This window comes from uncultured Hymenobacter sp. (assembly GCF_964243305.1).
Classification (GTDB): domain Bacteria; phylum Bacteroidota; class Bacteroidia; order Cytophagales; family Hymenobacteraceae; genus Hymenobacter.
Window position 1 is genome coordinate 1 of record NZ_CAXTEF010000024.1, and the last position, 57671, is coordinate 57671.

Genomic DNA, 57671 nt, shown 5'->3' on the forward strand with positions numbered 1-57671 from the left:
TTCTCTGCGCCCGCCTCTGGACGCTGTATCTCAATTGAGAACACCCCCTAGGGCTCTAGCGACAAAAATTCTTGATGTTATCGTAGGCAACGGCGTTTCCAAGCTCTCCTGACTTACGCCATGCCACACACGCAGAGTCTCGTCTTCCAACAGCATAGTAGCAATTGGCAAGTGAGTTCAATGTAGTTGCTTCCTTGCCATCTAGTTCAACCGCCTTCTTGTAATCAACTAAAGCGCTGGAAAAGCCCTTCCGCTGATAGAAAACTTCCGCCCTATCCCAATAGGTCCAATCAGCCCGGTTGTTGAGGCGAATGGAGTGATTGTAATCGTTCAGTGCTCCCACTGTGTCACCGAATGCAAGTTTCAATCTTCCGCGCATTCTATAGGCGGCATCTTGAGTGCGACATATCGGATTTTGAACTACAGCTGTGTAGTCCTTAATTGCCCCTGTGTCGTTTTTTAACTCGCTTTTTGCATATGCACGCAACGCCAAAAAATCTTCTTTCGCTATGGCCCTACCCTCCTTCATTTTCATTGTGAATGGTATGACTTCAGCATTTGATTTAAGTAATGAATCTGAAACTTGAAGAGCTAAGGTATACTGCCCTTTGTCTGTCATTAAAATGACTCTCTCCCACTGCTTTTGCAGATTCATCCGATTATCTGGAGCGGTAAGCGCGTAAACAAGGGTAACAAGCGCAAGTGGCAATACTGAAGCTGCAATCCAAAAGTCAGCTTTACTGCGGTTTGATACAAGAAAGTCTGTGAGAGCAGTAAATCTGTGAGCACGTTGCTTTGTAGCCCTCAACTGAGTGTTTTCAGCCGATAGTCTTTTTATTTCAATATCAATCTCTATTAGTTTTTTCGCCTGTTGGACTGATTTATGCTGCTCTTTATCCAACTGCTTTCTCAATCCAGCGGCGATATCTGCACCGTTGTGGCCAGCAAAGCTTTGTTCAAACTGCCTGCGGTTCGTCGCATCAGTTAGCACTTCATACGCCCTCTGTACATCTTTGAATCGCTCGGTAAAAAACTCGCTACCCTGATTCTTATCAGGGTGATAATGCTTTGCATATTCTCGATATGCCTTGCGCACTTGTTCAACTGAGGCACCAAAAGGAAGCCCTAGAACTTGGTAGTAACGAGGTGGTCCGATTAGGCTGGACAGTTTAGGGCAGTAGTTTGAAGAAGTTGGTGATGAGTGTGATAGGGCGTCTGATAGCCAATGCTGGAGTGCAGGCGCTCGTGATTGTAGTAGTCAAAATAATCGGCGACGCTGGCCTGCGCGTCGGCCAGGTCGGCAAAAACGGGCCACTCGCGGAGTTCGAGTACCTCGGTTTTGAGGCGGGACCAGAGGCTTTCGGCCTGGGCGTTGTCGTAGCACTCGCCGCGGCGGCTCTGCGAACGCACGGCCCCGTTTTGGTGTAACAGGGCGCGGTAGGCGGTGGCGCAGTACTGCCCGCCGCGGTCGGAGTGCACGACGAGTTCGGGCGCGGGCGGTTGGGCCCAAAAGCCCCGCTGCAAGGCCGTGGTGACCAACCCCTCGGGCATGGTGGCCATCACGTGCCAGCCCACGACGTGCTTGCTGGCCACGTCCTGGAAGGCGCACAAATAGGCCCAGCAGCCATTGGCAAGCGGTAAATACGTGATGTCTGACACCCAGACACGGTTGACTTGGGTCGGCCTGGGCTGGTCCCGCAGCCGGTTGGGCGCGCAGCGCAGCCCGTGGGTCGAGTCGGTCGTGCGCGGGGTGTAGGCCTTGGGTTGCAAGGCGCGCAGGCCCCGGCGGCGCATGGCCGTGCGCAGGCGCTGGCGGCCCACCCGGTGGCCTTTTTCCCGCAAGGCCACCCGCAGCCGGCGGGTGCCGTAGCGGCGTTGGTGGACGCCAAAGACCTGGACCAGCGCCGTTTCCCAGGCGGGCGTCTTCGGGTTCCCCACCGCCCGCTGCGGGTCGGTTTGCCAGGCGTAAAAGCCGCTGGCCGGCACGCCCAGCACCTGGCAAAGCCGTCGCACGGGGTAGTGGCCGCGCTCGGCGGCGATGAAGCGGTAGCGGCTCATGGCGTCTCGGTCTGTGAGAAGATGGCAATGGCTTTTTTTAAAATGTCCAGTTCCTGCGCCTGCCGCCGGGCCAGGGCCCGCAACTGGCGCAGCTCGGCGGCCGTGGCCGGGTCTAGGGCAGGCCCCAACGCCGCCGCCACCGGCGTTTGGGCGGCTTTTTGCCACTGGTAGATGCGTTTCGGGTCGATGTTCAAGGCGCGGGCAGCAGCTTGGGCCGAGCAGCTTTGCTCGGCCAGCCGCAGGGCTTCGGCGCGGAAGGCCGCGTCGTACTTGTGGCGTTTGTCGGGTTTTGGCGTGTCTTTCATGACGAAGGAAAGATACCACCCTGTTCTGTCCAGCTTTACTAGACCACCTCATAATTAATCACAAACTTATTATTGGACTAACCTCTAAAAGCAAAAGCAGCAACAAGTCAACTCAACCTTGTTATTCATAAAACAATCGTGCTCACCCTATCCGGGCCGACGCTGACGATGCGGATGGGGACTTGCAGCTCCTGTTCGAGGAAGGTGAGGTAGGCGAGCAGGTGGGGGGGTAGGGATTCGGGGTCGGTGAGTTGGGTGAGGTCAGTGTGCCAGCCGGGCAAGGTGATAAGCTCGGGGGTGACGTGGGCGAGGTCGCCGGGGTCGGGGAGCTGGGGGGTGAGGGTGCCGTTGGGCAGGCGGTAGTGGGTGCAGACCTGGATTTCGGCGAAGGCATCGAGCACGTCGGCTTTCATCAGGTGCAATTCCGTGACGCCGTTGAGCATGATGGCGTAGCGCAGGGCGGGCAGGTCAATCCAGCCGCAGCGGCGGGGGCGGCCGGTGGTGGAGCCGAACTCGCGGCCGGCCTGACGAATTTGCTCGCCGGTGTCATCGAGCAGCTCGGTGGGGAACGGGCCGCCGCCGACGCGGGTGCAGTAAGCCTTGGTGATGCCGTACACCTTATCTATATGGCGCGGTGCGATGCCAAGGCCGGTGCAGGCGCCGGCAGCAATGGTGCTGGAACTGGTAACGTAGGGATAGGTGCCAAAATCAATATCCAGCAAAGAGCCTTGGGCACCTTCGGCCAAAACCCGTTTGCCTTGGGCTAGTAAGTCATTAAGCAGGTATTCAGTATCCGTGAGCTGGAGGGTGCGCAGGAACTCGACGGCGCTGAAGAAGTCGGCTTCAAAGGATTCAATTTCCAACTCCTTTTGATGAAAACCGGCTTCGCGGGCATGGCGGGCAACGGCTTCCTTATAACGTTCCTCAAAATCGGGGAGCAGAATGTGGCCAACGCGCAGGCCGGTGCGGCCGATTTTATCCTGGTAGGTAGGGCCGATGCCTTTGAGGGTGCTGCCGATTTTGGTGTTGCCGCGGGCTTCCTCGCTGATGCGGTCGAGGGCGCGGTGGCTGGGCAGGATGAGCTGGGCTTTTTTGGAGATATAGAGGTTTTGGCCCCAGGCCACTCCCCTATCGGTGAGCTTTTGCAGCTCCTGGCGGAACACGACGGGGTCGAGCACGACGCCGTTGCCGACGACATTAATAATATGGGGATGGAAGATGCCGCTCGGCACCTGGTGCAGCACGTGCTTCAGGCCGTCGAAGGTGAGGGTGTGGCCGGCGTTGGGGCCGCCCTGAAATCGGGCTACCACGTCGTAGGTGGGGGCGAGGACATCAACGATTTTGCCTTTGCCTTCATCGCCCCATTGGAGGCCTATTAGTACGTCTACGGGCATGTTCTTACGGGCAACCTCACCCCCCCGGCCCCCTCTCCTTGGGGAGAGGGAGAGCCAGAGCGGCGCGGCTTGCTTTATGATTTGGGAGTTGATTGCTGCGTCGTTCGGGCGTGGGCAGGTTCTTTGCTTTGCTCAGAAGGACGGGGTAGGAAAAGAAAAAGCCGCTTAGGAGGCGGCTGAGGTAAGTTGCTGGCGGGCGGCGGCTTCATCGTCGGCGACGGAGAAGATGCTGTTAAGCTTAGTCAAGGCTAGCATCTTCTTGGGGTGGTCGGCGGGGTTGATGAGGACCATTTCACCACCGCGGCTGCGAAATTTAGTGAGTAGCGAGACGAGGGCGCCGATGCCGGTGCTGTTGATGTAGCGGACCTCCGACAGGTCTACGGCGCAGTTCAGCACGTCGTCACCGAGGTGCTCATTGACGATTTGCAAGAGCTGCTGGGTATCGGGAGAGCCGATGAGGTCGCCGGTGAGGCGCAGGAAAAGAATGTTGTTATCGAGCGTGGAATCGATGGTCATGTTGGTGGTTTGTCGTCATTAGCCTCATTCCCTACCCCCCTCTTCCAGCGCGAAGCAAGGCCCCGGCAAAACAGAGACAGACGTTGACTGAGGCTTACTGGCTGATTTTGGCGGCTTGCTGGGCGCGGCAGTCGCCGCAGATGCCGTAGAGGTTCAAAGAGTGGTGCAAGATATGGAAGTTCAGCAGGTCGCCGACCATCGTTTGGATGCCGTGGATGCGCGGGTCGCAGAACTCGACCACTTTGTGGCACTCGGTGCAGATGACGTGGTCGTGCTGCCGATAGCCGTAGCTTTTCTCGTATTGCGCCAAGTTGCGGCCAAACTGATGCTTGCTGACCAGGCCTTGTTCGACCAATAAATCCAGCGTATTATACACCGTGGCGCGGCTTACTTGCAGGCCGCGTTCCTTCATGCCAGCGTACAGCTCTTCCACGTCGAAGTGGCCGGAGCGGGCATAAATTTCTTCTAGGATGGCGTAGCGCTCAGCCGTTTTGCGCAGGCCCTTATTTTCGAGGTGAGCGGTGAAGAGCTTCTTAACTTCTTCGAGCTTATCGGTATTCAGAACGCCTTGCGAGGCGGCGCTGGGCGTGTGCTGGGCAGCGTAGCCGGTTTCGGACGAGCCGCCGGGGGATTCGGTTAGTGAGGTTTTGAGCGGATTCACGGGCTAAAATAAGTCGATAGTTAGTTAGTGATACAGAGGGCGGACTGGCGCTTATTCCCTACCCCTCTTTCGTCGCGAAGGGCCGCTAGGCTACCTCGAAATAGAGGGGGTAGTGATTGGCGCAGCCAGGATTGAAGGCTGCCCGGCAATGTGGGCAGGTGTTTTGGCAGGCTAGATACTCGGCGATAGTGAGCGTAGTTTGGCAGTTGCCGCAGAGAATAGCCTCGGTGTCAAACGCTGCTTGGGGCCAAACAACCGGTGCGTGGCCGGCCGTTTCGTGGTGGCACTGAATGCAGGCGTAAAAGGTGCCGCAGCACTTGAACCTGATGGCGATGATATCGCGCTCGGAGTGATAATGGGCGCATTGGGTGCGCTCATTCACGCCGACGCCGCGGCAGACAACTTGTTCGGTGCGTTTCATTAGTTCATCATTCTAAGTTCACCATTCTACGAGTCAAACCGCTCGACTTGCAGCACACCCGGCACCCGGCTCAGGCGGTGGATGAGCTTGTCGAGGTGGTCGGTGTCATGGACGAAGACCATGATTTGGCCCTCAAACAGGCCGTCGTTCGAGTCGATGGTGATGGAGCGCATGTTGACTTTCAGCGAGTTGCTGATGATGCGGGTCACGTCGTTCACGAGGCCCACGCGGTCGGAGCCTTTGAGGCGCAGGCCGGCCAGGAAGGCCAGCTCCAGCTGGTCGGTCCACTTGGCGCGGATGATGCGGTTGCCGAAGTTGGACATCAAATCCACGGCGCGGGGGCAGCTCGTGCGGTGGATGATGATGCCGTCATTTTCCGTCTCGAAGCCGAACACGTCGTCGCCGGGAATGGGGTTGCAGCAGGGCGCGATGCGGTAGTCGAGCTTGCCGGTGGTCTCGCCAATGACCAGCATATTGGCGTTCACGCCCCGAATTTTCTGGACTTCGTGGTCGAAGCTCTTGGGCTCCAGCACCGAGGGTAGGCGCGGTACGGGCGTGGCCGGGTCGAACAAGCTCTTGATAATTTCACGCCCGTCGAGCTGGCCCAGCGCCAGGCGATAGTACAAATCCTGCGGATTGGCAGCATTATAATGCGCCAGTAGCCGGGCCAGGTTGTCGGCCGTGTTGGGCACGCCGATTAGCTCCAGGCGTTTGTCCACCAGAAAACGGCCGTCCTCGGCTTTGGCCTTGCGGTCATCGCGCAGAAATTCCCGGATTCTGACGCGAGCTTTGGGCGTGATAACGTAGGTGAGCCACTCCTGGGTGGGACGCTGCTTTTGGGAGGTCAGAACCTCCACCTGGTCGCCGTTTTTAAGCTGATAGCTAAGCGCTTCCAGCTTTTGATTGACTTTGGCGCCGAGCATGTGCAAGCCGATTTCGGAGTGGATTTCAAAGGCAAAATCCAGGGCCGTGGCCTTGTCGGGCAGGATGAGCAGCTTGCCCTTGGGCGTGAAGGCATACACCTCTTTCACGAACAGGTTCTGGCGGAACTCGTCCATGAATTCGAGGGCGCTGGAGTTGTTGGTTTCCAGCATCTCACGCACTTTGTTCACCCAGGTTTCCAAGCTGGATTCAGGCTGGATACTCCCGGTATCCTTATACTTCCAGTGGGCGGCGTAGCCTTTCTCGGCGATGTCGTCCATGCGGCGCGAGCGGATTTGCACCTCCACCCACTGCCCGGTGTGCGACATGACCGTGGTGTGCAGGCTCTCGTAGCCGTTGGCTTTGGGCGTGCTCACCCAGTCGCGCAGGCGGTCCGGGTTGGGTTGGTAGAAGTCCGTGACGATGCTGTACACCTGCCAGCAGGCGGCTTTTTCCTGCTCCGGCGGCACGTCCAGAATCACGCGGATGGCAAACAAGTCGTACACCTCGTCGAAGGTGATGTTTTGCTTACGCATCTTCTTGAGAATGCTGTAAATGCTCTTCGGCCGGCCCTTGATTTCAAAGTCAAAGCCCTGCGTTTGCAGCTCTTCATCAATGGGTTGCACAAATTCCTTGATGAAGCGCGTGCGGGCATTCCGGCTCTGCCGGATGCGCGACTTAATATCGAGATACGTATCGGTGTCAGTGTATTTAAGATATAAGTCTTCTAACTCTGATTTAATGGTATAGAGCCCCAGCCGGTGGGCCAGCGGCGCGTACAGATACAGCGTTTCCGACGCGATTTTGAGCTGCTTATGGCGCGGCATGGAGTCGAGCGTGCGCATGTTGTGCAGGCGGTCGGCGATTTTGATGAGAATGACGCGCACATCCTCGCTGAGCGTGAGCAGCATCTTGCGGAAGTTCTCGGCCTGCTCGCTCGTGCCGTACTCGAAGACGCCCGAAATCTTGGTCAGGCCATCGATGATGCGCATAACCTTGGTGCCGAACTCGCGCTCCACGTCGCTCAGCTCCCAGGCCGTGTCCTCCACCACGTCGTGCAGCAGCGCGGCCACGATGCTCGTGGTGCCGAGGCCAATTTCTTCGACCGCAATCTGCGCCACGGCCAGCGGGTGCATGATGTAGGGCTCACCGGACTTGCGGCGCATGTCTTTGTGGGCTTCGCGGCTGGTAGTAAAGGCCTTTTTAATCAGCTTGGCGTCGCCATCCTTGAGGTAGGGCTTGGCCGTGCGCAGCAGGCGGCGGTAAGCACGCAGGATGGTCTGGCGTTCGGTTTCAGGGTCGAGGACGGTGGGGAGCATGGCGGGCAGGCGGCGGTTCATAGCGAATGTAACAACGCGGCGGCGGTTGCGGGTTGCGTTCCGGTGCTGGTAGTAGCGTGGACTCTGCGAGTCCGTGCGGGAACAAGCCCTTCTCCTAATCCCATGCACTCATTATGGCACACGCGCGGACTCACAGAGTCCACGCTACTTGTGGCTTGCCATTTATACCCAAAAAGCCTACCTTTGCGGGCCCGTAGCGAGTGGCTGCGGAGCTTGCCCGCGGATATGGCGAAATTGGTAGACGTGCCAGACTTAGGATCTGGTGCCGCAAGGCGTGTGGGTTCGAGTCCCTCTATCCGCACTTTTTACAAGTTGAAACGGCCCTTAGCCAATGGCTAGGGGCCTCTTTTTTAACCTTTTGGTGCCCGTTGCGGGCGCCGCTTCCTACATGAACATTACCCTCGACCAGAATCCGGAGCAGCTCACTGCCCTGCTCACCGTGCACCTCACCGAAAGCGACTACGCGCCCGAAGTGGACAAGCAAATCAAGGAGTACACCAAGCGGGCGCAGATTAAGGGCTTCCGGCCGGGCAAGGTGCCGCCCGCTTTGGTGCGCAAGATGTACGGCAAGGGAATCCTGGGTGAGGAGATTAACAAGATGCTGGGCAAGGCCGTGGACGGCTACGTGAAGGAGCAGAAGCTGCGCCTGCTGGGCGAGCCGCTGCCGGTACCAAGCAACGTGGACTTTGAGACCGATAAGGATTTTGACTTTGCCTTCGAGTTGGGCTTGCTGCCCGACTTTGAGCTGCCCGCCGAAGGCAGCGTCGAGATTGAGCGCCACCAAGTAGAACTGGACGAGGCGACGCTGGCCGAAACAAACGAGCAGATTGGCCGGCAGTTTGGCGAGAGCACCAACCCGGAAAGCTCGGAGCACGGCGACTACCTCTATGGCAAGCTCAAGAAGCACGATGAGGAAGGCGAGGGCAAAACGGTGCTCCTACCGACCCACAAGGTGACGAACGAGCCGGAGAAATTCCTGAGCGTGAAGGCCGGCGACGCCGTGGTATTTGACCTGGCGCACGCCTTTGCCGGCGATGCTTCGGCCATTGCCAACTTCTCGGGCCTGAGCAAGGATGAGGCCGCGCAGGCCAGCGGCGACTATGTGCTGCACGTGGAGAAAATCAACCGCACGGCTGCCCCGGAATTCAATCAGGACTTGTTCGACAAAGTATTCGGGCCGGAAACGGTGTCCAGCCGCGAGGAATTCGACGCCAAAGTACGCGAGGTGGTGAGCGAGAACTACTTGCGTGAGGCCGAGGGCCTAGCAACCCGGCAGCTCATTGACAAGCTCGTGGAGCAGACGCCGATTGAGCTGCCCAAAGACTTCTTCAAGAAATTCCTGCTGCGCGCCAACGAAGGCAAGCTCACCGCCGAGCAAATCGAGGAGCACTACGACGACTACGCCCGCGAGCTGAAGTGGAGTATGATTCGCAACAAAGTAGTCGAGGAGCAGGGCTTGAAAGTGGGAAATGAAGAGATTGAAGACCGCGCCCTGGACCAGCTCATGAGCCAGTTTGGCGGCATGGCCGCTGGCGCCGGCGACATGCGCGAGGCCATGCGCTCCTACGTGACCAAACAGCTGCGCGAGAACAACGGCAAGCAGTACGTGGACACGTATGAGGCCATTCTGGCAGAGAAAGTGGTCGAAAACCTGCGCGGCAAAGTTGTTGTTAAAGACGTGCCGGTGACGGCCGAGGAGTTTCGGCAGCAGGCGGCCAGCAAAAGCTAGCGGCCGGTTGTTGTAGATTTCGAAAAAGCCCTTGCCAACTGCGGTAAAGGGCTTTTTTGTTGAGGTTTTGAAGAATGGGGTAGAGACACAATATTTTGTGTCTCCTTGCAGTGCGAGGGGCGCAGTCATCTTTACCCGTTTGATTACTCTACCCCTCGCACTGCGAGGAGGCACAAAATATTGTGTCTCCACATCGTCCAAACATCCAGATTCGCTGTTCGTCTTTATTTCCCTACCCCCGTGTCCGCGCTCAAGCGGGCGCTTCATTCAAATTTTCATGCTGAATAAACAAGAATTCCGCAAGTTTGCCGTCAAAGGCCAGGGCCTGAGTGGCTTGGGCGTTGACCAATACATCCAGCACGTCGAGGGCCAGGTGCGCGGCGGCATGATGATGCCCACGGGCATGACCCGCTCCGTGATTGAGGAGCGTCCCACGCGCTTCGCCGAAATCGACGTGTTCTCGCGCCTGATTATGGACCGCATCGTGTTTCTGGGCACAGCCGTGGACGACTACATCGCCAACATCCTGACCGCGCAGATGCTGTTTTTGGAGTCAGCCGACGCCAAGAAAGACATCCTGCTCTACATCAACTCGCCCGGCGGGTCAGTGTACGCGGGCATGGGCATCTACGACACGATGCAGTATGTAAACCCGGACGTAGCTACCATCTGCACTGGCCTTGCCGCCTCGATGGGCGCCGTGCTGCTGGCGGGCGGCGCCAAGGACAAGCGCTCCGCGCTGCCGCACGCCCGCGTCATGATTCACCAGCCTTCGGGCGGTGCGCAAGGTCAGTCATCGGACATTGAAATCACGGCCCGCGAGATTCTCAAGCTCAAGAAGGAGCTATATGACATTTTGGCGAAGCACACCGGCAAAACTTACCAGGAAATCCACGACAACTCGGACCGTGACTACTGGATGCGCGCCGACGAGGCCAAGGAGTACGGCCTGATTGATGAGGTGCTGGAAAAGAAGGCTGCCTAAGTTATAGTCACGCTGATTTCTTGACGACTTGTTTCATAAGTAAAAAGCTCCTGCTAGAATTAGCAGGAGCTTTTTGCTTATGAATCGGCGGTTTTATTGCGGCTGAACCAGCGTTTTAAAGTCCACTTCGCCCGCTGCATCCGGGTAGGCATTCGCACGGAGAACACCTCAATATTTCTGTCGTCAAATGTTAGCTGCACATCATGAGTTTGTAATCCAGAATCCATCGGAGTCAGTGCCAACTCGGTTGTGCGATACCCCACCATACTGAATACAATAGCGGAAGCAGCCTCAACCGAGTAGGGGATGCTCAACTCGTAGTGGCCGTTCTGACTAGAGGAGACACCCAACGTAGTTCCTCTCAGTAGCACCGTGACGCCAGCTAGCGGCGTAGACTTTCCTTCCTTAGTAACATCGTACACAGTGCCTCGCAGAATCACAGCTTGGCCGGAGTCCTTGGCGACGGCTGTTTGGGCCGGAGCTGGCAGGGCTGATAAGGTGAGTGCCAGCGTAGTGGCAGCGGCCAGCCGGGCGCAGGCGCCTTGGGCGGGAGTGGGCGGGTCCTGGCCCCAGTAGGTGAGTTGAGCCGGCGCGTACATGCCGCACAGCGTGTTGCCGTGGGCCTGCTGCTGCCGCTCAATTTCCGGCCACGACAGCGCCGAAAAGTCGTGAATCTCTTTGGCGCACTGCCCGCAGAGTCGGCCCTTTTCAGTGGGCGACATGGCCAGCCAGTTCTGGCCGCAGGGCTGGGGTTTTGGCATGGAAGGCATGGCGGACAAAAAGTTAGCATTGAATATGGCTAAAAGTACGATTCTGAATCGGTATTTTGTGGGTCGCATTTAGCTTATGACAGCTCTACGGCTTATGAGTTGCGGCACCAGTTTTTTGGCGCCGGACGTTGGGCACGTTGTACCTTTGAAGCCCGTTTGCCTGAAATTCCCTACCCCCTTCTGTCCTGTTTCTGATGGCCGAGATTACCTGTTCCTTTTGCAATAAAGCCAAGCGCGATGTCGCCGTGATGATTTCGGGCATCAATGCCCACATCTGCGAGAAGTGCGTGGCGCAGGCCCAGCACATTCTGGCCGAAGAAACCAAGCTGCAAAAGGATGCCCGCCAGCCCAAGTTCAACCTCGTCAAGCCGCGCGAGATGAAGGCCCACTTAGACCAGTATGTGGTGGGGCAGGACGAGGCCAAGCGCGTGATGGCCGTGGCCGTGTACAACCACTATAAGCGCCTGATGCAGAAGCCGCGCGACGGCGACGAGGTCGTGATTGAGAAGTCCAACATCATCATGGTGGGCGAAACCGGCACCGGCAAAACCTTTTTGGCCCGCATGATGGCCAAGATTCTGCAAGTGCCCTTCTGCATTGCCGATGCCACGGTGCTCACCGAGGCCGGCTACGTGGGCGAGGACGTGGAAAGCATCCTCACCCGCCTGCTGCAAGCGGCTGACTACAACCTTGAGGCCGCCGAGCGCGGCATCGTGTACATTGATGAAATCGACAAGATTGCCCGCAAGAGCGACAACCCCAGCATCACGCGCGACGTGAGCGGCGAGGGTGTGCAGCAGGCGCTGCTCAAGCTGCTCGAAGGCACCCACATCAACGTGCCACCGCAGGGCGGGCGCAAGCACCCCGACCAGAAAATGATTTCGGTGAATACCGAAAACATTCTGTTTATGTGCGGCGGTGCCTTCTCGGGCATCGACCGCATTATCAAGAGCCGCCTGAATACCAAGCCGCTGGGCTTCGCCAAAACCAACCTCGAAGACCAGGTAAACACCGAAAACTTCCTGCAATATGTCACGGCGCAGGACATGAAATCCTTCGGCCTGATACCGGAACTGATTGGCCGCCTACCCGTGCTCACTTACCTCAACCCGCTTGATAAAGCCACGCTGCGCCTGATTCTGACCCAGCCCAAGAACTCTTTGGTGCGCCAGTACCAGCGCCTGTTCGCGATGGAAAACATCGACCTGGAATTCTCCGAAGAGGCCCTGGAATACATCGTGGAGCGCGCCGACGAGTACCGCCTCGGCGCCCGCGGCCTGCGCTCCATTTGCGAGAGCATCATGACCGACGCCATGTTCGAGATGCCCTCGGAAGTCGGCACTGATGAGCTGCTGATTACGGAGAGCTACGCGCGCAGCAAATTTGAGCGCTCCCCGCTGCGCCACATGCGCGCGGCGTAAAGCTCGCTTTCCTACCCCCTGCTGAATGAAAAGGCCCGCTGCTTGACTGCAACGGGCCTTTTCATTCAGCAGGGGGTAGGAAATGACGTTATCCCAGATAACCAATCATCAATTCCGCCGTCTTGCGGGCGGCTTTGTGCGAGCCTAGTTTCTCGCGCAGCTCGGCGTAGCCGGCTTTTTGGGCGGAGCGGTAGGCGTCGTCGGTGAGCAGCTTTTTCAGCTCATCCATAATGTTGCGGGCCGTGAAGTCGTTCTGAATGAACTCGGTCACGACCTTGCGGCCGGCAATCAGATTGACCAGCGAAATGAAGGGCACTTTGATGACCATCTTGCCGATGGTGTAGCTCAGGGCGCTGGTGCGGTAGCACACAACCTGCGGCACGTCGAACAAAGCTGTTTCGAGCGTGGCCGTGCCACTGGTGACCATCGCCACCTCGGCGCGGCTCAGGATGTCGTAAGTCTGCTCAAACACGTAGCGGATGCCGTTGCGCTCGAAGTGCTTATAGTAATTCGGGTCGAGGTTGCTGACGCCGGCCACCACGAACTGATACTCCTGGAACGCGGGCAGCACGGCCAGCATGATATGCAGCATCTCCTCGATTTCCTGCTTGCGCGAGCCCGGCAGCACGGCGATGATGGGCCGGTTGGGGTCGAGGTTATTGCGCTGGAAAAAGTCGGGTGAAGGCTCAAACTCCGCCACTGCGTCGGCCGTAGGGTTACCCGCGTAATCAACCGGGTAGTCGAATTTCTGATAGAACTCCGGCTCGAAGGGCAGGATGGTGAACATGCGGTCGACGCTGGCTTTCACTTGCGCCACGCGGCCCTGGTTCCAGGCCCAGATTTTGGGCGAGATGTAGTAGAAGACCTTGATGCCTTGTGCCTTGGCAAACTTAGCCATGCGCATGTTGAAGCCCGCGTAATCAACCAGAATCAGCACGTCGGGCTTGAACTGGAGCAAATCAGCCTGGCATTCCTTCAAATAGCCGCGAAACTTGAGTACGCTCGTGGCCGCCTCCCAGAAGCCCATGATGGCCAAATCCTGATAGTGGCGCACCAGCTCGCCGCCCTGGGCCTGCATCTGGTCGCCGCCCCAGTAGCGGAAGTTAGCGGCTGTATCCTGCTCGCGCAGCTCGCGCATAAGGTGGGCGGCGTGAAAGTCGCCCGAGCGCTCGCCGGCAATGAGGTAGTATTTCATTTAAGCAGTGAACAGTTATCAGTGAACAGTGAGCAGTTACTCGTTAATAGTCAACCCGCTTTCTTGGCATACGCCATCGAAAACTGCTCACTGTTCACTGATAACTGTTCACTGACCTTAGCCGCCGTAGTATTCTACGAAGTTGCGCGGCGTTTCGTAGAGCTTGACGCAGTGCAGCTGGGCCGGCGTGATGGCGGGCAGCTCGCGGCGCAAAATTTCCCAAAAAGCCGTGGCCAGGTTTTCGGTGCTGGCCATTTTGCCCCGCATAAAGGGCACGTCGAGGTTGAGGTTTTTGTGGTCAACCTGCTCCGTGACGTGCGTTTGAATGAGGTCAGAGAGCGCCTTGAGGTCGACGACGAAGCCGGTTTCGGGGTCGGGCTCGCCCTTCACGGTCACAATTAGCTCGTAGTTGTGGCCGTGCCAGTTGGCGTTGGCGCAGGGTCCGAAGGTGTCACGGTTGCGCTCGTCGGTCCAGGCCGGGTTGTGCAGCTTGTGGGCGGCGTTGAAGTGTTCCTGGCGTGAGACGAAGACCATTGCGTTTGTGATGGAAGCTAAATAAAAACTGTCATCCTGAGCTTGCGAAGGACCTTATCATCAAGGAGCGGTTTGCAGTAACTAATACTCACTGCTCGTTCAACTGGCAGAAGGTCCTTCGCAAGCTCAGGATGACAGACGAGGGGGTCATCAGCCCTTTTTCCGCAGCAAATATACGAAGAAGGGCACCCCAAACAGGGCCGTGACCAAGCCCACGGGCAGGCCGGCGGGCGGGTAGAGCAGCCGCGCCAGCAGGTCGCAGGCCAGGAGGAAGTTGGCGCCGAGCAACGCGCAAAACAGCAGGTTGTAGCGGCCCGTGGCGCCGAGCAGCCCGCGCGTGAGGTGGGGCACGAGCAGGCCCACGAAGCCCACCGGCCCGCACAAGGCCACTACCCCCCCCGTGAGCGCCGAAGCCACCCCCACCAGCAGCCAGCGCAGCCGCGCCACCGGCAGGCCCAGCGCCTGCGCGCGCTCTTCGCCCAGCAGCAGCAGGTTCAGGTCTTTTTGCAGAAATTCTAGTAGGATCAGGCTGATTATCAGGATGAGGAGGGGGTAGGGAAGCACGTCCCAGCCAGCACGCTCAAACGAGCCAAATGCCCAGAATACCACCGTGCGCAAGCTGCCATCGGAGGCAGCCACGAAGCTGAGCAGCGAGCCCAGCGCCGCCGCCAGCGCCCCCACGGCCACGCCCGCCAGTAGCAGTGGTCCTGGCAGCACCCGCCCTCCTCTTGACCCAATGGCCACCACCAGCAGCGTGGCGGCCACTGCCCCAGCCAGCGCGGCCAGCGGCGGCAGGTACAGTCCGGCCAGCGTGAGCGAAGGCCACAAAACATACGCCGCAATAGCGCCCAGTGAGGCGCCTGATGCCGTGCCCAGCAGATAGGGGTCGGCCAACGGATTATTGACCAGGGTTTGCAGTAAGTAGCCGCTCAGGCCCAGGCTGGCGCCGGCCAGCGCGGCCAGTACCAGCCGCGGCAGCCGCAGCTGCCAGAGCACGAGCTGGGCCGGGTCGCGCGGGTCGTAGTGAGCCAGGGAACGCAGAATAAACGGATAATCAGTGGTGTAGGAGCCCACGCGCAGGCCTAGTGCCAGCAGCGCCAGCAGCAGCAGCAGGCCGATTAGCAGCCACAAGCCGGGGCGAATTCTCAAAAGACAAAGGCGCGATAAGCGGCCGTTAACGCGTTGACTAACACTCTATTCTGCTTGCTAACTCTTTTTCCCTGATTCCCTACCCCCTGCTTTCCGCGCAAAGGGGGAAGTGCGCCGGGCCCGACCGGGCGCGCCCACTACTTGTCCTCGGCGGCCTGCAGCAGCTGCCGCAGCTGCCGTACGGTTTCGACCACGCGGGGGCTGGGACGGGAGATTAAATTGCTGCTCACTGGAAAAACGTGGCCGGTTTGATAAGCACGAATGCGGCGCAGCTCAGGGTTTTGTTTGAAAAAGGTGCTATCGAGCTGCCCCAGCCGGCCGCCAAGCAGCACGTCGGGGTTGAGCTGGAGCACGTATTCGCGGGTGAGGGCGGGGTAGGGCTGCGGGAGAGCTTCGCGCAGGGCATTCTGGCCGCCGGCCAGCCGGATTTCATCGGTGAAGAGCGTGTTTAAGCCAAAAACGTAGATAGGGTCGGCGCTGGCCAGGGCCAGCACCCGCGGGCGCGGCCCGGCCGCCGGCGCCCCGGCGGTGCCGGCCGCTACTTTCCGTAGTTCGGCGCGCAACGAGTCAGTTAGCCGACGAGCCTGGGCGGCGCGGCCCAGCAAGCGGCCCAGGTCGGTGAGACCGCGAAAAATATCCTCCACGCGGCCGTAGCGCTGGTAATAAACCGGAATGCCCAGCTGCGCCAGGCGCCGGGCGTCGTCGGGCGAGGTGATGCCCTCCACGGTGAAAATCACCTCGGGGCGCAAGGCAATAACCCCTTCCAGGTCAAGCGGATACGTGCTCACGGCGGGCCGCGCGAGGGCGGCAGCGGGAAAGTCGCACACTTTGCTGCGCCCGATGATGGTAGTCGGGTCGGCCACGGCAAACAGCATTTCGGTCATGCTCGGCGCCAGCGCCAGCACCCGGCGCGGCCGGGCCGGCAGGCTGAGTTCCCGGCCCAAATCGTCGCGGACGGTGAGGATGGCATGGGGGCCGGCGGGGGGGGTAGGGGCGGCCGTGGTGGGGGCCGGCCGCGAGTCGCAGGCCGACATGACCAACAGCCCCAGGAGCCCGGCGGCGGCGGCAGCAGCAGAGAAAAACCGAAGTCGCATGGCGCAAAGGTAGGCGGCCGGGCCAGCGGGCCGCCCCGGCGCCTCCCGGCTGACGCCTACCTTTAGGGCCTCAACCTTCGTGCGCTATGATAGTCGTTACCGGCGCGGCGGGCTTTGTAGCCAGCTGCCTTGTCTCCCGCCTCAACGCGGCCAATTTCAACGACCTCGTGGTGGTAGACCACTTCACCGTGGAGCGCAAGCTGGCCAACCTGACCGACAAAAAGCTGCGGGAATACGTGGACCGCAACGAGTTCTTTGCCTGGCTCGACCGCCACCACGAGCAGGTCGAGTTCGTGTTTCACCTCGGCGCCCGCACCGACACCGCCGAGCAGGACCCGGCCGTGTTTGAGGTGTTGAATTTAAACTATTCCAAGCAGCTGTGGCAGGCCTGCTGCCGCTACCAGCTGCCGCTGGTCTACGCCTCCTCGGCCGCCACCTACGGCGACGGCACGCTGGGCTACTCCGACCAGGACGACGCGCTCCTACCCCGCCTCCGGCCGCTGAACCCCTACGGCGCCTCCAAAAACGACTTCGACAACTGGGCCGTGCAGCAGGCCGAAAAGCCATTTTTCTGGGCGGGGCTGAAGTTTTTCAACGTCTATGGCCCCAACGAGTACCACAAGGGCCGCATGGCCTCGGTGGTGCGGCACGCTTTCGAGCAGATTCAGCAGACGGGCACGATGACGCTTTTCCGCTCGCACAATCCGGCTTACGCCGACGGCGGGCAGAGGCGGGATTTTATCTACGTGAAAGACGTGGTGGACGTGTGTTATTTCCTGCTGCACCACCGCCGCCACTCCGGCCTCTACAACCTGGGCACCGGCGAGGCGCGAACCTTTCAGGACTTAGCGGCTGGCACGTTTGCCGCCCTGGGCCGGCCCGCCAGCATCGAGTTCAAGGACACGCCCGAGGACATCCGCGCCACCTACCAGTATTTCACCCAGGCCGAGATGGGCAAGCTGCGCGGCATCGGCTACGAGCAGCCATTTACGCGCCTGGAAGACGGTATTCGGGACTACGTGCAGCACTATCTGGTGCCGGGGCGATACTATTAGGCAGCTTCATAAGCGGCTTTTCCTACCCCCCCTCCGGCGCCTAAAGCCCGCCAGAATGCTGCGTCTCAACCCAACCCAGCAACTGGCTGTTCTAAGATTGGCGGTGAGTTGAGAAGCTTCTGGACAGGCTTTAAGTGAGCGAGGGGGGGGTAGGGAAGGCGCCCTAACTCCCCGGCCCCGACTCTCGTTTCTAGGCTACTTTCGCGCTTCACCCTCCGCCCCTTTCCCGTGCCCGCTGCCTCTCCCCGTCCCGTCATCACCATCGTGGGCGGCGGCTTTGCGGGCACGGCGCTGGCCCTGGCCCTGGCGCGGCAGCCGGGCCCGCTGGCGGCCGACATCCACCTGCTGGAGCCGCGCCCGGCGTCCGGGCCTGGCCTGGCCTACCTCACCGAGCGGCCCGAATACCTGCTCAACGTGCGGGCCGGCGCGCTGAGCGTGCTGCCCGATGAGCCGGCGCACTTCGCTGCCTGGCTGGCCACCCAGCCCGAAAGCGACGGCGGCGCGCCGGAGTTTGCGGCGCGCGCCACCTACGGCCGCTACCTGCACCAGACGCTGGCCAGCGTCCTCGACCGGCCTTTGCCCAACGGCTGCCGCGTGCGCTGGCACAACCAGGCAGCCACGGCCGCCCCGGCCCGGCCGGAGGGCCGCCGCGCCGTGCGCCTGGCCGGGGGCGGCGAGCTGCTGAGCGACTACGTGGTGCTGGCCCTGGGCAACTTCGCCCCGCCCCCGCCCGTCGGGCCCGACCAGCGCTACCTGGCCCACCCCGGCTACCACGGCGACCCCTGGGCGCCCGGCCTGCTCGGACGCATTGGGGCCGACGAGCCAGTGCTGCTCATCGGCTCGGGCCTCACGGCCGTCGACGTGCTGCTGGGCCTGCGCCAAACCGGGCACCGGGCGCCCATCATGGTGGTGGCCCGGCACGGGCGCTGGCCGGCGGTTCACGGGCCCGCCACGGCCTCCTACCCCCGCTTCTACGAGGAGCTGGCCGGCAAAGCCACCGTGCTGGAGGTGCTGGCCGAACTGCGCCACCACGTGCGCGGGGCCGCCGCCCAGGGCCTCGATTGGCGGCCGGTGCTCGACGCGCTGCGGCCCGACCTGGGTCGCATCTGGGCGGCGTGGCCCCTGGCCGAGCAGGCGCGGTTTCTGCGGCATCTGGGCAGCATCTGGTCGGTGCTACGCCACCGGAGCCCGCCGCAAAACGCGGCGGCCATTGCCGAAATGACCGCCGCCGGACAACTGAAGCTGCACGCGGGCCGGGTGAACGCCCTGGAGCCCTGCGGCCCCGAGCTGCGGGTGCAGGCCTGCCCGAACGCGGCGCCGGCCTGCTGGCTGCGGGCCCGGCACGTCATCAACTGCACCGGCCCGCTGCTGGACTACCACCGCATCCGGACGCCGCTGGTGAGCAGCCTGCGCGCGGCCGGCGAGCTGCAACCCGACTCCCTGGGCCTGGGCATTCTTACCAATGAGCACGGCGCCCTGCTGCGCGCAGCGGGCCCGGCCAGCCCCGACCTTTTTACGCTGGGCGCAAGCCGCCGGCCGGCCTATTTCGAGTCGACGGCCGTGCCGGAGCTGCGCCAGCAGGCCGCCGCGCTAGCCACTGAGCTGAGCCGGCGCCTGCTCCACTAGCAGTTGGGCCTTGAGCCCGGCAAAGTCAACGGGCCTGATCAGGAAGTCAATAGCCTTATCCTACCCTCCTATTTGGCTGAGTTAGTTTGTTTCAGCCGGCCCCGGCAGGGAAACAATAAATTCGGTGCCTTCTCCCTCCCGGCTTTCGACGCGGAGCGTGCCGCCGTGGCCTTTGGTGATGATGTCGTAGCTCAGCGACAGGCCCAGGCCGGTGCCCTCGCCGGTGGGCTTGGTGGTAAAAAAGGGCTGAAATATGCGGGCCCGCACCGCGGCCGGGATGCCCGTGCCGTTGTCCCGCACCCGGATTTCGACGTGGGCGCCCACTTGCCTGGTGCGCACGCTCACGGTGGGCTGATAGCCGGCCTCGCCGCGCTGCTGGCGCTGCTGAACGGCATAAAAAGCGTTACCAAACAGATTCAGCAGCACCCGGCCCACATCGGCGCCCACGGCCGGCACGAGCGGCAAATCCGCGGCAAAATCGGTTTTCAGCTCCGCATTAAAGCTTTTGTCTTTGGCGCGCAGGCCCTGGTAGGCCAGGCGCCGATACTCCTGAGCTAGGGCGTTGAGGTCTACCGGCGCCCGCTCGCCGGTGCTCTGGCGCGAATGCTCCAACATGCCGCGCACGATGCTGGCCGCCCGCTGCCCGTGCTGGCTGATTTTAAGCTGGTTCTGGCTCAGGTCGGCCAGCAGGCCCGTCAGTTCCGCTTTTGTGGCCGAGGGCAGGCGCGTGGCTTCCAGCAGCTCCTGGGCCTCCTGGCACAGCTCGGTGCTCACCTCCGAGAAGTTGTTGACGAAGTTCAGCGGGTTCTGAATCTCGTGGGCAATGCCGGCCGTCAGCTCGCCCAGGCTGGCCATCTTCTCCTGCTGAATAAGTTGATTTTGAGTAGCTTGCAGCTCAGTCAGGGAGCTTCGCAGCTCCTGGGTGCGTTGCGCCACCTGCCGTTCCAGCGTCTCGTTCTGGGCCGCCAGCAGGGCTTGCTTTTCCTGCTCCTGGGTCAGGGTCTGGGCCGCGAGCTGCTCGACTTCGGCCAGCTTGACTTGCAGCAGCTCGGCATCGAGGGCGAACTCGCGGGCCAGAAACAAGGAGATGCCCAGCGCCGGCGGCAGGCACGTGAGGGTAAAAAGCAGGTTGGAAGCCAGCGCCGACACGCCAAAAGGCCCGAACTGGAGCACGACCTGCGCCAGCACAGCCAGGAAGGAGCCGGCAAACCCGGTCCCGATAATCCAGGCGCCGCGCTGACGCTGGCGCAACGCTCGCGCCGTCAGGCGCAGCTCCTCGGCGGTAGCCAGCACCAGCGACACCAGGTAGCCAAGCAGGCCGGCGCCGAACAGATAGAGCGCACCGAAAACCAGCAGGCCGCCGAAGCTGACCCACAGGCCGGCGTAGATGCGGCCGGGCCGGAAGTGAAACAAGGCGTAGAGTGCCCGCACGGCCGCCAGGCTGCTCAGCATCAGCAGCGCGTAAGCGAATACGGCCAGCGCGATATGTGGAGTCAGGTCAGCAGAGTAAAACACCTCGTTGTAGTAGACGCTCAGCGCGCCCAGTGCCAGGGCCCCGGCGTAGAGGGCAAAATAGAGGTTGGCGCGCCGGGCGGGGTTATAGCGAAAAAAGGCCAGGTGCAGCAGCGTAAGCAGCCCAAACACGCCCGCCACGACGTAGTGCACCGTGCGAACGGGACCCCGCTCGGCCACCTGCGCCCGCGCCTGCCACTCCGTCAGCAGCCGCAGGCCCAGCGGCGGGTTGATGCCGGTGCCCCACACCAGCGGCGGGCGCCAGGGCGCGAAACGCAGGGCCAGCACCTGCTCGCCGGGTCCGATTCGCGGCAACTCCACTGACTCCGGGCCGTCCCAGCGGCCGGTGAGGTGGACGCGCGCCGGCGCCGGGTGGAGCGTGCCTTTGTGCTGCAACAGCCGGCCGTTGAGATACAGCTCCCAGGCCCCCAGCGCGCCCATTTGCAGCAGCAGCGTGTGCCGGCGCAGGCTGTCGCCAACGCGCAGGCGCAGGCGCAGCCAGCTGATGCCCGTTTGCAGGTGCGGCGGCAGCTCCCGCTGGGGCCGGCCCAGGTCGAGTTCTTGCCAATCACTGTCGTTGAAGTCGGGACGGGCCCAGGCCGGGTTGTCGCCGGCGTGGTAGCGCCAGCTTTTTTCCAGCATCAGGCCCCTGGCCGGCAGGCGCTCCACACGCAGGGCGGCCGGCGCGGCCGGACCGGTCGCCCCCGATTGGGCCCGCACGGCTGGCAGCAGCAGCAGCAGCCCCGCCAACCATAGCAGCGCCCGCCACGGTATGAGGTTTTTCAACATGGCAAAGTGAGCGTGAAGGCAATGCCCCGGCCAGGCAAACTACCGACGGACGGAACGGAAAACTACTACTAATTAAAAGTAAAATCCCTATTCATATAAAACTTATGAAGCTACTTACGGCCGGCGCGCAGCTCCTCACGCGCGAGTAGCCCAACTTTAATTTCCGGTCAGTTCCGTTATTATACTTCTCACGAAGTGATTTGCGAAAAGGAAGTAGGGTGCGGGGCTTGCCCCCGCCCGTCGTTGAACGACTACCGCTCCAATCGTTCAACGACGGGCGGGGGCAAGCCCCGCACCCTACTTCGTGACGGGTATAATAGAAATACCGGCCCAAGCGAGTGCCTGAAAAGCCTGAGGCCTTCCGCCCGGCGCGGCGGCAGCCAGCGGCAGCGCGTCCTGACCAAGTCCTGACCAGGGCAGGGAAGATGAGCGCCGCGGCTGGCCCGAAGTCAGCTTTCAGCAGGAAAGCAAAAAGCCCCGCCGCCTTTTCGGCGCGGGGCTTTTGCTGGTATCGGGGGGGTAGGGAAAAGAGCCGCGGCGCTCCAGTTTAGGCGGCCAGCCGCTCGGGCTGCCCGGTGGGATACATGGGCCGCACCAGCGTTTCGTCGGCGGTGGTGAGGGGGGTAGGGATTGGCGCAGCCACGGGCGTGCTCGGGGCCAGGTCGTCGGCGTGGCGGCGCAGGGCGCGCATGAGCAGGTACTTGTACTTCTCGGCGTCGGCCAGGGCCTGCTCAATGGCGCGGGTGGCATCAGCCAAAGCCACGACGGACTGCAATTCGCGGCGCGGGCGGCGGGCTTCAAACACATGGTCGGCGAGGTAGTCGGCGGGGTTTCTCATGGCGAAAAAACGGGAAGTGAAAGCTGGATTACGGCGTCAGGATGGTAACACTGCCGGGACCCGCCAGATTCATTTTCACGGGGCTTCAGCTTCAAATAATTTGCCTCATTGTCAACACTTTACCTAGTTTTTTTCAGCTCATTTTCGCCTCAACTGCGCAGCTTCAGCTCAACTGATTCCAAGCACGATTTTGCCAAACTGCTGGCCCTCGTCCAGGCGGCGCAGGGCGGCTTCGCCCTCGGCGAGCGGGAACACCTGGTCTACGACGGGCACCAACTGGCTTTCTTCTACCAATGCCAGCATATCGGCAAAATCCTGTTCCGTGCCCATCGTCGAGCCCAGCAGAGAGAGCTGCTTCCAGAAGACTTTGCCGGGAACCAGGTTGGAAATCGGGCCCAGCGTGCCGCCGAAAAACACGATGCGCCCGCCCGGCGCAGCCGCGTCAATCAGGTCGGCGAAGGCTGGTCCGCCGGCGCTGTCGATGATGACATCAAACGCGCCGCCGGCCTGCTTGACCAGGTCGGTGGCCCACTTCTCGGTTTTGTAGTTGAGGCCGCCGCGGGCACCCAGTTCCTGAGCGCGGGCCAGCTTCTCGTCGGAACCCGACGTGACCCACACCTCGGCACCCCGCGCCACGCAGAATTGCAGTGCCAGCAGGGCCACGCCCCCGCCGACCCCCGTCACGAGCACCCGTTCGCCGCGCTGCACGCCGGCGCGGGTGAAGGCCGCCCGGTAGGCTGTCACGCCGCCCAGCGGCAGGGCCGCGCCCTGCTCGAAGCTCAGGTGGGCCGGCAGCGGGTGCACGTAGCGGGCGGGCACCACGATTTGACGGGCAAAGGTGCCGTCGTGCGGCATTCCCAGAATAGTAAAATCTTTGGCCTGGACGCGCGGGTCGGCGCCCCAATCCTGGCCGGGGTTGATGAGCACGCGCGCGCCCACGGCGGGAGCCCCGGCGGGCACGTCGGGGCCGTGGGCGGCCACCGTGCCGGCGCCGTCCGAGCCCAGCGTGCGCGGCAGCGTGATGCCGGCGTACTGGCCTTTCTGAATCCAGACGTCGCGGTGGTTGAGGGCGGCGGCGCGCAGGTCGAGCAGGATTTCGCCGGGGCCGGGGGTAGGCGCGGGCACCTCGCGTAGGATGACGGACTGGCCGATGGCATCAAGTTGGAGAGCTTGCATAGGGTTTTGGGGGAAGTGAGAAGGATGGAAAGAGGTCTGTTCTTCAGGTTACATCTGCTTTTCGCAGCCCAATCAAGGCCAGCGGGCCGGCCAGCAGCAGGCCCGTGAGCAGGCCGCCGATATGGGCGGCATTGTCAATGGCGCCACTCAGGCCCGAGAGCAGGTTGCTCAAGACCAGGTACGTGACCAGCGCCAGCATGGCCCGGCGGTCGGACTTGTTGAGCGGCACGGCGCGGCCCAGCAGCAAGACCAGCTGCACGCCATAAAGCCCAAAAATGGCGCCCGACGCGCCCACCGAGTTGATGCCCTGGCGGTGGTACCAAAGGCTGGCCAGCGCCCCGCCTACCCCACAGGCCAGGTAGCCGAGCAGCAGCCGGCCCGGCCCGATGCGGGGCTCAATCAATAGTCCCAGCAGCCACAGGCTCAACATGTTGACCAGCAGATGCAAGGTGCCGGCGTGCACAAACTGGCTGGAAAGCAGCCGCCAGGGCTGGCCGGGCAGGGTCAGGCTGGAGACGTTGGAGCCCCACACCACGAGGTCGTGGCCGGCCGGCTCGGTGGGCGATACGCCGCCGACGGTTATCATCAGCAAAAACAGCAGCCCATTGAGCGCCAGCAGCAGCGGCGTGGCCCAAAAGGCGCGCGAGGGCAGCAGGCTGCGCACCAGTTGGCCGAAAAGCTGGGGCCAGGTTTCGGCGGCTTCCGGGGCCGCGGGGGGGGTAGGGATGGCCGGCCGGGCCGGGGCGCCGTCGGGCACCAGGCCGCGCCGCTGCAACTCCTGCACCGCCGCCGCGCCCACCGCCGGGGGGTAGCGGGCGGCGTTTTGAGCCAGGTACAGCAGCTCCGCATCGGGCCGCTGCGCGAAATGGGCCGCCGCCCGCGCCGGGTCGCTGAGCGGGGAAGAGGGTGGCGCGTCGGAAGGGTCCACGTTGATTAGGGGTTAGCGGTCAGGGGTGAGTGGTTGGTTAGAACGTCCTGCTTCATCTGGCGTCCACGCGGCCGAAGCATCTTGCCAGCGTAAGTATTCCAATCGTTCAACCATTTGGCTTAGTGACGAGCGAGATGCTTCGGCTGCGCGGACGCCAGATGAAGCATGACGTTCTAACTAACTGCTAACCATTGACCACTATAATTTCACCTCAATGTGGCGCCGAAGCTGGCGGTAGGGCTTGCCCGACACGGGCGACGCGGGGAGCAGAGCACTGAGCAGGTCCTGCACTTCCTCGTTGCGCTTGGTGATTTCGGGGTCAGTGAGCAGCTTGTTGGCGGTCACCAGGCCGGGCAGCTCATTGAGGATGTGCTGCTGGTGGCTGGCCACGCGGCCCATGTGGTCGAGGTGGGCAGTCATGGTGGGACCGAACTCGTAGGAATACACGGCGGCCTTGTTCCACTGCTGCCAGGCTTCGCGGACCAGTTCGGCCTGCTCGGCCAGCAGGGGGTTGGGCTGGCCCTGGCGGGCGCGGTCGGTAAGGTATTCGGTCATGGTTTCGGCGGCCCAGAAGCGGCGGCTCAGCTCGCGGTACTGGCGCCGGGGCTGGGCGGCGAGGCGGGCGCGCTCACGGGCCGGCACCTGGGCCAGCTGCCGCTCGATGCTGGCGGCGGTGGCGGCGCTGAAGTCGGGCAGGGCGTTGGTTTCGACGGTTTCGAGCCGCGGCGGGGCTTTTTTCCTGGTTTGGGTGGCGGCAGCGGGCGTGGTGGCGGGCGCGGCGGCCCGTTGCTGCTGCCAAGCCCAGCCACCCGCCAGCAGCGCCCCCGCGGCCAGCAGCGCCCACCACCGCGCCCGGCCGACCGGCGCCTCCGTTTCGGACTCCGGCGGCGCGGCCGGCGTTGCCGCCGATGCGGGGGGTAGGGGTGCCAGGCCGCGGCGGCGCAGCTCGCGCCGGGCTTCTTCGAGCAGGGCGGGCTCGTAGAAGGCCGGGTTATCGACGAAGAATTGCAGCTCGGCGGGCGTTTTCTGCGCGAAATAGTCGGGGGCAACAGCCATAACAATGAGCGGACGCGGCCGGGTGCGGGCGGCTTTGGCTAGTGAAAAAATGAAACTACCGGAATCAGTAAGCAAGCTACGACTGACCCCGGCGCCGCGCCCGCCGTACAAGCCCTATTCTTCCTCCAATCCCGTTTAAAATGGCCACTCTGCAAACCACCCCCGACCCCAACGAGCAAACGCCTACCGATGCCCAACCCAGCACCGGCGGCCCCACCACCAACCAGAATCCCGACGCCGACCCGGACCCCAACGCCAGCGGCAACCCCGAAACCGCCATCCAGGAGGAGCTGGGCGACGGCGCCGGCATCCGCGGCGGCTACGGCGACGCCAGCCAGGAAAATGGCCTGGAAGGCGGCGTTGATTCGGCGCCGGACGGTAGTCCGGGCCGTTAGTTTTCAGCGCATTAGCAGAAAAAATCCTTCTGAACCGCTGGGCGGTCGGGAGGATTTTTTAGTTGGATGCGGTGTGGCCGGTCGTTCGTCGCCCTTGCGTCAGCTTTCCTCCTATCCCCTCGCTGGCGGAATAGGGGGTAGGGATTGCGCCTGGCGTAACTTGCCAGCCATTTCCCTTGCCGCTGTTCATGCCTTTTTTGCCACCCTGGGTTCATCGCACCCTGCTGATTGTGCTGATTTTCCTCGCGCCGCTGGCCGGCCGCGCCCAGCACGGCGACGAGGGCGACTCGACTGCTGCCGGCGGGGCGGGGCGGCGCCCGGCCCCGCCCAAGCGCGAGCTGCGCGGCATGTGGATTGCCACCGTCGAAAATATCGACTGGCCCAACCAGCGCGGCGAAGCCCCTGAGCAGTACCGCCGCGAATACCGCCGCCTGCTTGACGCCGGCCAGCGCGCCGGCCTCAACGCGGTGTTCGTGCAAATCCGGCCGGCCTCGGATGCGTTTTATAAGAGCCGCTTAGAGCCCTGGAGCAAGTGGCTGACCGGCCAGCAGGGCCGCGCCCCCGCGGGCGACGATGACCCCCTGCCCTTCCTCATCCGCGAGGCGCACCAGCGCGGCCTGGAGTTTCACGCCTGGTTTAATCCCTACCGCGCCACGATGGACTCGGTGACAACCCGGCTGGCCCGCAACCACCCCTACCGGCAGCACCCGGAGTGGTTTCTACGCTACGGCGGCCAGCTCTTGTACAATCCGGGCCTACCCGAAGTGCGCCGCCACATCATGGCCGTGATTCTGGACGTGACGCGCCGCTATGACATTGACGCGGTGCACTTTGACGATTATTTCTATCCCTACCCCGTCAGCGGCAAGGTGTTTCACGACGAGGCCGCTTTCCGCGACCACAATCCCGACTCCCTGCGCAGCCTGGCCGACTGGCGCCGCCAAAACGTCAACATCCTCATCCGCGATTTGCACGACAGCCTGCGCGTGACGAAGCGCTGGGTGAAGTTCGGCATCTCGCCCTTCGGCGTCTGGATGAACAAATCGGCCCACCCCGACGGCTCCGACACCCGCGCCGGGCAGCCCTCTTATTCCAATCTCTACGCCGATTCGCGGCTCTGGCTCAAGGAAGGCTGGATTGACTACATCCTGCCGCAGCTGTATTGGAGCACCAAGTTCCGGCTCGTGCCCTATGCTACGCTGCTGGAATGGTGGACCCGCCACCACTACGGCCGCCACCTGTACATCGGCCACGGCACCTACCGGATGCTGGAAAGCACCCGCTCCGACACGGCCTGGCGCAACCCCGCCGAGCTACTGCGCCAGATTCAACTCAACCGCACCTTCGGGGAGGAAAGCAGCGGCAGCGTGTTTTTCTCGGCCAAGTCGCTGCTGGCCAACCCGCTGCGCACCACCGACTCGCTGCGCCTGAGCTTGTTCAAGTACCCGGCGCTGGTGCCGCCCATGCCCTGGCTCGATGCGGTGCCGCCGCGCCCGCCGGTCAGTTTCAGCCTGCGCCGCCTGCGCCAGTTTGTCAGCTTGACCTGGCTGCCCGGCCCGCCCGCCCCCGACGGCGACGCGGCTACTTACTACGTGCTCTACCGCTTCGGGCCGGGTGAAACGCCCACGCCCAACGACCCGCGCCGCATCCTGCGGGTGCTGCGCCCCGAAACCACCGGCGCCGCCGTAACCTACGTCGATACCACGGCCCGCCCGGCCCAGGCCTACGCCTACTACCTCACCGCCGTTGACCGCCTGCACAACGAAAGCCCGCCGGTCCGCCTGCTTTCGACGGACCGCGAGGCGGGGGAAGTAGTAGCGGCGGCCCCCGCGGCAAGCGCGCCAATTCCTACCCCCCCCCCTGTGGCTGTAGTGAAGTCCCCGCCGCCCGCCCGCCCCCCGGCGCCGCGCGGGGCAGGCCCAGCCGCCACGGAGTCAGAAGCTGCCGCGCCCGCCGCGCCGCGTGAAACCCGCAAAGTGAAAGTAAAAGCCAAGGCCCGGCGGCACGGCTTCCTGCGCTGGCTGCTTGGGGTTTGACGCCCGAGGAATATTTTTTGCAACATTATTGCATTGTTTAAGGCCGTATCAAGCCTAATCTTTTGCAATATTGTTGCAAATTATGCTGCTTGGCACTGCCCGCAGGTTCCCCACAGCAAGTAGTCGCGGCGCTGGGCCACGAAGCGGCCGGGCAGCGTCACGGCCGGGATGGCGACCTGGCTCAGGCAGTAAGTGTGCTGGCAGACCTCGCACTTGAAATGCACGTGGTTGTCGAAGTGAGCGCCGGGGCTGCACTCGATGGAGCAGGCGGCGTAGCGTACCACGTCGGTTTCGTCGGCCACGCGGTGCAGCAGCCCTTGTTCCACGAAGGATTTCAGAGTACGGTAAAGCGTGATGCGGTCGGTACCGGGGCCCAGCGCCTTTTCAATATCGGCGCCGCTCAGCGCGTAGGGCTGGCCGCGGAAGGCCTGCAAGACCGCCCGGCGGGTGGGCGTCGGGCGCAGGCCGTGGCGGCTCAGGGTTTGGGCAAGCGCGTCGGCAGCAGGAACCGGCATAACAGGCGGGGGAAATTGAAGCTGGTCAACGGCGGGCGCCGCAACGAGGTTGTGGGCCAGGGGGCTTGCGCCGGACGAGGGGGGTAGGGATAGGTTGCAGTCGAAAGTAGTACTTGGCTGTTGCGACAGCATTATTTCCCGCGGAGGACGCAGCGATTTTCGCAGAAGAAACTCGGAGGGAGCGCGGAGAGCCAACGAGGCAAAAAGCAAACGGGCGTGGCTTCCAACTCAGGAAGCCACGCCCGCAATACTTTGGCGCTCAGCAACTTATAGGACTTTAGTGCGGCTTAGTGGCAGCCTGGTTTAATCAGCGCTGTCTTCCCGGAATAAAGCTGGTTGGCGAGGGGCGCTTTTTGATTAATGCGCGGCATTTGCCACCTTTCCGCTTCCTTCCATTTCCCTACCCCCACCTTGAACTCCCATCTCGCCCGCCTCTGCCAGCTGGCGGGCCAGCCCAGCCGCCGCATCGTTGGCCTCATGTCGGGCACCTCCCTCGATGGGCTCGATGTGGCCCTGTGCCGCCTTACCGGCCACGGGCCGGGCACGCAGCTGACCCTGGAGCACTTCCAGACCGTGCCCTACGAGGAGGACACCAAAGCCCGCATCCGGCAGGTTTTCGCCCAAGAGCAGGTCAGCCTCGAATACCTGACGCTGCTCAACCCCTGGCTGGGCCAGCTGCACGCGCGGGCCGTGCGGGCCTGCCTGCGCGAATGGGGGGTAGGGATTGCTGAGGTCGACTTGATTGCCAGCCACGGCCAGACCGTCTACCACGCGCCGCGCCACCAGCACCAGCACCCCGATTTTAACTTAAATGCCACCTTGCAAATCGGCGACGGCGACCACCTGGCCGTGGGCACGGGCATTATTACCCTGAGCGATTTTCGCCAGAAGCACGTGGCCGGCGGCGGCGAAGGCGCCCCGCTGGCCGCCTACGGCGACTTCCTGCTGTTAAGCAGCGCCGAGGAAGAGCGCCTGCTGCTCAACCTGGGCGGCATCGCCAACTTCACTTACCTGCCCCGCGCCGGCCAGGACCCGAGCGCCGCCTTCAGTACCGACACCGGGCCGGGCAATACCCTGCTCGACGCCACCGTGCGCGCCCACCGCCCCGATTTAGCCTATGATGAAGACGGCCGCCTGGCCCTGGCCGGCCAAGTGCACGCGGACCTGCTGGCCGCCTTGCTCGACCACGCGTTTTTCCGCGCGCCGCTACCCAAAACCACTGGCCCGGAGCTGTTCGGCGCCGCTTACCTCAGCGCCGCGCAGATGAGTAGCAACACCGCCGCCCTCGGCCTCGAAGACCTGCTCGCCACGCTGGCCGAGCTGAGCGCAGTCGGCGTGGCGCGGGCCGTGCGGGTGGCCTTTGCCGGCCGCCCTACCCCCTCTCCGGCCGCTGTGTACCTGAGCGGCGGTGGCGCCCACAACCCGGCCCTGCGGGCAGCGCTGGCCCGGCACCTGCCCGCCTCTGCCCGCTTCGCCCTGACCGATGAGTTGGGCGTGCCCGGCGACGCCAAGGAAGCCATTTTGTTTGCCGTGCTGGCCAATGAGGCCGTAGCGGGCCAGCCCGTGGCCATCGGCGCGGGGCGGCAGCGGGTGCCAGCCGTGAGCTTAGGTAAGATTTCGCTGCCGGGCTGAAAATCAGGCTGAGACAGGTAGAACGAGTGTAGAGACGCGACAATTCGCGTCTGGCTCGCGGGTAGCAAGGGCGCAGTAATCCTGATGATTAAATTACCCTACCCTCCGCACCACAAGGAAACGCGAAGTGTCGCGTCTCTACACTCGTTCTACTCGGCCGTTCAATCCAACCTGATTTTTCAAGCTTAGTTACCAGGCAAAGCTTCAAACAGGCCCTACCCTATAGCCGCACCGGCAGCCCCGTCCGCACCGACTCGTCGCAGGCGAAGGCGATGCGCAGGCTGTTGACGGCATCGTGGAGGTGGTCGGTCAGGTCGAGGTTTTCCTCGATGGCTTGCAGAAAATACCGCTGCTCGCGGTTGCACAGCTCCTGATGGTCGGGCTCGTCGCGCAGGTCCAGCCATTCGTCGGGGCGGCGGAAGTGGCCGGCGTCGTCGAGGTCGGCGTAGTGCACGCGCAGCGACTCGGTTTGGGTGTGCGCCGCCACATCGGCAGACTGACCCGCGCCGCCCGCCGTTTTCGCCACGATGGACACGCAGCCCCGGGGCCCGATGACGTCCTTCACGAAAAAGGCCGTTTCGCTCATCATCGGCCCCCAGCCCGCTTCATACCAGCCCACGGAGCCGTCCGCGAAGCGGATTTGCAGCTGCCCGTAGTTGTACTGGCCGGCCGGAATCTCATCGGTCAGCCGGGCGCCGATGGCATTGACTTGCACGGGCCGGGCGCCGCTCATCTGGCACATCACGTCGAGGTAGTGCACGCCGCAGTCCACGATGGGGCTGAGCGACTGCATCAGATTGCGGTGCACAGTCCAGGCCGGGCCGTGGCTTTGCTGGTTGAGGTTCAGGCGCATGACCAGCGGCCGGCCCAGGCCCTGAGCCACCTCAATAAATTTCTGCCACGACGGATGGTGGCGCAAAATGTAGCCCACGACCACCTTTTTGCCCGCGTTCCGGGCCGCCGCCACCACGCGCTCGGCCCCTGCCACGGTGTCGGCGAGGGGTTTTTCAAGAAACACGTGGCAGCCCGCGGCCAGGGCCAGCAGGGCGAAGGCTTCGTGGGTATCGGGGTAGGTGGAGATGCAGACGGCGTCGGGCCGGGTTTCGGCCAGCGCGGCGGCGTAGTCCTGGAAAAGCCGGTAGCCGCCGCCGAGGTGCTCGTTAAGCGCGTGCTTGCTCGGGCCGGTCGAGACGAGGCCCACGATTTCAAAGCCCGTGAGCAGCTGGTATGCCTGGGCGTGCGAGGCGCCCATGTTGCCGCAGCCGACTACGAGCACGCGCAGGGGGGTAGAAGAAAGGGCCATATTGAAAAGGAAATTCGCGGGAAGCTGCTCAAAGGCTGATTGAGTTAAGCAGAACGAGGCAGAGACGCGACACTTCGCGTCTGGCTCGCAGGGCGAGGGGTAGGGTAATCCAATCAGTGAGATTACTGCTACCCCTCCACGCACAAGGAGACGCAAAGTGTCGCGTCTCTACACTCATTCAGGCAATTTCTGCATAAGTAGAGCAACCGCTTAGCCAAGGCCATTCATTCTTACGGCCCAAAGTGAAAACCGCTCGACGGGCGAAGCAGCCCGCCGCTTCACCCCAGCTCATACCCCGCGAAGTCCTTGCGCAGCTGCGTCTTAAGCAATTTCCCCGTCGCCGTGTGGGGCAGCTGCGCCACGAACTCCACGGCGTCGGGCTTCCACCAGGCGGCGACTTTGCCGTCGTAAAAATCCAGCAGCTCCGCGGCCGATACGTCCCTACCCGGCCGGCGCACGACGATGAGCAAGGGCCGCTCGCTCCATTTCGGGTGGGGCACGCCGATGACGGCGGCCTCGGCCACGGCGGGGTGGGCCATCGCCTGGTTTTCCAGCTCGATACTCGAAATCCACTCGCCGCCCGATTTTATCACATCCTTGGAGCGGTCGGTGATGCGCATAAAGCCTTCGGGGTCGATCGTGGCCACGTCGCCGGTGCGGAACCAGCCGCCGGCCGTGAGCTGGCCCGGCGCGAGCGCGCCGAAGTAGTCGGCCGCCACGAAGGGGCCGCGCACGAGCAAGTCGCCGAAGGCCTCGCCGTCGTGGGGCAGGGGTAGGGAATCGTCGCCGACAATCTCCATATCAATCCCGAAAATGCTACGCCCCTGGCTGGCCAGGGCGGCAAACTGCTGGTCGGCGGGCAGCGCCGTCTGCGTGGCTTTGAGCGTGGCGACGGTGCCCAGCGGCGAAGTTTCGGACATGCCCCAGGCGTGGCGAATCTCTACCCCCAGCTCGTCGGCAAACGCTTTCAGGAGCGCCGGCGGGCAGGCCGCGCCGCCGATAATCATCTTGCGCAGGGTACGAAACTGCCGCTGGCCCTCACGCATGTATTGCAGCAGCCCGAACCAGATGGTCGGCACGCCGGCCGAGAACGTAACCTGCTCGCTCTCAAACAGCTCGTAGAGGCTGGCTGCATCCAGGCCGGGGCCGGGCATCACGAGCTTGGCCCCCAGCATGGGCGCCAGATACGGGATGCCCCAGGCATTGACGTGGAACATGGGCACGACGGGCAGCAGCACGTCGCGGGCGCCGCAGTTGAAGCAGTCGGGCGAGGCGATGGCGTAGGCGTGCAGCAGCGTCGAGCGGTGCGAGTAGAGCACGCCCTTGGGCTGGTCGGTCGTGCCGGAGGTGTAGCAGAGCGAGGAGGCCATGTTTTCGTCCAGCGCCGGCCACTCGTAGGCGGGCGCCTCGGCGGCGAGCAGGCTTTCGTAGTCGCGCAGGTTGGGCAGTTTCGAGTCCGTAGGCAAATGCTCCGGACCGGTCATCAAAATCCAGCTTTCCACGGTAGGGCAGAGCGGGGCCAGCTTCTCGACCAGGGGCAGGAAGGTGATATCGAAGAACAAGAGCCGGTCCTGGGCGTGGTTGATGATGAAGACCAGCTGCTCGGCGAACAGGCGCGGGTTGATGGTGTGGCAGACCGCGCCGCGCCCCGAAATGCCGTAGTACAGCTCGAAGTGGCGGTGCGTATTCCAGGCCAGCGTGCCGATACGGTCACCTTCCTTGATGCCCAGCCGGCTGAGCGCATTCGCTAGTTGCTGCGCCCGCGCGTAGGCTTCGGCGTAGCTCGTGCGGTGCAGGCCGCCTTCGGGCAGGCGGCTCACGATTTCAGTCGTGCCGTGCCAGCGCGCGGCGTGGCGGAGAAGCCCCGCGATGAGCAGGGGCTGGTGCATCATGAGGCCTTGCATGGGACGCGGAGGGGGTAGGAGACAGGTGGGATAGCGACACCGCCAAAGTACTGCGCGAAAGACGACAAGCCTCCCTACCCTCTACCCTACGGCAGACGGTACCACAGGCCGGTACCGTCTTCGACGAAGGCTACTACTCCCTTGCCCCGGACGTAATACAGGTGGCGCGTGGGGCGGATGCCGGCCGGTGGCAGCCCGGAACGGTAGCGGTTTACCGCGTGAATAACTTGCGAATAAGTAGTCGGGCCGAACGTGGCGCTAGGCAGTAGCTCCGTTCCCGGATGCTTCAGCGTGTCGATCGGGGTGCGTTTGTTTACCTCCGCCAGCGGGAGCATGGCGTCGGTAAAGGCCTCCCAGCCGGCCTGGACCCGCAGCGTGGGCTGGTAGTTGGCGTTGCGGTCCGGCCACATCTCCATATCCAGGATTTGGCGCGCAAATGCGCTGGAATCGGTCCGCTGGGCCATTACCGTCACGTGCTGGTAGCGGGGCGGCTCCGCCTGGGGCAGGGGCAGCCAGCCGGCGCGCACGTAGAGCGTATCGATGCGGTCTTGCACGGCCGTGATGCGGTAGGTGCGCACCGGGCCGTTTGGCCGGCGGCCAAAGCGCAGCACCTCCCCCTGGCGGTAGCCTTGCCAGGCCAGTTGCTCCTGAGAAAGCCGGTATTCCGGCGCCGGCTCTTTATCAGTGGTGCAGGCCGTAAAGCCAAACAAAATTAATCCGCTGAAGGTCAATAATTTGATGAAGTTCATAGAAATGACAGGGTATAAAAGAGCCGTTAAGATACACTATTATTACTATGTAAGCTGGCGCAGCATCCAGCCCTACTCCCGCACCGCCTCAATCACCGTCTCCAGCAGCGCGCTCCGCAAGCTCAATTCGGTCAGTTTATTATTGCGCCGCGTCGGGTGCACGTGGTTGGTGAGCAGCACCACGACCAACTCCTTTTCCGGCTCGACCCAGAAGTAGGTGCCCGTGAAGCCGGTGTGGCCGTAGCTGCTTTGCGAAGCACTTTTGGCCGAGTTCACGCTTGGGTTGGCGGCGGGCCGGTCGAAGGCCAGGGCGCGGCGGTTGTCGGGGCAGAACTGGCAGCGCGTCCACTCCGCCAGCACGGCTTTATCGAAAAGCTGCTGGCCGCCGTAGCGTCCGCCCCAGGCGTAGGTCTGAACAAGCTTGGCCACGTCGTTGGCCGAGCCAAACAGGCCCGCGTGGCCCGAGATGCCGCCGAGCAGGGCCGCGCCCTCGTCGTGCACCGTGCCGTAGACCAGCTGCCGCCGGAAGGCCGAATCGTACTCCGTGGGCGCGATTCGCGACTTGGAAAAGCGGTTGAGCGGCCGGAAGCCCAGCGTGCCCGCGCCGAGCGGACGGTACACGTTCTCGGTCAGATATTTATCAAACGAAAGCCCGGTGCGCGCCTGCACCAGCAGCGGATAGAGCAGGAAAGACAAGTCGGAGTACACGTAGCCCGGCTGGGCATTAAGCGGCGAAGCCCCGATTTCCTGGTAAATCCGGTTCGGCAAATCCTTGCGCGCCCACAGGCCGGCCGCCGCCGGCAGCGGAAAGCGGCGCGACGAATCGGCGTGGAAGTAGCGGGGACGCAACTGGCCATTTTTCCGGGTCAGCTCCTTCCAGAAGGGAATAAAAGCCTTGAGGCGGGCCTGGTGCGTGAGCACGTCGCGCAGCTTCAAGCCGGCCTTATCCGTCTTGCGCAAAAAGGGAAAATACTGCCCCAGCGTGCTGTCGGGGCTGAATTTGCCCTGCGCTTGCAGCTGCATCAGGGCCGGCGTGGCGGCCAGGATTTTGGTGAGCGAGGCCAGGTCGTAGAGGTCATCGTTCTGAACGGGACGCGGGACAGATACGGTGCTAACGGCGCGGTCCAGCGGCCTCATGAGACCCCCACGGGGCCCAGCCCCCTTCTCCGACAAAGGAGAGGGGGGAGCCACGTCGGCGCGGGCTTGTTCTTTTGCTTGCTTTTTATCAGTTCTGCTTTTATCAGCTCCGTTGTCTTTTTCATTCCCTACCCCCTCCCCCGCCGCAAAGCCCGCGTAGGTCTGGGTGCCGTAGCTTTTGCGCAGCACGACGGTGCCGCGGCGGGCCACGACGACTTGCGCGCCCGGCGTGGCTTGCGCGGCCAGGGCGCGGGCGATGAGCGAATCAACGCGGGCTTCGAGGCGCGGGTCGAGGCCCACGTCCTGGGGGTTGGCGTAGCGCAGGCGCAGGCCGCCCTGGGTGCTCAGGCCAAAGCCGGCGGGCATTTTATCGGAGATGGTGACCGGCAGCCGGCCCTGGGCGCCGATGCCGCCGAAGATGAGCTGGGCGGCTAGGGTTTGGGCGTCGGGGCTTTCCTGGTAGGCCAGCATCACGGCGCTGGCCCGCTCCAAATCGCGCACCCGCGCCACGGCGTAGGCCGAGCCGAACACGCTCAGCACGACCTGCTGACCAGGCTTGGTCAGCTCGCGCAGCAGCAGGTTGGTTTCGGGCGTCACGCCGAAGCCCGTGGCGGGCTGGCGGCCCAGGCTTTGCAGGCTGACCAGCACGAGGTTGTAGGGCAGGAGCCTTTCGCGCACGTCGTTCAGCTCGTCCAGGGTCGGCGTGGCCGATAAGTGGAAGTGGGCGGCCGGCGCGTAGTCGCTCACCATGCGCTGAAAATCAGTCGTATCGCTGAGCGCGCCGCCGATGACGACCGTGGCCAGCTTCAGCGTGTCGAGGCCGCGCAGGGGGAGGATGCTGCGCTGATTGCGCAAGAGCGTGAGGCTCTGCTCGGCCAGGCGGTGGCTGAGGTAGCGGGCCGTGGGCGGGTTGAGGTCGGTCAGCAGGTTTTGGGTTTCGATGGGCCGGTACTTATCCAGGCCGGCCCACTGCTTGAGGGCCAGCACGCGTCGGCAGTGCAAGTCGATTTCGGTTTGCGAGATGCGCCCACTGTCGACGGCGGCGCGCACCATTTGCAGGGCCAGGGGCACGTTTTTGCTGAACTCCAGGATGTCGTTGCCGGCCAGCAGCGCCCGCACGTCGGCCTCGCCGGGCGGAAACTTCGAGATGACGCCCTTCATGTTCATGGCGTCGGTGAAAATCAGGCCCTGAAAGCCCATTTTTTCTCGCAATAAATCGGTTACGATGCCCCTGGACAAGGTGCTGGGCCCGCCCGTCGTATCCAGGGCCGGCACGTTTAAATGGGCGACCATCATGCCCCCTACCCCCCCCTGAATCAGGCTGCGGAAGGGCGGCAGCTCCAGCGTGTCGAGGCGGCGGCGGTCGACGCGCACCGTGGGCAGGGTCAGGTGCGAGTCGGCGTCCACGTCGCCGTGGCCGGGGAAGTGCTTGGCCACGGCCAGCACGCCCTCGTCCTGAAGCCCGCGCATGTACTGCCGGCTGGCGCGGGCCACAGCCGCCGGGTTTTCGCCCCAGCTCCGAAACCCAATCACCGGGTTGGCCGCGTTGTTATTCACATCGACGACGGGCGCGAAGTTGACGTGCATCCCCAGCCGCCGGAACTGCCGCCCAATCTCGAGCCCCATCTGGTAGAGCAGCGCCGTGTCGGCCTCGCCGCCCAGGCTCATCTGAAACGGGAATTTCACCACGCTGTCGAGGCGCATCCCTACCCCCCATTCGCCGTCCAGGGCCACGAGCAGCGGCACCCGGCTCTGGCTCTGGTAGCGGTTGAGTTGCCGCGCCTGCCGCCCCGGCCCGCCCTGAAAAAATATCAGCCCGCCGATGCCATTTTGCTGAATCAGCGTCGAAATTGAGTCCTCGTCAATGCGCTGGCGATTTGAGTACGCCGCAACCATGAACAGCTGCGCCACGCGCTGGTCGGGCGTGAGCACGCGCATCAGCGAATCGACCCAGCGCGAGCGCAGGTAGCGGGTGAAAGCGGGAGCGGGGGAAAGATTGAGTTTTGAGGGTTGATTTTTGAATTTGGTGGCCGCCGCTTTTGCCCTGGCTGCCTCGCTTTTCAAATGGCTCGTGTGGGCTACTTTTCTCAGCACTGGGCGCTGACTGCTGACTTTGGTTTCTGCATGGCCACCCGCTTTTTTTCCTACCCCCTGCGCGGAGGCCATCGGCGAAAAGGCCAGCAGCAGTATGACATTCAGGAACGGTAGCAGTGCGGATAGCGAGGAAGCTTTTTTCACAAACGAGACGCGGAATATTTTCCAGAAATAGTTACACGAAAGTAGCGCCGATAATACCTGGCTGACGCCAGAGCCTATTTTTGCCCCATGACTCCAGACCTGCCCCTCACCCCCGCCACCGAAGCCGACCTGCCCGCCCTCGCCGCCCTGGTCAACGGCGCCTACCGCGGCGAGACCTCGCGCCAGGGCTGGACCACCGAGGCCGACCTGCTCGGCGGCACCCGCACCGACGAGGCCGAGCTGCGCGCCGTGCTCCAGGACCCCCACAGCACCGTTCTCACCTGCCGCGACCCGGCTGACGGCGCGCTGCTCGGCTGCTTTCACCTGGAAGAGCGGGGCGACATTCTGGACTTACACATGCTGGCCGTGCAGCCGGATTTGCAGGCGCGCGGCGTGGGCAAGCGCCTGCTGGCCGCCGCCGAAGACCACGCGCGCGCCCTTGGCTGCCGCACCTGCCGCATGAGCGTGCTCGACGGCCGCCCGGAGCTGCTGGCCTTTTATGAGCGGCGCGGCTACCGCCGCACCGGCGAAACCGAGCCGTTTCCCGAAGGGCCGCCGCACGGCGTGCCGACCCGGCCGCTGACCTTGCTGGTGCTGGAAAAGCCCGTAGCGCGGACTTTGTAGTCCGCGCCCGAACAACGCCGCTTGGACCGACCCGCAGACCGCCCGGCCGGAGGCCGCCCAAGCTGATTTTGGTCCGTTATTGCAAGCTCAACCGCTCACCTTGCCGCTCTTATTCTTTCCATGAAAAAACCTCTTCTGCTGGCTCTGGCGGCCAGCACCCTGCTCACGACGGCCTGCAACTCCGGCGCCAAGTCGGACGCTACTGGTGGCGCGGCCGGCACCACCGCCACGGCCCCTACCCCCCCGGCCGGCGACCAAGCCCTCAACGACCTGTTCGAGCGCTATTGGGAGCGCAATTCGCAGCTCGACCCGCTCGCGGCCACGGCCTACGGCGACAACCGCTACAACGACCAACTGCTTAACAATCAAACCCGTGACTTCCGCGACACGCTGCGCACCTTCTACCAGGGCTACCTGACCAGGCTGCGGAAGTTTGACCGCACCCAGCTCGACGCCAACGATAAAATCAGCTACGACATCTTCGAATATGAAATGCAGCACGGGCTGGCGGGGCTAAAGCTGAACCTGTGGATGCTGCCGGCCAATCAGTTCTACGGCCTGCCCATCACGCTGGGGCAGTTCGGCTCGGGGCAGGGCATTCAGCCGTTTAAGACGGTGAAAGACTACGACAACTGGCTGGGCCGGGCGCGCGGCTTTACGGCCTGGACCGACTCGGCCATCGCCAACTTCCGGGTCGGGATGCGGCGCGGCGTGGTCTTGCCGCGCGTGCTGGTCGAGCGCATGATTCCGCAGCTCTCGGCCCCGGATATCGTGGTGAGCGACCCCAGCAAAAGCCTGTACTACGGACCCATCACGCGCTTCCCGCAGGGCTTTTCGGACGCCGACAAAACTCGCCTCACCGATGCCTATAAGCAGGTTATTCTCACCCAGCTCGTGCCTTCGTACCAGAAGCTGGGCGCGTTTATGCAGAACGAGTACCTGCCCAAGGCCCGCGCCACGAGCGGCATCGGCGCCGTGCCGGGGGGTAGGGAAATCTACGCGTTCGATGTCAAGTACGAGACGACGACCGACCAGACGCCGGCCGAAATCTACCAGACCGGCCTGGCGGAAGTGGCGCGCCTGCGCGCCGATATGGAAAGGATTAAAGCCGAAGTTGGCTTCCAGGGCGACCTGCCGGCTTTCTTCAAGTACCTCAATACTGACCCCAAATTCCGGCCCTACCAGAAGCCGGAGGAAGTGCTGGCCGCCTTCGAGAACATCCACCAGCGGATGCTGCCCAACCTGCAAACGATGTTCGGCCGCACGCCCAAAACGCCGTTTGAAATCCGCGAAACCGAGAAGTTTCGCGAGGCCTCGGCCTCGGCCGAATACACCCAGGGCTCGCCGGACGGCTCGCGGCCGGGCATTTTCTACGTGCCGATTCCCGACGCCGCCACGTTTGCCACCACCTCGGGCATGGAGTCGCTGTTTCTGCACGAGGCCATTCCGGGCCACCACTACCAGATTTCGCTTCAGCAGGAGAATACCAGCCTGCCTAAGTTCCGCCGCTTCGGCGGCCAGAACGCCTACGTGGAAGGCTGGGCGCTGTACTCGGAGAGCCTGGGGCCGGAGCTGGGCTTGTTCAAGGACCCTTATCAGCGCATGGGCGCGCTCGGCGACGAGATGCTGCGCGCCGTGCGCCTGGTGGTCGACACGGGCCTGCACTCGCGGCAGCTGACGCGCGAGCAGGCGATTGACTATCTCTTAGCCAATCTGAGCACCACCCGCGACGAGGCCACCTCGGCCATTGAGCGCTACATGGCCATTCCGGGCCAGGCGCTGGGCTACAAAATCGGGCAGCTCAAAATCCGGGAGCTGCGCGCCAGGTACGAAAAACAGCTCGGCAGCAGGTTCAACCTCAGCCGCTTCCACGACGAGCTGCTGAAAGATGGCTCGATGCCGCTGGCGATTTTGGAGAAGAAGATGGACGCCTGGGCGGCGGGGGTGAAGTAGCGCAGATTTTGTAGTCCGCACCCATCGGCGTCTGATTTCCTACCCCCTTCAGGCTTCGGAAGGGGGTAGGAAATCGAGCCGTAGCAATGTTTTAAATTCCACCTGGCCAACACGGTCGTCGTCACACTGCGGAACGAGGAGTATCACCAACTCATCGTCGCAGTGGCCGACCCGGTCGCCGTGGTGGCACTACTGAACAGGTAGCGGCGATGATAGACAACAGACCAGCCAAATCCGGCACTCAATTGTTCATTGCGCACTGCTCATTGCTCCCTACCCCCTCATGCGCCACCTCACCGCCACCGACATCGCCGCCTTCGAGCGGATTTACCGCCTCAACCTTGTCAATGGCCTGCCCGGCTACAAGCCCGCCAACCTGGTGGGCACCCGCGCCCCCGACGGCCAGACCAACCTGGCTGTGTTCAGCTCCGCTATCCACCTGGGCTCCGACCCGGCCGTGCTGGGCCTGGTGACGCGCCCAACTACCGTGCCGCGCCACACCTACCAGAACATCAAGGACAGTGACGGCTGCTACACTCTCAACCACGTGCCTTTTAATCTGGCCGGGCCGGCGCACTACACCTCGGCCAACTTCCCGGATGAGGAATCGGAGTTCGACCGCTGCGGCTTCACGGCCGCCTTCCGCGACGACTTCCCGGCGCCCTACGTGGCCGAAAGTGCCATTAGCATCGGCCTGCGGCTGCGCGAAGAGCACCCCATATTCAATGGCACGGTGCTGCTGGTCGGCACCGTTGAGCACGTTTATATAGCCGAAAAAGGCCTGCGCGACGACGGTACGCTGGACCTGGCGGCCCTGAACACGACCGCCATTTCGGGCCTCGATGGCTACCACGAGGTGCTCGCGCCGCTGCGCTTTGGCTACGCCCGGCCGGGGCAGGTGCCGGCGGCGGTTAAAAATTAAAAGGTAGTGAGCCCCAGTGGGGGGGTAGGGATGGGGCTTGGGCACGTCAAGAAGGCGGACCCGTTCGGGCTTTGATGCTGTGGAGCCTGTACTTGGTCGAAGTGAATGCCGGCTCGCAAAGCTGCGCAATCTCTTGACGTTTATTTTGTTGCCGCCTCCACTTCCTACGGCAAACCGGCTATGATCTTTCTACCCCCCTGCTCCGCCCGAAGCCCGTTCAACCAGCCCGCCGCCCGCCTGCGCCGGTTGGCCTTGACAACCCTGGCCGCTCTGATGGCCGCCGCCGCCGCGGCCCAGGATAGCACGCTCACGCGCCTGGTGCGGCAAAATCAGCTGCCGTTGGTGGCGGCAGGTGCGCAGTTTTCAGGCGCCGGCTGGGATAAGCTGCGCCAGGACGTGCAAAAAAGTCAGTTCGTGCTCGTGGGCGAAGACCACGGCCTGGCCCAGATTCCCAGCTTCACCGCCGCGCTGGCCCGTGAGCTGAAGCCGGCGGTGTTCGTGGCCGAGATTGATAAATACCAGGCCCAGGACCTAAGCCGCCTGGCCGCCCAGCCCGGCCTGCCGGTAGCTTTTAGTCGGCAGCACATAATGGCCTTGTCATTCTATAGCTGGGCCGAGGAGTTTGAGCTGGCCCGCGGGCTGCGCGCTCAAAATGTGGCACTAATGGGCATCGACCAGGTGAGCTGCTTCTCGCCGGGCCGCTTTTATGCCCGGCTGGCCGAACAGACTAAAAACCAAACCACCCGGACGTATCTGCGGCGGCGCGGCGCGGCCTACCAGGCCCACGACCGGGCCATGATGAGCCGCGACCCCGGCCAGATGACCATTATGCAGCAGCCGCCCGCCGCCCTCGACAGCCTGGTGGCCCTCGCCCGGCCGGAAAGCCCGGCCGTGCGGCAGATGGTGCAGGACTACGTGGTCAGCGCCCGGATTTATCAGCTGGCCGGGCAGCCCAAAAAGGGCTTGCAGAGCCACCAGGCCCGCATTAGCCTGATGAAGCGCAACCTGCTGCAAGGCTTGCAAGCCCGCCAGCAGCCCGGCCAGCCGCTGCCCAAGATACTCTTCAAGCTCGGGGCCTTTCACGTCTCGCGGGGCAGAAGCCTGACAGCGGGCGTGTATGATGTGGGCAACCTGGCCCTGAACCTGGCCGACATTCAGGACCAGCAATCACTGCACATCTATATTTTCGGCAAGCAAGGCACTAAAGCGGAGGGCTTCAACCCGGATGATTTCAGCAAAAACGTCGCTACGTACACGAACGCCGACGAGGCTGCGCTTAAGCCCTTTATGGCTCAAACCAGCGCCGGCCCCACCTGGCAGGCGTTCGACCTGCGCCCGCTGCGCCGGGCCCTGCTGGGCGGCAAGCTGAAGGTGAGCGAGCCAGACCTGGAAATTGTTATTCTCGGCTACGACTACGTGGTGGTTATCCCGGAAACCACGGCCAGCCACAATTACTAAAATCTATCCGATTGAGTCTGAAGCTCCTGCTGCTTAGCTGGTAGGCGCTAGTTAAGCAGCAGGAGCTTTTGTAGCTCATAGCTTACTGCTATTGCGCGAGCACTTACCTTGCGTTTATGCCTGCTTCGCTGCTTTCCCGCTGGCTGCCGCTGCTGGGGCTGCTCCTGTTCGCCGCGCTGAGCCGGCAGCTGGCGCGGCCACCGCGGGCGGTGCCGGCCGGCGCGCCAGCCACGGAGTTTTCAGCGGCGAGAGCCTTGCGCGAGGTGAAGATAATTGCCCGCGCACCCCACAGCATCGGCACGCCGGCCCATGAGGCGGTGCGCGACTACCTGCTGCGGCGCTGCCGGGCGCTGGGCCTGCGCGCTACTGTGCAGGACACAACCGTAGTGACGGGCACGGGCGGCGTCCTGGTCGGGGCCAGGGTGCAGAACGTGGTGGCACGCCTGCCGGGCCGCGCGCCCGGCGGCCCCGCCGTGCTGGTGCTGAGCCACTACGACTCGCAGCCCCTCACGCCCGGCGCCAGCGACGACGACGCGGGCGTGGCCGCCGCCCTCGAAACCATGCGCGCGCTGCGGGCCGGCCCGCCCCTGACCCACGACGTGGTGTGGGTGTTCACCGATGGCGAGGAGGTGGGCCTGCTGGGCGCCTGCGCCTACGCCGCCGACTCGGTGAGGCTAAGGCGCGAGGTGGGCGTAGTGCTCAACTTCGAGGCGCGGGGCAATACCGGGCCCAGCTTTTTGTTTGAAACCAACGCCGGCAACCGCTGGATTCTCCGGGAGTTTGCCAGGGCCGCGCCCGCGCCGGTGGGCTCGTCGCTGGCGTACGAAATCTACCGCAACCTGCCTAACAGCACCGATTTCACGGTCTTCAAAGCCGCGGGCTTGCCGGGGCTGAACTTCGGCTTCGTCGGCGGCTACGCCTACTACCACAACCCCGCCGACACGCCCGCTCGCCTCGATTTAGGCTCCCTGCAACACCACGGCGAGTATATGCTGCCGCTGGTGCGGCACTTTGCCAGCCTCGCGCTGCCGGCGCCGACTTCTTCTTCGGACAGCACGTTTTTCAACCCGCTCGGCACCTGGCTGGTGCTGTATGATGCGCGCTGGAACTACGGGCTCAACCTGGCCGTGGCGCTACTGCTGGCAATGGCCATCGTTCGGGCCCGGCGGCAAGGCCGCCTGCGCCTGCGAGGCCTGCTGGGCGGCGCCCTGGCCTGGGTGGGCGCCGCGGGGCTGCTGCCGGCCACGGGCTGGGTCCTGACGCAACTGGTGGCCGCCGCCTACCCGCAGTACGCCGTTTTCTACGACCACGCCTTTTACAACGTCCACTGGTATCACCTGGCCCTGGTGGGGCTGGGCACGGCCGTTTTCGGCGCCTGGTACGGGCTGCTGCGCCGCGGGCTGCGCCCCGATTCGCTGACGGGCGGCGGGCTGCTGGTGCTGGCCGGGTTGCAGGCTTTTTTGCAGGTGAAAGCGCCCACTTCCTGCTTTCTGCTGGGTTTTCCGCTCCTGTTCGGGGCGCTGAGCTGGCGGTGGAGCTTGCGCAATACGCCGCGCCGGTTGCCGGAGTCAGCAACGGCGCGGCCGGGGGCTTCACCCGTTTTAGAGGGGGTAGGGACGCTGCTGGCGCTGCCGGCCGTGGCCTTGCTGGCGCCCAACCTGTCGTTTCTGCTGACGACGGCCGGCCTGGGGCCGCTGGTTGTGGTGAGTATGCTGGTTCTGGCTATCCTGCTGGGGCTGCTGCTGCCCGCGCTGCTGCCGGTGCTGGCCCGCCCGGCGGGCTTGGGTGGGGCGGACGCGGAGCGCCGCTCAAGCTGGGCGCTGCCGCTGCTGGCGGGCCTGGTGGCCCTCGGCGCGCTGGCCGCGGGCCACGCCAGCAGCCTGCCCACGGCCGGGCAGCCCCAGCAAACCCACCTCTGGTATGCCCTCGATGCCGACCAGCCCCAACGGGCCCACTGGCTGAGCAGCACGGCGCGCGCCGATGCCTTCACGCGGCGGTTTCTTTCGGCGCCGGAGTTTGGTCCGCTCCCGGCCGTGTTGCCCGGCTCAACGCTGCCCGTGCTGCACCAGGCGGCCACGGCCCTACCCCTGCCTCCGCCCACGGTGGCGGTGCTCAGCGACAGCGCGCGGCGCGGCGGGCGGCGCCTGCGGCTGCAAGTGCGCCCCGGCCGCCCCGGCGTGGTAAGCCTGCGCCTGAACTGGCCCGCTGGCCCGATAAGGCAGCAGCGGCGGCGGCTGCGCGTGGCCGGCCACCTCGTGGCCCCCGCCCGCCTTTACACCCGCAACGAGTACGCCGCGCTCACCTTCTTCGCGCCCGGCCCCGCCGGCCTGCTGCTAGAGATGGACACGGCCGACCCCGGCCCGCTGACGCTGCAAGTCACTGCCCGCAGCCTGGGCCTACCCCCCTTGCCCGGCACCAGGCCGCTGCCGGCCACGATGATACCGGCACCGGGCTACAGCAGCTTCACCACGCAAGTGAAGAAGCGGTTTCGGCTCTGAGATGCTCGGAAGCTGCGTGTGCGTCAGGTGCGAATTAGATGCGGCTCCGGCCTGGTGCTTTCCGAAGCCCTGGCTCGCGTTATCTTCACGCAGCAGCTTTATCCCATCCATTCTTTTCTTCATGCAACTTCTACTCTCCTTTGTGGGTCAGCGGCGGGCCAGCTTCCTGGCCGCCCTGGGTTTGTCGCTCACGTTTGCCGCTGCTTCCACTATGGCCCAGCCCGCCGCCCCTACCCCCCCCGCTCCGGCCGAAGTCGCCCGTGCCGCCCGCGCCGCCGACCAGCCGCCCTTACTTCAGCCCTGGGCCGGCCCCTACGGCGGCGTGCCGGCGTTTGACAAGGTGAAAGTGGCCGACTTCAAGCCCGCGCTGGAAGCGGCGATGGCCGAAAGCCTGGGCGAGATTCAAGCCATTGCCAGCAACCCGCAGCCGGCCAATTTCGAGAATACTATTGCCGCCCTGGAGCGCAGCGGGCGCACCCTCGACCGGGTGCAGGCCGTGTACGGCGTGTGGAGCAGCGCCCTCAATGACGCCGCCTTCAGCGCCGTGGAGGCCGAGATGGCGCCCCGGCTGGCCGGTTTCTCCGACCAGATAACGCAGAATGCGGCCCTGTTCAAACGCATTGAGGCCGTGTATAAAGCGCCCCAAACCAAGAAGCTCACGGCCGAGCAGCAGCGCCTGACGGAGGTGCGCTACAAGGAGTTCGTGCGGGCCGGCGCCCAGCTCGATGCGCCGGCCAAGGCCCGGCTCTCGCAGCTGAATCAGACGCTGGCGGGCCTGTTTACCAAGTTCTCGCAAAACGTGCTGGCCGAGGAAGCCGGCCTGAGTGTGGAGCTGAAAACCGAAGCCGACCTGGCCGGCCTACCCCCCTCTTTGCGCGAGGGCGCCAAGGCCACGGTCGCCACCCGCCAGAGCAGCGCCGTGGGCGTCATTGCCAACACCCGCTCGTCGGTCGACCCGTTTCTGACGTATTCCGACCAGCGGGCGCTGCGCGAGAAGGTGTGGCGCATGTTCGTGAGCCGCGGCGACAACGGCGGGCAGTACGACAACAACGCCCTGATTACCCAGATTTTGAAGTTGCGCGCCGAGCGGGCGAAGCTCTTGGGCTACCCCACCCACGCCCACCTGCGCCTCGACAACACGATGGCCAAGACGCCGGAAAACGCCATGAAGCTGATGCTGCAAGTCTGGGAGCCCGCCGTGGCCCGCGTGCACGAGGAAGTGGCGGATATGCAGGCGTTAGCTAAAAAAGAAGGCGCCCCGGCCGGCTTCAAAGTCGAGCCCTGGGACTACCGCTATTACGCCGAGAAGGTGCGCAAGGCCCGCTACGACCTCGACCAGAACGAGGTGAAGCAGTATTTGCAGCTGGATAAGCTGCGCGAGGGCATGTTCTTCGTGGCCGGCGAGCTGTTCAACTTCACCTTCGCGCCCGTGACCGACGTGCCGGTGTACCACCCCGACGTGAGGGTGTGGCAGGTGAAGGACAAGACTAGCGGCCAGGCCGTGGGCCTCTGGTACTTCGACCCCTACGCCCGGCCCGGCAAAAACTCCGGCGCCTGGATGAACGCCTACCGCAACCAGGAGCGCGTGGACGGCGCCGTGACGACCATCGTGTCCAACAACTCCAACTTCATCAAGCCCGCGCCCGGCGAGGCCGTGCTCATCTCCTGGGACGACGCCCGGACCCTGTTTCACGAGTTCGGCCACGCCCTGCACGGCCTGTCCAGCAACGTGACCTATCCCACGCTCTCGGGCACAAGCGTGGTGCGCGACTACGTGGAATTCCCCTCGCAGGTGCTCGAAAACTGGCTGCCTACCCCCCAGGTACTAAGCAAGTACGCCCTGCACTATAAGACCGGCGAGCCCATTCCGCAGCGCCTCGTCGACCGCATCAACAAGGCCAGCACCTTCAACTCCGGCTTCGCCACGGCCGAGCTGCTGGCCAGCGCCCTCGTGGATATGAAGCTGCACCTGGCCGGCGAGCAGACCATCGACCCCGACAGGTTTGAGCGCGAAACCCTGGCCGAATTGAAGATGCCCACCGAGCTGGTGATGCGCCACCGCACGCCGCAGTTTTCGCACGTCTTTTCCTCGGATGGCTACTCGGCCGGCTACTACTCCTACGTGTGGTCGGTGGTGCTGGCGGCCGACGCGTTCAGTGCCTTCACGGAAGCCCCCGGCGGCCCCTACGACAAGGCCCTGGCCGCCCGCCTGCGCCAGCACGTGTTCACCATCGGCAACACTGTGGACCCAGCCGCCGGCTACCGCGCCTTCCGCGGCCGCGACCCCAGAATTGACGCCCTGATGAAGCAGCGCGGCTTCTCGGTCGTGGCGGGCGCGGCCAAGGGCAAGCCGGTTGATGTCAGGCCCAGGTCGCAGGTCAAGCGCAAGTAAAGCCGGCGCTAGATTGGTGGCAATTCGCAAAAAGAAGGCCCCGACAACGGGGCTTTTTTTATGCCTGACATGTGACTGACCGCGGCGCCAGAACGACGTAGAGACGCGATACTTCGCGTTTGCTTGTGCGTGGAGGGACGCAGTAAGCTACTCTGTTGATTTTCCTACCCCCCGCCACGCGAGCAGACGCGGAATATCGCGTCTCTACATTGGCCGGGCGACGGGGGGTAGGAAAGTAGGAAGCGTCGGCGTTCCCGGGCCAAGCCGCGCTGGCTGGCAGCGCTGCATTTCAGTTATTGGTTGTAAATCGGTCGTCATAAGCTCTTCCTATGCGTCCCAACGTAGCCCCCGCGCCGCCCGCCGAAACTGCCCGCTTCCCGCGCGCGGTGCCCTTCATCATCGGCAGCGAGGTGGCTGAGCGCTTCAGCTACTACGGGATGCTGGCCATCCTGCCCACGTTTCTGGTGGCGCAGTTCTTCAACCCAACCCACGAGGCGGCGCTGACGGCCGGGGCCGAGTCGCAGGTAAATGCGCTGGTGCACTCGTTCGCGGCGCTGGGCTACGCCCTGCCGGTAGTGGGCGCGCTGCTGGCCGACTGGGTGCTGGGCAAATACCGCGTGATTCTGTATTTGTCGGTGCTCTACTGCGGCGGGCACGCGCTGCTGGCGGCGTTCAACGAGAATCTGGATGGGTTTCGGCTGGGGCTGCTGGTGGTGGCCGTGGGCATGGGCGGCATCAAGTCGAGCGTGACGGCCAACCTGGGCGACCAGTTTACGCAGCACAACGCCCACCTGCTGCCCAAGGCCTACGGCTGGTTTCAGATGGCCATTGATGTCGGCGCGGCTGTAGCTACGGTGCTGACGCCGCTTCTCTACGCGCACTTCGGGGCGGCCGTGGCCTTCGGCGTGCCGGGCCTGCTGATGGGCGCGGCGGCCCTCACCTTCTGGCTGGGCCGGCGCCGCTACGTGGGCGTGCCACCCACGGGCCTGCGCGCCGGCCTGCGCCAAACCTTCGGGCCGGGCGAGGGCCGCGCCGCGCTGGGCCGCATCCTCACCGTGTTCGCCTTCGTGCCAGTGCTCTGGATGCTTAATGAGCAAAGCTCGTCAGAGTGGGTGCTGCAAGCCACGCACCTCAACCGGGAGCTGTGGCCGGGCTTCCAGCCACTGGCCGAGCAGCTGCAAGTGACGGGCATCGTGTTCGGTATTCTACTCAATCCGCTGCTCACCTACGGCGTATATCCTGCGCTGGCCCGGCGCGGGGTGCGGGTCACGCCGCTGCGGCGCATGGGAGTCGGGATGGTGATTGCGGCGCTGGCCGTACTTATCATCGGCGGGGTGCAAAGCCGACTCGACGCGGGGCAGGTGCCCTCGGCGTGGTGGCAGGTGCTGGCCTACTGCGTGCTGGTGGGCGGCGTTATCATGGTGGCCATCACGGGCCTGGAATACGCCTACACCCACGCGCCCAAGGCCCTCAAAAGCCTGACCACGGCCCTGTGGATCCTCACCATCGCGGTGGCCAACTTTGGATTGAGTTTGCTCCACAACAGCATCGCGCGCGGCGGCCTGCTGGCGGGCTTGCAGGGCGCAAATTTTTATTGGTTTTCGGCGGGCTTGATGGCCCTGAACGTGGCGCTGTTTGCGTTGGTGGCCTCGCGGCTAAAGGAAAAGGTGTACGTGGGAGCCGAGCAGTAGCGCGGACTTTGTAGTCCGCGTCCTCACCACCAGAGCCACCGAATGGCGCGGGAACACGGACTACAAAGTCCGCGCTACTGCTCACGCGCGTTATTGACTAGCGGCGTGTATCTTACCGACTCAACTACGTCCTGTTTCATATGAGAAAGCTCCTACTCTTCGCCCTGCTGGCCGCCGCCGGCGCCCAGGCCCAAACGCCTACCCCCGCGCCGCGCCGCGACATCGGCAACCTGACGGTGGAGAACATCCCGGCCCTGCCCGCCGACCTGCTGGCTCGCGTCGACCAGTACCAGAACGTGCGCGGCGCCAGCGTCGCCGACTGGGACCGCGAGGGCCGGGGTCTGTTCATCAGCACGCGCTTTGCCGAGGTGCCCCAGATTCACCACGTGGCCGCGGCCGGCGCCGACCGGCGCCAAGTCACCTTCTTCAAAGAGCCGCTGGCCGCGGTGGCAACCTGCCCGGATAAGAAGCAAAACGGCTTTATTTACAGCCGTGACGAGGGCGGCAACGAGAACTACCAAATCTATTTTTTCGACCTGGGCACCGGCAGCTCGCGCCTGCTCACGGACGGCAAAAGCCGCAACCAGTTTCAGGGCTGGAACCGCGCCGGCACCCAGCTCGCCTACATGAGCAACCAGCGCAACGGCGCCGACCTGGACTTGTTCGTGCAAGACTTCGCCGTCAAAGGCACCGCCAAACCCGCCGCGCTGGCTGAGCTGAAGGGCGGCGGCTGGAGCGTGGCCGCGTGGGCGGATAACGGCCGCCAGCTGATTCTGAGCAACTACAAATCCATCAACGAGAGTGAGCTGTTCCGCTTCGACCTGACCGGCCGCCAACTGGAGCCGCTGCACAAACTCCCTACCCCCGTCGCGTATTCCGGAGTCGAGTTCAGCCTCGATGGCAAGGGCTTGTTTCTGATTTCGAACGAGGGCAGCGAGTTTCAAACCCTGCGCTACCTGGACCTGGCGAGCAGCAAGCTCACGGCGCTTTCAAGCCAGATTCCGTGGGACGTGGAGAACATGGAGCGCAGCAAGGACGGCAGCCGGCTGGTGTTTTCGACCAACGAGGGCGGCTACTCCAAGCTTTACGCGCTCGACACCAAAACCCGCGCCTACCAGCCCGTGCCCAACGTGCCTAAGGGCGTCATCGGCAGCTTCAAGCTCCACGACGACGGCCGCCGCCTGGCCCTCACGCTGGCCTCGGCCCGCAGCAGCGCCGACGCCTACGTGCTGGACCTCGGCATGAATTCAGGCAGCAAGCAGCTCACCCGCTGGACCACCAGCGAAATCGGCGGCCTCAACCCGGCCAGCTTTGTGGAACCGGAGCTGATTCAGTACCCCACGTTTGACCAGGTGAGTGGCCAGCCGCGGCTGATTCCGGCCTTCGTGTACCGGCCCAAGAGTGCCGTACAGGCGACGGGCAAGGTGCCGGTGCTGCTCAGCATCCACGGCGGGCCGGAAGGCCAGTCGCTACCCAACTTCAGCGCCCTGATAAATCTGCTGGTCAATGAGTTGGGCGTGGCCGTGCTCGTGCCCAACGTGCGCGGCTCGACCGGCTACGGCAAGACGTACTTGCAGCTCGACAACGGCCCCCGGCGCGAGGATTCGGTCAAGGACATTGGCGCCCTGCTCGACTGGATAGGCACCCAGCCGGGCCTGGACGCCTCGCGCGTGGCCGTGTACGGCGGCTCCTACGGCGGCTACATGTGCCTGGCCACCATGACCAACTACAACCAGCGGATGCGCTGCGGCGTGGACCTGTTCGGCATCAGCAACTTCGTCACTTTCCTGAAAAATACCAGCCCCTACCGCGCCGACCTGCGCCGCGCCGAGTACGGCGACGAGCGCGACCCAGCCATGCTGAAAGCGTTTGAGACGATTTCGCCCATCAACAAAATCCAGAACATCACCAAGCCCATGCTCGTGTACCAGGGCCAGAACGACCCGCGCGTGCCCTTGTCGGAATCGGAGCAGATGGTGGCCGGCCTCAAAAAGCAGGGCACCACGGTCTGGTACATCATGGCCAAGGACGAGGGCCACAGCCTGGCCAAGAAGGCCAACCGCGACTACACCTACGGCGCCATGATGCTGTTTCTGCGCGATAATCTGGTGAAATAGTTTTTGTTTTTCACCGCAGAGGACGCAGAAGAAAAACGCAGAAAAAGCGCAGCAAAACATCCTCTGCGGCTCTTCTGCGTTTGCCTCTGCGTCTTCCGCGGTTAATTTCCTACCCCCTTCTTTATGACCAAACCCTTCCTCGCTGCCCTTACCGCCGCTCTCAGCCTGGCGCTGCCCCAACTCAGTCACGCCCAGAAGAAAATCCCTACCCCCCCTTCCGCGGCCAAACCCGCCAATGCCCTGGCCGCCATCCGCGAAGCTGACATCAAGCGCGACCTGTTCGCGCTGGCCGGCGACCACTATCGGGGCCGCGAAGGAGGCACCCTCGATGAGCTGAACGCCTCGGTGTGGCTGGCCGACCAGATAAAGGCCATCGGCTTGGCGCCGGCCGGCGACAACGGCACCTACTTCCAGTTCTTCCAGCTCCAGCGCACGCGCCTGACCAAGGACAGCCGCCTGAGCATCGGCAGCCACCAATTGCGCGTCAACCAGGATGCCGCCGTGGTCGTGCCGACCAATGCCAGCGTGACGGCGCCGCTCGTGTACGTGGGCACGGCCACACCGGCCGAGCTGGCCAAGGTCGACGTGAAAGGCAAGGCGGTGGCGCTGCTGATTTCGGGGGCGCCCACCGATGGCATCAGCTACCGGCGCTACCTGTTCGGCAAGCTCAATACCCAAACCACCGAGCTGGCCAAGGCCGGCGCCGTGGCGGTGGTGTTCGTTTCCGATGCCCCAGCCCAGGCCATCTACGACCACTGGAGTCACATCTACGAGCGCGGGCGCTACGGCCTGCCCGGCGACGCCAACCTGAAAGTGGTGAGCCAGACGCCCACCATCTGGCTGCCCGCCAGCGCCCTGAGCTGGGTGCAGCAGGCCGGCCAGCAGCTCAGCACCGAGCTGAAAGTGGAGACGTTTCAGTACCCATCGGTGAACATCGTGGCGAAGCTGCCCGGCACCGACGCGAAGCTGAAAGCCGAAAACGTGCTCTTCAGCACCCACCAGGACCACGACGGCGTGCGCGCCGCCGTGGCCGGCGACTCGATTTACAACGGCGCCGACGACAACGCCACCGGCTGCGCGGCCTTACTGGCCATCATGCGCGCCTTTAAGCAGCAGCCGGCGCGGCGCTCGGCCCTGTTCGTATATCACGGCGCCGAGGAGCGCGGCCTGCTGGGCTCGCGCTACTATTCGGCCCACCCTACGGTGCCGCAAAACTCCATCGTGGCGGTACTGAATGCCGAGATGATGGGCCGCAACGCCCCCGACTCGGCCGCGCTGCTGGGCTCTATCCCGCCCCACCTGAACTCGTCGGATTTAGTCAAAACCGCCCTGGCTGCCAACCAGGCCGGCCCGAAGTTCAAACTCGATACCGAGTGGGACAAGGCCACCCACCCCGAGGGCTGGTACTTCCGCTCCGACCACCTGCCCTACGCCCGCCTCGGCATCCCGGCCATCATGTACACCTCACTCTTGCACGTGGATTACCACACGCCCCGCGACGAGCCCACCCGCATCAACTACCCCAAGCTCACAGGCATGACCCGCTGGATGTACCTCACCGGCTGGGCCGTGGCCAACCGCGCCCAGCGCCCCGCGCCGGAGCCCGGCTTCAAGCTGGAGCGGTAGGGTAGGGAATAGTAACTGAACGGAATGAGAACGTCATGCTTCATCTAGCGTCCGCTTGTCGAAGCATCTTGCCAGGGGAAGTAATCAGCTTACCCTCCCGATTGAGTTACTAATCAGGCAAGATGCTTCGCGGGGCTCAGCAGGACGTTCTCATCTCTTCAACTGAATTAATTCCAACCAAAAAAAGGGCGGCCGTGCATCAGCACGGCCGCCCTTTTAACTTACTTACAATTCCCTACCCCCCTAGTCTTGCAGGACGATGCGGGTGAACTTGCTCTTGCTGCCGGCCACGAGGCGGGCCATGTACACGCCCGTCGCCAGGCGGTTGCGGCTGAACTCGTAGGAGAACTTCTCGCCGGCTTTGGCGCTGCCTTCGGCCACGACGCCCACGGTGGCACCCTGCATGTTGAGCACCTCCAGGCGGTAAGCGCCGCCCTGGGGCAGCGTGAACGAGAGGTTGGTGCGGGCACCGGCGGGGTTAGGCGCGGCGGTCAGCGTCAGCTCCGAGGCGGCGCTTTCGCCGGCCAGCAGGCCGTCGGCGGCGGCGGGAGCGGCGCAGGTGCCTACCCGGTCGCCGTGGTTCAGATGGAGGGCCACCTCATTCTGGCCTACGCACAGCACTTTGCCGCTGTGGCAAACCTGCACCTGCTTGTTCTTGGTGCCGCAGCGCACGTCGATTACGTCGATGCGCACTGTAGCGGTGCGAGTGCACTTGTCGGCGTTGACGCTGGTCACGGTGAAGGTGTAGGAGCCGGCTTTCGTGGGCGTAAACACCGGGTTGGCGATGCTGGCACTGCTCAGGCCCGCGGCCGGCGACCAGGTGTAGGTGTTGGTCGGGTCGCCGCTGGCCGTCAGCGTGACGGTCTGCGCGCCGTAGCCCAGGTAGATGGTCTTGGGGGCGGCGCCGGTGAAGCCGGCGTTGGCCGGCGAGACGGCGATGGTCGGGGCCGAGCAGGCATACACGGGCGGCAGGTCGAAGGCTTCTACCTGGTCGCTGCGGCTGGAACTCAGGCCCTGCTTGGCGCTGAAGCCCAGGCCGCGGCGGGCGAATACCTTCCAAATCAGCTCCTGGTTGGCGCCGGCATTGTTGGTCTGGTCAGCCAGCAGAATCGCGTCGCGCGAGTCCACGAAGCCGGGGCTGCACACCTGCAGCTTCAGGCCGTCGATGACGAGCTGCATGGCCAGGTTGTTGCCGCCCTTGCCGGCGTAGAGGTCGGCGCTGTAGCCGTACTTGTCAATCAGGGCCCAGTTCAGGTCCCAAATCATGGTGGCCCATACGAAGCCAATGCCGTGGGGCTGGCTGATGGCGGCCACGTTGTTGGTGGCGCCGTAGGTGAAGTTGTTCACCGCGAAGTCGGTGCTGTAGGGCGCCGGGCGGATGCCGCGGGCCGTAGTGGGCTGGCCCGAGGCGTAGGTGCCGATGCCGCGCACCTTGGTGCCGGTGTCGCCCACCTTGGTGGTCAGCATCAAACCGAACCAGTCGCTCCAGCCTTCGCCGGCCTGCTCGGCATTGCGCAGGCAACTCACGTTGTCAGGGCCGCCGGTGAGGCGGGTCGAAATGCCGTGACCGTACTCGTGGGCGATGATGCCGTTGTCGAAGTCGCCGTCCAGCTCCGGGCCGGAGCCGTCGTTCTTCAGGGCCACGGCTACTTCGGTGCCGCCATCGAGCAGGGTACGGATGCGCTGCCCGTCGGCCTGGCTGATCATGACGGCCGGAATGACGATGGCGGGCGTGGCCTGCGTGGGCGTGCCGCCCATGCTGATAGGCCCGCCGGGGGCGTTGTTAATAACGATGACGGCGATGGCGCCGGCTTTCTGGGCATTCTGCACCTTATCGGCAAAGCTGCAGGTGCCGCGGTACACCACCGCAATGTTGCCGCTGACCGTAGCCGCATTCGTGAACTCGCCGCAGCCCTGCTCCGGGGTGCCGGTGCCAGCCGCGCCCACCACCAGCTTGCCGGTAACGGGGGTCGGGGTGAGCTTCTGGCTGAAGGTGCCTTCCAGGGCGGGGTAGGTGCCGGCCACGCCGGCCGGCGAAGTCACCCGGAACAAGTCCTTGTCGGGGATGCCGCTCCACAGGTACATCTGCATGCGGGGCATCTGCCCGTCGGCGGGCGTGGCGAAGTTGGCGTTGTTGCGCGTGGCGGCCACGTTGCGGCTGTCCTGGGCCTCGGCCCGCACGTAGTCGGCGGCGCCCACGGGCACGCCGTTCATCAGGCGCGGGGTGTAGTTATCAGCCTGGAAGTTGCCGCTCTGCTCGTCGAAGCCGTACTGGTACCACACATCGTGCATGATGTTGTTCCAGTAGAACAGGTTGGTGGTAGCCGCGTCGCGGTACGTCACCGGCGGCTGGGTAAAGTCTACCGGGTAGTCGAACGCGAGGGCCGCGCCGCCGTCGGGGCTGTAGTTGAGGCCCGCCGTGTTGTTGTTATTGTCGGGGTCCTCGTAGGCGTGCACGTTGTTGCCCTGCGTGGTCGTGTACGTCACGCCGAGCAGGCCCGTGTTCCAGCCGTTACGCGAGGCCTTGGGGTTGGCCGCATCCGTGCCGACCAGCGCGCGCGGCCCGTGGCTGGGGCTTTCCGTCACCAGCGGGTACACGTTATAAACGTTGGCCGTGGCCGCGGCTACGGCCGTGGTGAAGCTGAACGGCTGGCGCGCACCAATTGCGGTGCTGACCTCGCGCAGGGGCAGGCCGCCGGGACCGTTGTTGTCGAACTCGCAGTGAGTCACCAGGTTGTCTTTCTCCAAAAACTCGCCCGTGGAGGCATCCACCCGCACGTTCCACCAGTTTTGGGCGTCCAGCTCGTAGATGGACACTTCCCAGGCCAGGCGCAGGCTGCCATCGGCCAGGGGCTGATAGACGAGCTTGGCCGAAATCGGCTCCAGCGAGATGCCGGCCTTGGAGAACACCACTTCCTGGCTCGCGCCGCCAACCTGCTTCTGCGCGGTCAGGGCCTGCGGGCTCAGCTGCAAGTGCCGGGCCGCCGCCGCCACGCCGGCCGCGGCCGTCAGGCGGGGCTTGGTGGTTTTCACGCGCTTGGTGAGGTCTTTCTCGAAGCGCCCGCCCACGTTCAGCACCTCGCCATCCTTGGCCAGGTTCATGTTGGTCACGGCGTTATGAATCTCAATGCCCTGGTACGCCTGCTGGAGGTAGAGGTGCTGGACGCCGCTGTTTTTCGACACCGTCTGGCTGCTGAGCTGCACGCTGGCAATGTCGGCGTCGCTGAGCTTGAGGGCCTGCTTGTTGTTTTTGAGGTGGTTGAGGGCGGCCTGCGGCAGCGGCTGCGGGTCGGTGGCTTTCATGTTCTGGCTGAAGGCAGCGTGGCTGCCTACCAGTAAGCTGGCCGTCAGCCCTAATTGAGCTAACGAGGGTAATAGTTTTCGCATTATAAATGAGGAAAGTGTGAAATGGTCGCCTAAAATTACAGCTCTTTATGCGACATTTTCAATAATATTTTTCCGGCTGCTTCAATAAAAAATACTATTTCCTTGTAATAAGTATAATTAAAGAAAACACGTACTCAAGTGCCAGTACAATTGGAAATTAAGATTCCTAAACGTGGCCGTATGGCCGTTTTAAAGGGATGTAGCCCTTCCCTAAGCGGTGCTGGGCGGGGCCGCGCACGGCCCGGCGGCTGCCGGCCCGGCTGGCGCAACTTCCTTAATTTCAATTTTAAAATTTTGCTTATTTTTTTAGTTTTTAGTTCTGACAATTGCGAATCAGCGCCGCGTAGAAGCGCACCATCGTCGGGTAGTCGGCCACGGCCAGCCGCTCGTTGCTGCCGTGGATGCTCTCGATGCCCTGCTGGCTGACTTGGACGGGCAGAAAGCGGTAGATGTTAGAACTCAGCGCCGCGTACTGCCGTGCGTCGGTGGCGGCGGTCACGACGTAGGGCGCCACCACGGCCGCCGGAAACACGCTGCGGATGGTGCGGTGCAGCAGCCCGAACGGCGGCGCGCCGGGGTCGGAGACCGGCGAGGGCGCGCTGGGCTGGCCCAGGACGCGAATTTTGATGTTCTCATCATTGATAAGGCGGCGTACTTCCCGAATGACGCCGGCCACCGAGTCGCCGGGCAAAAGGCGGAAGTTGACGGTGGCCGTGGCGTCGATGGGCAGCACGTTGTCTTTGGCGCCGGCCCGGAAGATGGTGGGCGCCGTGGTGGTGCGCAGGGTGGCGTTGCCGGCCGGCGTGGCCGCCAGAATGCGCTTGATAAGCGGCGCGAACAGCCAGCGGTTGCTGAACACGAGCCGCTGCCCGAAGGGCACTTCCGAGGCCAGGTAGTCGAGCAGGTGGTCGTCGCCGCCTTCCAGCCGGGCCGGAAACGGGTGCTGCTCCAGCTTCACGACGGCCGCCGCTACGGCCCCGATGCTGGTCTGGGCCGGCGGCATGGCCGAGTGCCCGCCCTGGCCGGTGGCGGTCAGCTCCAGGCTCAGGTAGCCCTTCTCGCTGATGCCTACCAGGGCCACGGGCTTTTTGAGGCCGGCTACGCCGTCGGTTTTCACCACGCCGCCCTCATCAAGCACGAACTCGGCCCGCACGCCGCGCCGCCGCAAAGCCGCCGCAATAGCGCCCGCCCCGCGCCGGCCCAGTGTCTCCTCGTCCTGTCCAAACGCCAGCAGCAACGTGCGCTGAGGTTGAAAGCCGGTGCCGAGCAGGTATTCCACGGCCTCAAGCTGGGCCAGCACGCTGGCCTTGTCATCGAGGGTGCCGCGGCCGTAGAGGTAGCCGCCGGCCTGCTGACCGGCGAAGGGCGGCCGGGCCCACTTGCCCTCGGTGCCGGGCAGCACCGGCACCACGTCGTAGTGGCCTAGCAGCAGCACCGGCTTGAGCGCCGGGTTCGTGCCCGGCCAGGTGTAGAGCAGGCCGTAGTAGTTGAATTTTTCCAGCCGCAGCTGCCGGTGCACCCTGGGGAAAGCCTGCCGCAGATACGCCCCGAACCGCCCGAGCTGCGCCGTATCGGTCTGGCGGAAATCGGTGGTTGAGACCGTGGGGATGCGCACCGCGCC

42 protein-coding genes and 1 tRNA gene (1 of these 43 running past the window's edge) are annotated in these 57671 nt (G+C 63.7%); 18 read left to right on the forward strand and 25 right to left on the reverse strand.

Translation table 11 applies throughout. The annotated features are described in order from the left end of the window. Positions 1-55: 55 nt before the first annotated feature. From ACFE70_RS13605 to ACFE70_RS13640, 8 genes are all read right to left on the reverse strand, one after another. Positions 56-1168, reverse strand: a complete 1113-nt coding sequence (locus tag ACFE70_RS13605; RefSeq protein WP_375418350.1) for a DnaJ domain-containing protein — start codon at positions 1166-1168, stop codon at positions 56-58. Further along, complete coding sequence (locus ACFE70_RS13610; protein ID WP_375418303.1) at positions 1156-2058, reverse strand: IS3 family transposase; 903 nt, start codon at positions 2056-2058, stop codon at positions 1156-1158. The genes ACFE70_RS13605 and ACFE70_RS13610 overlap by 13 nt, the downstream gene beginning before the upstream one ends. Next, positions 2055-2363 carry a transposase gene (locus ACFE70_RS13615; protein ID WP_375418304.1) on the reverse strand — a complete coding sequence of 103 codons (309 nt, stop codon included), beginning with the start codon at positions 2361-2363 and terminating at the stop codon, positions 2055-2057. Before ACFE70_RS13615 ends, ACFE70_RS13610 begins: the two co-directional genes overlap by 4 nt. 125 nt (positions 2364-2488) lie before the next feature. Next, complete coding sequence (locus ACFE70_RS13620; RefSeq protein ID WP_375418305.1) at positions 2489-3757, reverse strand: adenylosuccinate synthase; 1269 nt, start codon at positions 3755-3757, stop codon at positions 2489-2491. Positions 3758-3922: 165 nt separating this feature from the next. Further along, on the reverse strand, positions 3923-4273 hold the full coding sequence (locus ACFE70_RS13625) for an STAS domain-containing protein (RefSeq protein WP_375418306.1): 351 nt from the start codon (positions 4271-4273) through the stop codon (positions 3923-3925). Positions 4274-4367: 94 nt separating this feature from the next. Continuing rightward, positions 4368-4835, reverse strand: a complete 468-nt coding sequence (locus ACFE70_RS13630; protein WP_375418351.1) for a Fur family transcriptional regulator — start codon at positions 4833-4835, stop codon at positions 4368-4370. 184 nt (positions 4836-5019) lie between these two features. Then, positions 5020-5355 (reverse strand): CHY zinc finger protein, encoded by a 336-nt coding sequence (locus ACFE70_RS13635; protein ID WP_375418307.1) that lies wholly within the window; start codon positions 5353-5355, stop codon positions 5020-5022. A 26-nt stretch (positions 5356-5381) separates the two neighbouring features. Then, on the reverse strand, positions 5382-7595 hold the full coding sequence (locus ACFE70_RS13640; protein WP_375418308.1) for a RelA/SpoT family protein: 2214 nt from the start codon (positions 7593-7595) through the stop codon (positions 5382-5384). Between the two features lie 240 nt (positions 7596-7835). Between ACFE70_RS13640 and ACFE70_RS13645 the strand changes: the two genes are divergently transcribed. The 3 genes from ACFE70_RS13645 to ACFE70_RS13655 all read left to right on the forward strand — a co-directional run bounded on the left by ACFE70_RS13645 (position 7836) and on the right by ACFE70_RS13655 (position 10330). Next, a tRNA-Leu gene (locus ACFE70_RS13645) sits at positions 7836-7917 on the forward strand. 87 nt (positions 7918-8004) lie between these two features. Continuing rightward, the gene (gene tig, locus ACFE70_RS13650) at positions 8005-9345 is read left to right on the forward strand and encodes a trigger factor (protein WP_375418309.1); all 1341 of its coding nucleotides are present in this window, start codon (positions 8005-8007) and stop codon (positions 9343-9345) included. A gap of 277 nt (positions 9346-9622) precedes the next feature. Then, on the forward strand, positions 9623-10330 hold the full coding sequence (locus tag ACFE70_RS13655) for a ClpP family protease (protein WP_375418310.1): 708 nt from the start codon (positions 9623-9625) through the stop codon (positions 10328-10330). A 77-nt stretch (positions 10331-10407) separates the two neighbouring features. On the opposite strand, the gene ACFE70_RS13660 is transcribed toward ACFE70_RS13655, so the two are convergent. Next, positions 10408-11091, reverse strand: a complete 684-nt coding sequence (locus ACFE70_RS13660; protein WP_375418311.1) for a carboxypeptidase-like regulatory domain-containing protein — start codon at positions 11089-11091, stop codon at positions 10408-10410. 203 nt (positions 11092-11294) lie between these two features. On the opposite strand from ACFE70_RS13660, the gene clpX reads away from it, so the two are divergent. Next, positions 11295-12521, forward strand: a complete 1227-nt coding sequence (gene clpX / locus ACFE70_RS13665) for an ATP-dependent Clp protease ATP-binding subunit ClpX (RefSeq protein ID WP_375418312.1) — start codon at positions 11295-11297, stop codon at positions 12519-12521. 88 nt (positions 12522-12609) lie between these two features. Here the strand turns inward: clpX and lpxB are convergent, their stop codons facing one another. From lpxB to ACFE70_RS13685, 4 genes are all read right to left on the reverse strand, one after another. After that, a complete protein-coding gene (gene lpxB / locus ACFE70_RS13670) occupies positions 12610-13716 on the reverse strand; it encodes a lipid-A-disaccharide synthase (RefSeq protein WP_375418313.1) in 1107 nt (368 codons plus the stop codon). 117 nt (positions 13717-13833) lie between these two features. Beyond that, positions 13834-14250 (reverse strand): 6-pyruvoyl tetrahydropterin synthase family protein, encoded by a 417-nt coding sequence (locus ACFE70_RS13675; RefSeq protein WP_375418314.1) that lies wholly within the window; start codon positions 14248-14250, stop codon positions 13834-13836. Between the two features lie 150 nt (positions 14251-14400). Continuing rightward, a complete protein-coding gene (locus ACFE70_RS13680) occupies positions 14401-15399 on the reverse strand; it encodes a FecCD family ABC transporter permease (protein ID WP_375418315.1) in 999 nt (332 codons plus the stop codon). 137 nt (positions 15400-15536) lie between these two features. Further along, positions 15537-16493, reverse strand: a complete 957-nt coding sequence (locus ACFE70_RS13685) for an ABC transporter substrate-binding protein (protein WP_375418316.1) — start codon at positions 16491-16493, stop codon at positions 15537-15539. A gap of 86 nt (positions 16494-16579) precedes the next feature. Between ACFE70_RS13685 and rfaD the strand changes: the two genes are divergently transcribed. Then, the gene (rfaD, locus tag ACFE70_RS13690) at positions 16580-17548 is read left to right on the forward strand and encodes an ADP-glyceromanno-heptose 6-epimerase (protein WP_375418317.1); all 969 of its coding nucleotides are present in this window, start codon (positions 16580-16582) and stop codon (positions 17546-17548) included. Between the two features lie 228 nt (positions 17549-17776). Beyond that, complete coding sequence (locus ACFE70_RS13695; RefSeq protein WP_375418318.1) at positions 17777-19174, forward strand: FAD/NAD(P)-binding protein; 1398 nt, start codon at positions 17777-17779, stop codon at positions 19172-19174. Positions 19175-19255: 81 nt separating this feature from the next. Here ACFE70_RS13695 and ACFE70_RS13700 read toward each other — a convergent pair whose 3' ends face one another. The 5 genes from ACFE70_RS13700 to ACFE70_RS13720 form a co-directional block, all read right to left on the reverse strand. After that, positions 19256-21475, reverse strand: coding sequence for an ATP-binding protein (locus tag ACFE70_RS13700; protein ID WP_375418319.1), 2220 nt, complete (start codon positions 21473-21475; stop codon positions 19256-19258). 547 nt (positions 21476-22022) lie between these two features. Then, entirely contained in the window at positions 22023-22313 is a 291-nt protein-coding gene (locus tag ACFE70_RS13705; protein ID WP_375418320.1) for a hypothetical protein, read from the reverse strand. Between the two features lie 168 nt (positions 22314-22481). After that, complete coding sequence (locus tag ACFE70_RS13710; RefSeq protein WP_375418321.1) at positions 22482-23489, reverse strand: zinc-binding dehydrogenase; 1008 nt, start codon at positions 23487-23489, stop codon at positions 22482-22484. A 43-nt stretch (positions 23490-23532) separates the two neighbouring features. After that, on the reverse strand, positions 23533-24417 hold the full coding sequence (locus ACFE70_RS13715) for a rhomboid family intramembrane serine protease (protein ID WP_375418322.1): 885 nt from the start codon (positions 24415-24417) through the stop codon (positions 23533-23535). A 198-nt stretch (positions 24418-24615) separates the two neighbouring features. Next, entirely contained in the window at positions 24616-25473 is an 858-nt protein-coding gene (locus tag ACFE70_RS13720; RefSeq protein WP_375418323.1) for a hypothetical protein, read from the reverse strand. Between the two features lie 140 nt (positions 25474-25613). On the opposite strand from ACFE70_RS13720, the gene ACFE70_RS13725 reads away from it, so the two are divergent. Continuing rightward, positions 25614-25868 (forward strand): hypothetical protein, encoded by a 255-nt coding sequence (locus tag ACFE70_RS13725; protein ID WP_375418324.1) that lies wholly within the window; start codon positions 25614-25616, stop codon positions 25866-25868. A gap of 188 nt (positions 25869-26056) precedes the next feature. After that, the gene (locus ACFE70_RS13730; RefSeq protein WP_375418325.1) at positions 26057-27904 is read left to right on the forward strand and encodes a glycoside hydrolase family 10 protein; all 1848 of its coding nucleotides are present in this window, start codon (positions 26057-26059) and stop codon (positions 27902-27904) included. 80 nt (positions 27905-27984) lie between these two features. On the opposite strand, the gene ACFE70_RS13735 is transcribed toward ACFE70_RS13730, so the two are convergent. Further along, positions 27985-28419 (reverse strand): Fur family transcriptional regulator, encoded by a 435-nt coding sequence (locus tag ACFE70_RS13735; protein ID WP_375418326.1) that lies wholly within the window; start codon positions 28417-28419, stop codon positions 27985-27987. A 411-nt stretch (positions 28420-28830) separates the two neighbouring features. Between ACFE70_RS13735 and ACFE70_RS13740 the strand changes: the two genes are divergently transcribed. Next, entirely contained in the window at positions 28831-30051 is a 1221-nt protein-coding gene (locus tag ACFE70_RS13740; protein WP_375418327.1) for an anhydro-N-acetylmuramic acid kinase, read from the forward strand. Between the two features lie 220 nt (positions 30052-30271). Here the strand turns inward: ACFE70_RS13740 and ACFE70_RS13745 are convergent, their stop codons facing one another. The 4 genes from ACFE70_RS13745 to ACFE70_RS13760 all read right to left on the reverse strand — a co-directional run bounded on the left by ACFE70_RS13745 (position 30272) and on the right by ACFE70_RS13760 (position 37382). Continuing rightward, positions 30272-31354, reverse strand: coding sequence for a Gfo/Idh/MocA family protein (locus ACFE70_RS13745; RefSeq protein WP_375418328.1), 1083 nt, complete (start codon positions 31352-31354; stop codon positions 30272-30274). A gap of 278 nt (positions 31355-31632) precedes the next feature. Beyond that, positions 31633-33258 carry a 3-(methylthio)propionyl-CoA ligase gene (locus ACFE70_RS13750; protein WP_375418329.1) on the reverse strand — a complete coding sequence of 542 codons (1626 nt, stop codon included), beginning with the start codon at positions 33256-33258 and terminating at the stop codon, positions 31633-31635. Between the two features lie 86 nt (positions 33259-33344). Then, a complete protein-coding gene (locus tag ACFE70_RS13755) occupies positions 33345-34007 on the reverse strand; it encodes a hypothetical protein (RefSeq protein WP_375418330.1) in 663 nt (220 codons plus the stop codon). A 72-nt stretch (positions 34008-34079) separates the two neighbouring features. After that, the gene (locus tag ACFE70_RS13760) at positions 34080-37382 is read right to left on the reverse strand and encodes a glycoside hydrolase family 3 N-terminal domain-containing protein (protein ID WP_375418331.1); all 3303 of its coding nucleotides are present in this window, start codon (positions 37380-37382) and stop codon (positions 34080-34082) included. Positions 37383-37469: 87 nt separating this feature from the next. Between ACFE70_RS13760 and ACFE70_RS13765 the strand changes: the two genes are divergently transcribed. The 9 genes from ACFE70_RS13765 to ACFE70_RS13805 all read left to right on the forward strand — a co-directional run bounded on the left by ACFE70_RS13765 (position 37470) and on the right by ACFE70_RS13805 (position 52663). Then, the gene (locus ACFE70_RS13765) at positions 37470-38006 is read left to right on the forward strand and encodes a GNAT family N-acetyltransferase (RefSeq protein WP_375418332.1); all 537 of its coding nucleotides are present in this window, start codon (positions 37470-37472) and stop codon (positions 38004-38006) included. Between the two features lie 120 nt (positions 38007-38126). Further along, positions 38127-39959: a DUF885 family protein gene (locus tag ACFE70_RS13770; protein WP_375418333.1), complete on the forward strand. Its 1833-nt coding sequence runs from the start codon at positions 38127-38129 to the stop codon at positions 39957-39959. Between the two features lie 283 nt (positions 39960-40242). Then, complete coding sequence (locus tag ACFE70_RS13775; RefSeq protein WP_375418334.1) at positions 40243-40881, forward strand: flavin reductase family protein; 639 nt, start codon at positions 40243-40245, stop codon at positions 40879-40881. A gap of 180 nt (positions 40882-41061) precedes the next feature. After that, positions 41062-42339, forward strand: coding sequence for a hypothetical protein (locus tag ACFE70_RS13780; RefSeq protein WP_375418335.1), 1278 nt, complete (start codon positions 41062-41064; stop codon positions 42337-42339). Positions 42340-42455: 116 nt separating this feature from the next. After that, on the forward strand, positions 42456-44837 hold the full coding sequence (locus tag ACFE70_RS13785) for a M28 family peptidase (RefSeq protein ID WP_375418336.1): 2382 nt from the start codon (positions 42456-42458) through the stop codon (positions 44835-44837). A 121-nt stretch (positions 44838-44958) separates the two neighbouring features. Further along, entirely contained in the window at positions 44959-47229 is a 2271-nt protein-coding gene (locus tag ACFE70_RS13790; protein ID WP_375418337.1) for a M3 family metallopeptidase, read from the forward strand. 329 nt (positions 47230-47558) lie between these two features. After that, a complete protein-coding gene (locus tag ACFE70_RS13795) occupies positions 47559-48920 on the forward strand; it encodes an MFS transporter (protein WP_375418338.1) in 1362 nt (453 codons plus the stop codon). Positions 48921-49060: 140 nt separating this feature from the next. Continuing rightward, entirely contained in the window at positions 49061-51037 is a 1977-nt protein-coding gene (locus ACFE70_RS13800; RefSeq protein WP_375418339.1) for an alpha/beta fold hydrolase, read from the forward strand. Positions 51038-51160: 123 nt separating this feature from the next. Then, the gene (locus tag ACFE70_RS13805) at positions 51161-52663 is read left to right on the forward strand and encodes a M28 family peptidase (protein ID WP_375418340.1); all 1503 of its coding nucleotides are present in this window, start codon (positions 51161-51163) and stop codon (positions 52661-52663) included. Positions 52664-52906: 243 nt separating this feature from the next. On the opposite strand, the gene ACFE70_RS13810 is transcribed toward ACFE70_RS13805, so the two are convergent. Both ACFE70_RS13810 and ACFE70_RS13815 read right to left on the reverse strand, forming a co-directional pair. After that, the gene (locus ACFE70_RS13810) at positions 52907-56050 is read right to left on the reverse strand and encodes a T9SS-dependent M36 family metallopeptidase (RefSeq protein WP_375418341.1); all 3144 of its coding nucleotides are present in this window, start codon (positions 56048-56050) and stop codon (positions 52907-52909) included. 313 nt (positions 56051-56363) lie between these two features. Further along, positions 56364-57671, reverse strand: the 3' portion of a protein-coding gene (locus ACFE70_RS13815; protein ID WP_375418342.1) for a M20 family peptidase. Its footprint extends 156 nt past the window's final position; the window shows 1308 of its 1464 coding nt (coding positions 157-1464); the start codon falls outside the window, past its right edge — the gene reads right to left on this strand; its stop codon occupies positions 56364-56366.

What these genes read in the sequence shown, in the direction of transcription:
- ACFE70_RS13660 (WP_375418311.1), bottom strand. Translation starts at nt 11,091, where the DNA reads ATGCCAAAACCCCAGCCCTGCGGCCAGAACTGGCTGGCCATGTCGCCC.
- tig (WP_375418309.1), top strand. Translation starts at nt 8,005, where the DNA reads ATGAACATTACCCTCGACCAGAATCCGGAGCAGCTCACTGCCCTGCTC.
- ACFE70_RS13685 (WP_375418316.1), bottom strand. Translation starts at nt 16,493, where the DNA reads ATGCGACTTCGGTTTTTCTCTGCTGCTGCCGCCGCCGCCGGGCTCCTG.
- ACFE70_RS13765 (WP_375418332.1), top strand. Translation starts at nt 37,470, where the DNA reads ATGACTCCAGACCTGCCCCTCACCCCCGCCACCGAAGCCGACCTGCCC.
- ACFE70_RS13725 (WP_375418324.1), top strand. Translation starts at nt 25,614, where the DNA reads ATGGCCACTCTGCAAACCACCCCCGACCCCAACGAGCAAACGCCTACC.
- rfaD (WP_375418317.1), top strand. Translation starts at nt 16,580, where the DNA reads ATGATAGTCGTTACCGGCGCGGCGGGCTTTGTAGCCAGCTGCCTTGTC.
- ACFE70_RS13635 (WP_375418307.1), bottom strand. Translation starts at nt 5,355, where the DNA reads ATGAAACGCACCGAACAAGTTGTCTGCCGCGGCGTCGGCGTGAATGAG.
- ACFE70_RS13675 (WP_375418314.1), bottom strand. Translation starts at nt 14,250, where the DNA reads ATGGTCTTCGTCTCACGCCAGGAACACTTCAACGCCGCCCACAAGCTG.
- ACFE70_RS13805 (WP_375418340.1), top strand. Translation starts at nt 51,161, where the DNA reads ATGACCAAACCCTTCCTCGCTGCCCTTACCGCCGCTCTCAGCCTGGCG.
- ACFE70_RS13615 (WP_375418304.1), bottom strand. Translation starts at nt 2,363, where the DNA reads ATGAAAGACACGCCAAAACCCGACAAACGCCACAAGTACGACGCGGCC.
- ACFE70_RS13775 (WP_375418334.1), top strand. Translation starts at nt 40,243, where the DNA reads ATGCGCCACCTCACCGCCACCGACATCGCCGCCTTCGAGCGGATTTAC.
- ACFE70_RS13800 (WP_375418339.1), top strand. Translation starts at nt 49,061, where the DNA reads ATGAGAAAGCTCCTACTCTTCGCCCTGCTGGCCGCCGCCGGCGCCCAG.
- ACFE70_RS13700 (WP_375418319.1), bottom strand. Translation starts at nt 21,475, where the DNA reads ATGTTGAAAAACCTCATACCGTGGCGGGCGCTGCTATGGTTGGCGGGG.
- ACFE70_RS13705 (WP_375418320.1), bottom strand. Translation starts at nt 22,313, where the DNA reads ATGAGAAACCCCGCCGACTACCTCGCCGACCATGTGTTTGAAGCCCGC.
- ACFE70_RS13770 (WP_375418333.1), top strand. Translation starts at nt 38,127, where the DNA reads ATGAAAAAACCTCTTCTGCTGGCTCTGGCGGCCAGCACCCTGCTCACG.
- ACFE70_RS13640 (WP_375418308.1), bottom strand. Translation starts at nt 7,595, where the DNA reads ATGCTCCCCACCGTCCTCGACCCTGAAACCGAACGCCAGACCATCCTG.
- lpxB (WP_375418313.1), bottom strand. Translation starts at nt 13,716, where the DNA reads ATGAAATACTACCTCATTGCCGGCGAGCGCTCGGGCGACTTTCACGCC.
- clpX (WP_375418312.1), top strand. Translation starts at nt 11,295, where the DNA reads ATGGCCGAGATTACCTGTTCCTTTTGCAATAAAGCCAAGCGCGATGTC.
- ACFE70_RS13735 (WP_375418326.1), bottom strand. Translation starts at nt 28,419, where the DNA reads ATGCCGGTTCCTGCTGCCGACGCGCTTGCCCAAACCCTGAGCCGCCAC.
- ACFE70_RS13755 (WP_375418330.1), bottom strand. Translation starts at nt 34,007, where the DNA reads ATGAACTTCATCAAATTATTGACCTTCAGCGGATTAATTTTGTTTGGC.
- ACFE70_RS13795 (WP_375418338.1), top strand. Translation starts at nt 47,559, where the DNA reads ATGCGTCCCAACGTAGCCCCCGCGCCGCCCGCCGAAACTGCCCGCTTC.
- ACFE70_RS13655 (WP_375418310.1), top strand. Translation starts at nt 9,623, where the DNA reads ATGCTGAATAAACAAGAATTCCGCAAGTTTGCCGTCAAAGGCCAGGGC.
- ACFE70_RS13610 (WP_375418303.1), bottom strand. Translation starts at nt 2,058, where the DNA reads ATGAGCCGCTACCGCTTCATCGCCGCCGAGCGCGGCCACTACCCCGTG.
- ACFE70_RS13790 (WP_375418337.1), top strand. Translation starts at nt 44,959, where the DNA reads ATGCAACTTCTACTCTCCTTTGTGGGTCAGCGGCGGGCCAGCTTCCTG.
- ACFE70_RS13625 (WP_375418306.1), bottom strand. Translation starts at nt 4,273, where the DNA reads ATGACCATCGATTCCACGCTCGATAACAACATTCTTTTCCTGCGCCTC.
- ACFE70_RS13620 (WP_375418305.1), bottom strand. Translation starts at nt 3,757, where the DNA reads ATGCCCGTAGACGTACTAATAGGCCTCCAATGGGGCGATGAAGGCAAA.
- ACFE70_RS13750 (WP_375418329.1), bottom strand. Translation starts at nt 33,258, where the DNA reads ATGCAAGGCCTCATGATGCACCAGCCCCTGCTCATCGCGGGGCTTCTC.
- ACFE70_RS13710 (WP_375418321.1), bottom strand. Translation starts at nt 23,489, where the DNA reads ATGCAAGCTCTCCAACTTGATGCCATCGGCCAGTCCGTCATCCTACGC.
- ACFE70_RS13720 (WP_375418323.1), bottom strand. Translation starts at nt 25,473, where the DNA reads ATGGCTGTTGCCCCCGACTATTTCGCGCAGAAAACGCCCGCCGAGCTG.
- ACFE70_RS13730 (WP_375418325.1), top strand. Translation starts at nt 26,057, where the DNA reads ATGCCTTTTTTGCCACCCTGGGTTCATCGCACCCTGCTGATTGTGCTG.
- ACFE70_RS13785 (WP_375418336.1), top strand. Translation starts at nt 42,456, where the DNA reads ATGCCTGCTTCGCTGCTTTCCCGCTGGCTGCCGCTGCTGGGGCTGCTC.
- ACFE70_RS13780 (WP_375418335.1), top strand. Translation starts at nt 41,062, where the DNA reads ATGATCTTTCTACCCCCCTGCTCCGCCCGAAGCCCGTTCAACCAGCCC.
- ACFE70_RS13745 (WP_375418328.1), bottom strand. Translation starts at nt 31,354, where the DNA reads ATGGCCCTTTCTTCTACCCCCCTGCGCGTGCTCGTAGTCGGCTGCGGC.
- ACFE70_RS13810 (WP_375418341.1), bottom strand. Translation starts at nt 56,050, where the DNA reads ATGCGAAAACTATTACCCTCGTTAGCTCAATTAGGGCTGACGGCCAGC.